Annotated in this window: 51 protein-coding genes and 2 pseudogenes (1 of these 53 running past the window's edge); 50 read left to right on the forward strand and 3 right to left on the reverse strand. The window is 42.1% G+C overall.

All coding sequences use genetic code 11. The features are described 5' to 3' along the window. Both hprK and GPK60_RS11640 read left to right on the forward strand, forming a co-directional pair. On the forward strand, positions 1 to 779 hold the 3' portion of the coding sequence (gene hprK / locus GPK60_RS11635) for an HPr(Ser) kinase/phosphatase (RefSeq protein WP_147631930.1). The gene continues 172 nt to the left of window position 1, outside the view; 779 of the gene's 951 nt are visible here — the last part of the coding sequence; the start codon falls outside the window, past its left edge; it ends in the stop codon at positions 777 to 779. After that, the gene (locus GPK60_RS11640) at positions 776 to 1708 is read left to right on the forward strand and encodes an ROK family glucokinase (RefSeq protein ID WP_215660237.1); all 933 of its coding nucleotides are present in this window, start codon (positions 776 to 778) and stop codon (positions 1706 to 1708) included. The genes hprK and GPK60_RS11640 overlap by 4 nt, the downstream gene beginning before the upstream one ends. 179 nt (positions 1709 to 1887) lie before the next feature. On the opposite strand, the gene GPK60_RS11645 is transcribed toward GPK60_RS11640, so the two are convergent. Further along, a complete protein-coding gene (locus GPK60_RS11645) occupies positions 1888 to 4674 on the reverse strand; it encodes a PBP1A family penicillin-binding protein (RefSeq protein WP_215660240.1) in 2787 nt (928 codons plus the stop codon). Positions 4675 to 5119: 445 nt separating this feature from the next. Between GPK60_RS11645 and GPK60_RS11650 the strand changes: the two genes are divergently transcribed. From GPK60_RS11650 to GPK60_RS11660, 3 genes are all read left to right on the forward strand, one after another. After that, the gene (locus GPK60_RS11650; protein ID WP_022119547.1) at positions 5120 to 5767 is read left to right on the forward strand and encodes a YigZ family protein; all 648 of its coding nucleotides are present in this window, start codon (positions 5120 to 5122) and stop codon (positions 5765 to 5767) included. Positions 5768 to 5842: 75 nt separating this feature from the next. Next, positions 5843 to 6664 (forward strand): glutamate racemase, encoded by an 822-nt coding sequence (gene murI / locus GPK60_RS11655; RefSeq protein WP_215660243.1) that lies wholly within the window; start codon positions 5843 to 5845, stop codon positions 6662 to 6664. After that, positions 6665 to 7090, forward strand: coding sequence for a DUF1934 domain-containing protein (locus GPK60_RS11660; RefSeq protein ID WP_022119549.1), 426 nt, complete (start codon positions 6665 to 6667; stop codon positions 7088 to 7090). Between the two features lie 43 nt (positions 7091 to 7133). On the opposite strand, the gene GPK60_RS11665 is transcribed toward GPK60_RS11660, so the two are convergent. After that, a complete protein-coding gene (locus tag GPK60_RS11665) occupies positions 7134 to 7646 on the reverse strand; it encodes a hypothetical protein (protein ID WP_022119550.1) in 513 nt (170 codons plus the stop codon). 392 nt (positions 7647 to 8038) lie between these two features. On the opposite strand from GPK60_RS11665, the gene GPK60_RS11670 reads away from it, so the two are divergent. The 4 genes from GPK60_RS11670 (at position 8039) to GPK60_RS11685 (ending at position 13313) form a co-directional block, all read left to right on the forward strand. Further along, positions 8039 to 9496, forward strand: a complete 1458-nt coding sequence (locus tag GPK60_RS11670; RefSeq protein ID WP_022119551.1) for a polysaccharide deacetylase family protein — start codon at positions 8039 to 8041, stop codon at positions 9494 to 9496. Positions 9497 to 9530: 34 nt separating this feature from the next. Then, positions 9531 to 10733: a trigger factor gene (gene tig, locus GPK60_RS11675; protein ID WP_215660245.1), complete on the forward strand. Its 1203-nt coding sequence runs from the start codon at positions 9531 to 9533 to the stop codon at positions 10731 to 10733. 131 nt (positions 10734 to 10864) lie between these two features. After that, positions 10865 to 12526 (forward strand): phosphoenolpyruvate--protein phosphotransferase, encoded by a 1662-nt coding sequence (gene ptsP / locus GPK60_RS11680; protein WP_022119553.1) that lies wholly within the window; start codon positions 10865 to 10867, stop codon positions 12524 to 12526. Next, positions 12516 to 13313, forward strand: coding sequence for an HAD family hydrolase (locus tag GPK60_RS11685; protein WP_022119554.1), 798 nt, complete (start codon positions 12516 to 12518; stop codon positions 13311 to 13313). Before ptsP ends, GPK60_RS11685 begins: the two co-directional genes overlap by 11 nt. 70 nt (positions 13314 to 13383) lie before the next feature. On the opposite strand, the gene GPK60_RS11690 is transcribed toward GPK60_RS11685, so the two are convergent. Further along, positions 13384 to 14610, reverse strand: coding sequence for a peptidoglycan-binding protein (locus GPK60_RS11690; RefSeq protein WP_173866384.1), 1227 nt, complete (start codon positions 14608 to 14610; stop codon positions 13384 to 13386). 325 nt (positions 14611 to 14935) lie between these two features. On the opposite strand from GPK60_RS11690, the gene GPK60_RS11695 reads away from it, so the two are divergent. The 41 genes and pseudogenes from GPK60_RS11695 (at position 14936) to rfbC (ending at position 57370) form a co-directional block, all read left to right on the forward strand. Next, positions 14936 to 16009, forward strand: coding sequence for a carbamoyl phosphate synthase small subunit (locus GPK60_RS11695; RefSeq protein ID WP_022119556.1), 1074 nt, complete (start codon positions 14936 to 14938; stop codon positions 16007 to 16009). Then, entirely contained in the window at positions 16009 to 19215 is a 3207-nt protein-coding gene (gene carB, locus GPK60_RS11700) for a carbamoyl-phosphate synthase large subunit (RefSeq protein WP_215660248.1), read from the forward strand. The genes GPK60_RS11695 and carB overlap by 1 nt, the downstream gene beginning before the upstream one ends. Positions 19216 to 19657: 442 nt before the next feature. After that, entirely contained in the window at positions 19658 to 20140 is a 483-nt protein-coding gene (locus tag GPK60_RS11705) for a hypothetical protein (protein ID WP_215660251.1), read from the forward strand. A 224-nt stretch (positions 20141 to 20364) separates the two neighbouring features. Then, positions 20365 to 23124, forward strand: coding sequence for a hypothetical protein (locus GPK60_RS11710; protein ID WP_215660254.1), 2760 nt, complete (start codon positions 20365 to 20367; stop codon positions 23122 to 23124). A 15-nt stretch (positions 23125 to 23139) separates the two neighbouring features. Continuing rightward, on the forward strand, positions 23140 to 23268 hold the full coding sequence (locus GPK60_RS15555; protein WP_276572169.1) for a hypothetical protein: 129 nt from the start codon (positions 23140 to 23142) through the stop codon (positions 23266 to 23268). 74 nt (positions 23269 to 23342) lie between these two features. Next, a complete protein-coding gene (locus GPK60_RS11715) occupies positions 23343 to 23681 on the forward strand; it encodes a hypothetical protein (protein WP_215660257.1) in 339 nt (112 codons plus the stop codon). A gap of 106 nt (positions 23682 to 23787) precedes the next feature. Then, complete coding sequence (locus GPK60_RS11720; RefSeq protein WP_215660261.1) at positions 23788 to 24255, forward strand: S24/S26 family peptidase; 468 nt, start codon at positions 23788 to 23790, stop codon at positions 24253 to 24255. 163 nt (positions 24256 to 24418) lie between these two features. Next, positions 24419 to 24685: a PqqD family protein gene (locus tag GPK60_RS11725; protein WP_215660265.1), complete on the forward strand. Its 267-nt coding sequence runs from the start codon at positions 24419 to 24421 to the stop codon at positions 24683 to 24685. 3 nt (positions 24686 to 24688) lie between these two features. Continuing rightward, on the forward strand, positions 24689 to 25408 hold the full coding sequence (locus GPK60_RS11730) for a hypothetical protein (protein WP_215660268.1): 720 nt from the start codon (positions 24689 to 24691) through the stop codon (positions 25406 to 25408). 51 nt (positions 25409 to 25459) lie between these two features. Then, on the forward strand, positions 25460 to 26680 hold the full coding sequence (locus GPK60_RS11735) for a nucleotidyltransferase family protein (protein ID WP_215660270.1): 1221 nt from the start codon (positions 25460 to 25462) through the stop codon (positions 26678 to 26680). Positions 26681 to 26738: 58 nt separating this feature from the next. Then, a complete protein-coding gene (locus GPK60_RS11740) occupies positions 26739 to 27446 on the forward strand; it encodes a CpsB/CapC family capsule biosynthesis tyrosine phosphatase (protein ID WP_215660279.1) in 708 nt (235 codons plus the stop codon). Next, the gene (locus GPK60_RS11745) at positions 27443 to 28471 is read left to right on the forward strand and encodes an LCP family protein (protein WP_173866653.1); all 1029 of its coding nucleotides are present in this window, start codon (positions 27443 to 27445) and stop codon (positions 28469 to 28471) included. The genes GPK60_RS11740 and GPK60_RS11745 overlap by 4 nt, the downstream gene beginning before the upstream one ends. Positions 28472 to 28522: 51 nt before the next feature. Continuing rightward, positions 28523 to 29260 carry a Wzz/FepE/Etk N-terminal domain-containing protein gene (locus GPK60_RS11750; RefSeq protein WP_173866652.1) on the forward strand — a complete coding sequence of 246 codons (738 nt, stop codon included), beginning with the start codon at positions 28523 to 28525 and terminating at the stop codon, positions 29258 to 29260. A gap of 3 nt (positions 29261 to 29263) precedes the next feature. Further along, the gene (locus GPK60_RS11755) at positions 29264 to 29968 is read left to right on the forward strand and encodes a CpsD/CapB family tyrosine-protein kinase (protein WP_173866651.1); all 705 of its coding nucleotides are present in this window, start codon (positions 29264 to 29266) and stop codon (positions 29966 to 29968) included. Between the two features lie 103 nt (positions 29969 to 30071). Then, positions 30072 to 30641, forward strand: coding sequence for a leucine-rich repeat protein (locus GPK60_RS11760; RefSeq protein ID WP_173866650.1), 570 nt, complete (start codon positions 30072 to 30074; stop codon positions 30639 to 30641). 196 nt (positions 30642 to 30837) lie between these two features. Then, on the forward strand, positions 30838 to 32289 hold the full coding sequence (locus GPK60_RS11765) for a sugar transferase (RefSeq protein WP_173866649.1): 1452 nt from the start codon (positions 30838 to 30840) through the stop codon (positions 32287 to 32289). Between the two features lie 44 nt (positions 32290 to 32333). Then, positions 32334 to 33482 carry a glycosyltransferase family 4 protein gene (locus GPK60_RS11770; RefSeq protein WP_173866648.1) on the forward strand — a complete coding sequence of 383 codons (1149 nt, stop codon included), beginning with the start codon at positions 32334 to 32336 and terminating at the stop codon, positions 33480 to 33482. A 3-nt stretch (positions 33483 to 33485) separates the two neighbouring features. Next, positions 33486 to 34685 carry a glycosyltransferase gene (locus GPK60_RS11775; RefSeq protein ID WP_173887296.1) on the forward strand — a complete coding sequence of 400 codons (1200 nt, stop codon included), beginning with the start codon at positions 33486 to 33488 and terminating at the stop codon, positions 34683 to 34685. A gap of 21 nt (positions 34686 to 34706) precedes the next feature. Continuing rightward, positions 34707 to 35894: a radical SAM protein gene (locus tag GPK60_RS11780; RefSeq protein WP_173887298.1), complete on the forward strand. Its 1188-nt coding sequence runs from the start codon at positions 34707 to 34709 to the stop codon at positions 35892 to 35894. Between the two features lie 114 nt (positions 35895 to 36008). Continuing rightward, positions 36009 to 36791 (forward strand): annotated as a pseudogene (locus GPK60_RS11785) (glycosyltransferase family 2 protein); the annotation flags it as partial. A 56-nt stretch (positions 36792 to 36847) separates the two neighbouring features. Further along, positions 36848 to 37948 carry a glycosyltransferase gene (locus GPK60_RS11790; RefSeq protein WP_173866647.1) on the forward strand — a complete coding sequence of 367 codons (1101 nt, stop codon included), beginning with the start codon at positions 36848 to 36850 and terminating at the stop codon, positions 37946 to 37948. Between the two features lie 2 nt (positions 37949 to 37950). Continuing rightward, a complete protein-coding gene (locus tag GPK60_RS11795; protein WP_173866646.1) occupies positions 37951 to 38955 on the forward strand; it encodes an acyltransferase in 1005 nt (334 codons plus the stop codon). A 1-nt stretch (position 38956) separates the two neighbouring features. Further along, positions 38957 to 40171 carry a glycosyltransferase family 4 protein gene (locus GPK60_RS11800; protein ID WP_173866645.1) on the forward strand — a complete coding sequence of 405 codons (1215 nt, stop codon included), beginning with the start codon at positions 38957 to 38959 and terminating at the stop codon, positions 40169 to 40171. Between the two features lie 44 nt (positions 40172 to 40215). Then, entirely contained in the window at positions 40216 to 41058 is an 843-nt protein-coding gene (locus GPK60_RS11805; RefSeq protein WP_173866644.1) for a 6-hydroxymethylpterin diphosphokinase MptE-like protein, read from the forward strand. Position 41059: 1 nt separating this feature from the next. After that, on the forward strand, positions 41060 to 41716 hold the full coding sequence (locus tag GPK60_RS11810; protein ID WP_173866643.1) for an acylneuraminate cytidylyltransferase family protein: 657 nt from the start codon (positions 41060 to 41062) through the stop codon (positions 41714 to 41716). A gap of 24 nt (positions 41717 to 41740) precedes the next feature. After that, positions 41741 to 43315, forward strand: coding sequence for an aldolase catalytic domain-containing protein (locus GPK60_RS11815; protein WP_173866642.1), 1575 nt, complete (start codon positions 41741 to 41743; stop codon positions 43313 to 43315). Positions 43316 to 43329: 14 nt separating this feature from the next. Further along, positions 43330 to 44352, forward strand: a complete 1023-nt coding sequence (locus GPK60_RS11820) for a sugar kinase (protein ID WP_173866661.1) — start codon at positions 43330 to 43332, stop codon at positions 44350 to 44352. A 3-nt stretch (positions 44353 to 44355) separates the two neighbouring features. Further along, positions 44356 to 45591 carry a hypothetical protein gene (locus GPK60_RS11825; RefSeq protein ID WP_173866641.1) on the forward strand — a complete coding sequence of 412 codons (1236 nt, stop codon included), beginning with the start codon at positions 44356 to 44358 and terminating at the stop codon, positions 45589 to 45591. Positions 45592 to 45622: 31 nt separating this feature from the next. Continuing rightward, complete coding sequence (locus tag GPK60_RS11830; RefSeq protein WP_173899302.1) at positions 45623 to 47167, forward strand: oligosaccharide flippase family protein; 1545 nt, start codon at positions 45623 to 45625, stop codon at positions 47165 to 47167. Positions 47168 to 47452: 285 nt separating this feature from the next. Then, positions 47453 to 47656 carry a transposase gene (locus GPK60_RS15395; protein ID WP_243867687.1) on the forward strand — a complete coding sequence of 68 codons (204 nt, stop codon included), beginning with the start codon at positions 47453 to 47455 and terminating at the stop codon, positions 47654 to 47656. A gap of 12 nt (positions 47657 to 47668) precedes the next feature. Beyond that, positions 47669 to 47866, forward strand: a complete 198-nt coding sequence (locus GPK60_RS15400; RefSeq protein ID WP_243867688.1) for a hypothetical protein — start codon at positions 47669 to 47671, stop codon at positions 47864 to 47866. 29 nt (positions 47867 to 47895) lie between these two features. After that, positions 47896 to 48135 carry an IS66 family insertion sequence element accessory protein TnpB gene (gene tnpB / locus GPK60_RS11840; protein ID WP_330591409.1) on the forward strand — a complete coding sequence of 80 codons (240 nt, stop codon included), beginning with the start codon at positions 47896 to 47898 and terminating at the stop codon, positions 48133 to 48135. Positions 48136 to 48355: 220 nt separating this feature from the next. Then, the gene (locus GPK60_RS11845; RefSeq protein WP_215660282.1) at positions 48356 to 48523 is read left to right on the forward strand and encodes a hypothetical protein; all 168 of its coding nucleotides are present in this window, start codon (positions 48356 to 48358) and stop codon (positions 48521 to 48523) included. After that, positions 48471 to 49349, forward strand: a pseudogene (locus tag GPK60_RS11850) (transposase); the annotation flags it as partial. The gene GPK60_RS11845 and the pseudogene GPK60_RS11850, both read left to right, overlap by 53 nt. A gap of 239 nt (positions 49350 to 49588) precedes the next feature. Next, on the forward strand, positions 49589 to 50014 hold the full coding sequence (locus GPK60_RS11855) for a hypothetical protein (protein ID WP_173866765.1): 426 nt from the start codon (positions 49589 to 49591) through the stop codon (positions 50012 to 50014). Between the two features lie 3 nt (positions 50015 to 50017). Beyond that, positions 50018 to 52621, forward strand: coding sequence for a hypothetical protein (locus GPK60_RS11860; protein ID WP_215660286.1), 2604 nt, complete (start codon positions 50018 to 50020; stop codon positions 52619 to 52621). 4 nt (positions 52622 to 52625) lie between these two features. Continuing rightward, the gene (locus tag GPK60_RS11865) at positions 52626 to 52991 is read left to right on the forward strand and encodes a DUF234 domain-containing protein (RefSeq protein ID WP_243867647.1); all 366 of its coding nucleotides are present in this window, start codon (positions 52626 to 52628) and stop codon (positions 52989 to 52991) included. A gap of 129 nt (positions 52992 to 53120) precedes the next feature. Next, positions 53121 to 54989, forward strand: coding sequence for a glutamine--fructose-6-phosphate transaminase (isomerizing) (gene glmS / locus GPK60_RS11870; RefSeq protein ID WP_147633036.1), 1869 nt, complete (start codon positions 53121 to 53123; stop codon positions 54987 to 54989). 107 nt (positions 54990 to 55096) lie between these two features. Continuing rightward, entirely contained in the window at positions 55097 to 55606 is a 510-nt protein-coding gene (locus GPK60_RS11875; protein ID WP_173866763.1) for a Uma2 family endonuclease, read from the forward strand. Between the two features lie 138 nt (positions 55607 to 55744). Then, positions 55745 to 56659, forward strand: a complete 915-nt coding sequence (gene rfbD, locus GPK60_RS11880) for a dTDP-4-dehydrorhamnose reductase (protein ID WP_173866762.1) — start codon at positions 55745 to 55747, stop codon at positions 56657 to 56659. 102 nt (positions 56660 to 56761) lie between these two features. Continuing rightward, a complete protein-coding gene (gene rfbC, locus GPK60_RS11885) occupies positions 56762 to 57370 on the forward strand; it encodes a dTDP-4-dehydrorhamnose 3,5-epimerase (protein WP_147633033.1) in 609 nt (202 codons plus the stop codon). Positions 57371 to 57526 lie beyond the last annotated feature (156 nt).

The raw sequence follows: 57526 nt of genomic DNA on the forward strand, positions 1-57526 counted from the left end.
TTGTCGGTTATGTGGAATTTACTTATCTGGAGCATATGACGAGAAATCAGAGAGTGCATGCCTATGAGCAGTTCTGTGCCCATAAGGTTCCGTGCATTATCTTTACATCAAAAACGGATCCGGATGAAGATATCCTGCGTATCGCCACAGAGAACGGTATTCCGGTCTTTACCACAGAGAAAAATACATCTCCGTTTATGGCGGAGATCATCCGCTGGCTGAATGTAGAGCTGGCTCCTTGTATCTCTATCCACGGCGTGCTGGTAGATGTATACGGCGAAGGTGTCCTGATCATGGGCGAGAGCGGCATCGGTAAGAGTGAGGCAGCTCTGGAGCTGATCAAGAGAGGCCATCGTCTGGTATCCGATGACGTCGTAGAGATCCGCAAAGTCAGCGATGCGAGCCTGGTCGGAAGTGCTCCGGATATCACCCGCCACTTTATCGAGCTTCGCGGTATCGGTATCATTGATGCCAAGACCTTATTTGGTGTGGAGAGCGTGAAAAATACACAGACCATTGACCTGGTTATCAAATTAGAAGAGTGGGACAAGGACAAAGAATACGACAGACTCGGACTTCAGGAAGAATACACCGAGTTCCTCGGCAACCGCGTTGTATGCCATTCCATTCCGATCCGTCCGGGACGAAGCCTGGCTGTGATCGTAGAGTCTGCTGCTGTCAACCACAGACAGAAAAAGATGGGTTACAATGCAGCTCAGGAGCTTTATAACCGTGTTCAGAAGTCACTTGCAAAGAAAAAAGAGGAGCAGAAGAAATGAAAAAATATTGTTTTGGAATCGATATCGGCGGAACAACCGTAAAATGCGGACTTTTTAATGTAGACGGAGAAGTCCTGGATAAATGGGAAATTAAGACAAGAACCGAAAACAACGGCGAAAATATCATCGCAGACATCGCAGAGACGATGAATGCCAAGATCACAGAAAAAGGTCTGGACAAAGAAGAGATCGTCGGAGCAGGCGTTGGTGTACCGGGACCGGCAGATGAAGAAGGCAACGTTCCGGTAGCCGTCAATCTGCACTGGGGATTTGTACCACTTTCCAAAGAGCTTTCCGAAAAGACAGGTCTTGCGGTACGCGTCGGAAACGATGCAAACGTGGCAGCACTCGGCGAAATGTGGAAAGGCGGAGCAGTCGGCTATCACAATGTTGTTATGGTGACACTTGGAACCGGTGTCGGCGGCGGCATCATCATCAATGGCAAGATCGTAACCGGAAGCAACGGAGCCGGCGGTGAGATCGGACATATCCATGTAACCGACAGCGTTGACAAACCATGCAACTGTGGCAACACCGGATGTCTGGAACAGGTTGCATCTGCAACAGGTGTTGTATATCTGGCAAACAAAAAGCTGGCATCCTGCGATACCCCTTCCGTTCTGCGTGACGGAGAAGTCAGTGCAAAAAGCGTCTTTGATGCCGTAAAAGCAGGCGATGCAGTTGCACAGGAAATCGCAGAAGAATTCGGCAGATACCTCGGTCTTGCATGTGCAAACATCGCAGGTGTGGTAGATCCGCAGGTATTTGTAATCGGCGGCGGCGTCTCCAAAGCCGGAAAGATACTCTTTGATTATATCGAGAAATATTACAAAAAATATGCATTTCCATCCTGCAAAGATGCAAAATTTGCACTGGCAACACTGGGCAATGATGCCGGTATCTACGGTGCAGCAAAACTGATGCTGTAATAAAACAACGGCAGTCAGCACCGCAATACTTGCAGAAGTGAGAGTCTTCTCCGATTGAGATAAATAAAAATTCCATGAGAATTTACTTGATTTAAGTAATATCCTCATGGAATTTTTTGTATCCAAATGAAATTTTAAGATTCAGACAACACATGCTTTGAACACCAGAGCAGATGCTTTTATGGAATGATCTCCAGGATGTCATCTCCGCCCGGAGCCGTGGTGCCTCCGGAGTCTCCGCCGGAGCCACCGCCGGAAGTGCTGCCGCCGGAGCCGGAACCTGTGCCAGAGCCGGTACCTCCGCTTCCGGAAGAATCGCCGGAGCCGGAATTGCCGTCAGGTGTAGTTGTTGAACCGGAATTTGCATCAGAACCCGGCGTGGTCGCACCATCCTTCTTCGAATCATCGGCATCCATATCTGCCGCATCCTTTTTCGGATTCAGGATATCCGTGATCTTATCCAGGATGTTGTGACCTTTGCAGGTCGCACTTGGCGGAGCATAAGCGGAATCTTCCGTTGTGCCCTCGCTTCCGGCCGGTCGTTTGACAAAGATTTTCGTTGTCGTGGTACAGGTCGCAGTCGGGAGCAGTCCGGTGGAAGAGCAGACCTTTACAGCCGTGTGCACATCGCAGCTCTTGGTCGGTGTCGTGCCTTTTGCAAAATATTCCGTGTAAGCCATGGAGCCTCGCGGATCTCCGGTGCAGACACCATCCACGGCGAGCAGTCCGGATTTCTTACATACATAGGCAGTTTCCACACTGTCCGGCTGTTCAAACTGTCTGACCGGAAGATTTTCGTGGATGCGGCTCATGATCGCAGTCCACAGTTTTTTGTGATACGTGTGGTAAAGATCGCCGGACGGGAGCGTATCGTGGTTGTCATAGCCGCCCCAGACCGTACACGTATAATACGGGCTGTATGCGGCAAACCAGATATCACGGTCGTCCGAAGTCGTACCGGTCTTGCCGGCAATCGGCATCTCGCCGAGGCTGACATCGGAGGCTGTTCCGCCGGCTTTTACAACATCCATCATCGCCTGTGTCAGCAGGAAAGCGGTGCTGTCCTTTAAAACCGTCTTTTCTTCCGGAGTGTTGTCAATGATCACTTTTCCTTCGGAATCCTCGATACGGGAATAAAACTTCGCTTCGTTGTATTTGCCGCCGTTAGCGATCGTTGCATAGGCATCGCACAGCTCGATGTTTACGACACCGTCCGTGATACCGCCAAGAGCCAGCGGCTGGCGTACGTCCAGATTTTCATCATCGTAAAGTGTGCTGATGCCGAGAGCTTCGGCATACTCAAAACCAAGCCGCGGTGTGATCTCGGTCAGACATTTGACTGCTACTACGTTAATTGAACCTGCGATCGCCTGACGGATCGTAGTCAGTCCGGTGTAAGCATTTTTACCTGCCCAGTTATTGACCGGGACACCGTTTGTGTAATTGTAAGGTGCATTGTCGAATACCGTAGCAAGCGTCATATTTTCGGCATCAAGAGCCGGAGCGTATGTGCTGACGATCTTAAAAGTCGAACCAGGCTGTCTGCGGGTTTCCGTGGCACGGTTCAGCGTCAGGCTGGCTTCCTTTTCGCCACGTCCGCCGACGATCGCCTTCACATATCCGGTCTCATTGTCGATGATCACGACAGAGGCCTGTGGCTGCGGAACAAGAGAAACACGCTCGCCAAGCACAGTATCGCCTTTTTCAACCATGGCGTTTTTGTAAGTCTCTGCGGCAGCTTTTGCAGATTCCTCATCGTCAAACATCATGTTAAAAGAGCTGTCCTGTTTCTGGAACCAGCTGCGGAGCATTTCACTGCTGTAATTGATAATCTCGCCGTCGGATTTCTGGATACTCAGAGCATAATCGAGACCGATCAGCGTCACCGAAGGATAATTCTCCGGGTTGGCAAACTCCTCATCACAGATTTTTTGAATCTCTTCATCCTGATTGGAATAAATCTTCAGACCGCCGGAGTAAACAGCTTTGTAAGCCTGCTGTCTGGTGTATCCCTTGACTTCCACAAGGTCATCCATGACCTGTTCGATCAGAGCGTCCGTATAGTAACTGTAAATAGAAACCTCGTCCGTCTCCTGAGCCGTTTTCTGGATACGGGAATACACATCGTCCGCAAGGGCATCCTGCTGCTGCTGTTCGCTGATATAGCCCTGATCGACCATTTTCTGAAGAATGATCTTGCGTCGCTTTGCATTCTCATCCGGATTGATGATCGGATTGTACAGCGTCGGATTCTGTGTAATGCCGGCAATGACCGTAGATTCCGAGAGATTCAGCTGAGATACATCTTTATTAAAATAGCGTTTGGCAGCAGCCTGTACGCCGTACGAGCTGGCACCTAAGTTGATCGTGTTCAGATAATCCTGCAAAATCTGGTCCTTCGACATCTTTTTCTCCAGCTGCAGAGCCAGATACTGCTCCTGGAACTTACGACGCAGCTTCTGAGAAAGAGCCGTCTGCGTCACCCAGTCCGTAAAAACATTATTCTTGATCAGCTGCTGCGTGATCGTACTGGCACCCTCTGAGAAATCCCCACTGGTGATGCCGATCACCGCGGCACGGGCGATACCCTGGATATCGATGCCGTGATGCTTGTAAAAACGCTCATCCTCGACGGCAACGATCGCATGCTGCAGATCCTCCGGGATCTGATCCAGCTTCACAAGAATACGGTTGGAAGTTGATTCGGCAAGCTTCTGGACCGGTTTATTGCCGGTGTTATAGATGTAGGTGGCCGATTCTGCCGGTGCAACCGAGAGAGAATCGATGTTAGGGGCACTGGCGATCAGCCCTTTGATCATGCCGACACCGGCCGCCGTGCCAAGGATGACGCAAAACAGCAGAAGTACCAGAAAAATCTTCAGAGCCGTAAGCGAAATACGCCTGAAGATCCTGGTTCCCGTTGGAATGCTCTTCTTGCGGGCAACGTGGTTTTTGTCAAAATTCATATAAAATACCTCCGAAAAAAGACAGTAAGTTTTGCTATGTAAAAACGATAACGTTTAAAAAGCAGGATGTGCTACAAAATCATTCAAAATTTGCTCATTTTTCAGCGAAAAATGGCTGCTTTCTCATGATTTAACGGAACCCATGATGCCATACGGATTGTTCCGTACTGCGTACTTTCACAATCCTACCCAACATTCGCATATCGTGAAGCTTACGCTCCACTTTTATGCTCATATTTGGGCGGGTCATTAAGCCATAAAACCACTCCTGTGCAAGCACATCGTGGTTTCAGGCTTTTGACCCTGGCATCTTAGTATTTTATCACACAACTTTGAGGAAAGAAAGAGCAAAGGAGGATTTCTGCTGTTGCTTCTTTTGGGGGACTCTGGTAAGATAGCATAAGTATTACCGAATTCTGGAATTTTAATCGGAGGGTTTTGGCATATGAAAGAATATAAAATTGTCTATTGCGGCGGAGAGGGCGAGATCGTTGAGAAAAAATCACGTTTTATCGCGACCGTAAAGCCGGTGGACTCGGAGGAGGAAGCATCTGCATTTATTGCAGAGATGAAAAAGAAATACTGGGATGCCAGACATAACTGTTCTGCATTTGTGATCGGGGAACATAATGAAATACAGAGAAGCAGTGATGACGGGGAACCGGCAGGAACAGCAGGTCATCCGATGCTGGACGTGCTGCTCGGAGAGGGCATCCACAACACAGCCGTTGTGGTGACACGTTATTTCGGCGGAACACTGCTTGGAACAGGCGGGCTTGTCCGTGCGTATTCAAAATCTGTACAGGCAGGGCTTGCGGCCAGCACCGTACTCGAAAAGAAAAAAGGCTTTCTGCTGGCGATGGAAACCGATTATTCCGGGATCGGTAAGATCCAGTATCTGCTCGGACAGAGAGGGCTTCTGATCACAGATTCTCAGTATACGGACAAAGTGACCGTCGAGACTCTGGTTCCGCAGGAAGAGCTTGTCTCTGTCAAAGAAGAGATCACAGAAGGGACGAACGGCAAGACGGTCTTTGCAAAAGAAGAACCGGTTGCCTATGCATTTGACGGGAAAACACCGGTCTTTTTCTGAGCAGGGAAAGGACTGCTTGCAATTTACAGGGGTTCGACGTAAAATATAAGGGATTAATTCGGAGGAAAATAATTTATGAGTGACAGATGTAATGCTCCGGTAGGAGTTTTTGATTCCGGCGTTGGCGGTCTTACGGTGGCTCGTGAGATCATGCGAAACCTGCCGGAAGAGAATATCGTATATTTCGGGGACACAGCCCGTGTTCCTTATGGAACAAAATCAAAAGATACGGTGCTGCGTTATTCCAGACAGATCATCCGCTTTTTAAAAACACAGGATGTCAAAGCGATCGTGATCGCCTGCAATACGGCAAGTGCCTATGCACTGGAAGATGTGGAAAAAGAACTGGATATTCCGATCATTGGTGTAGTAAAGCCGGGAGCGAAAGTAGCATGCGAGGCAACCCACAACAAAAAGATCGGTGTCATCGCCACAGAAGCAACAATAAATTCGGGAATTTATTCTTCTTATATCACCAGACAGGACCCGCAGATCCAGGTGATCGGCAAGGCATGTCCGCTGTTTGTACCGCTCGTAGAAGAAGGATGGCTGAAAGACTCGGTGACATTTGAAGTTGCGGGCAGATATCTGCGGGAACTGATGGAGCAGGACATCGATACCCTGATCCTTGGATGCACCCACTATCCGCTTCTGCGTTCCACACTGCGTGAAATTGTCGGAGAAAAGGTGACACTGGTCAATCCGGCTTATGAGACTGCACGTGAGCTGAAACAGCTTCTTGCAGAAAAAGGACTGACAAACATCCAGTCTCAGGAAGAAGCACGTAAATATCAGTTTTATGTCAGCGACCAGGCAGATAAATTTATGAGATTTGCAGATTCGATTCTGCCATTTGATGTAAATACCACAAAGAAGATCAGCATAGAGGAGTACTAAATGACAAAAGATATAATGCTCCGCATCAGCGGTGTACAATTTCCGGATGGAGAAGAAAACAGTGAAGAGATGGAAGTGATCACTTCCGGCAGCTACTTTGAAAAAGACGGCCGCCATTATATCAAGTACGATGAAGTACAGGAAGATTCCAATGAAGTGATCCGCAATCTTCTGAAAATCGAAAACGGCAGTCTGGAACTGACCAGACGCGGGATGACAAACGTGCACATGGTGTTCGAAAAAGACAAAAAAAGCGAATCTTATTACGACACCCCATTTGGAAGATTCCTGGTCGGGATCTCCGCAACACATCTGGATGTCAGCGAAAAAGAAGACAGCATTGATGTGCAGGTAAAATACGCACTGGAGATCAACAGTGAGTATATTGCAGACTGCAGCATCAGCATCTGTGCGAATTCCAAATAAAAAGTGCATCCATATCTCTCGATATGCATGCACTTGAAAGTTTTTATTTCTTCTTTTTCTTTCCCTTGGAATCTTCGGCAGCAGATGCATTGAGCTCTTTTGACTTGCGAAGAAGCTTTTCGGAAAGACGGACACGCAGGCTCTTTTTCTGCTGCGGTGCCTCAACTCGTCCGCCGCGGACACTCTTGATCTCAGTTATGTAGATACCGCTGACAACAGCCTTGATCTCTTTCTTTACCGGAATAGAATCAAAAATAGTTGTTTCGCTGATCAGCGTCTGGATCTTAGGACCGATCTTTGCTTTGACAACCGGGATCTTCGTACGACGCATATACCACGGTGTCTGATCGATGACGATCTGAGGAAGACCGGATTCCTTTAGTTTGAGGCGTTTCTTATCAATAATAAGCATAGAGACGACCTGACGAGTCGCTTCGAGCTGTTCCTGTTGTGCGGCCTGTTTTTTCTGTGCTTTCTGTCCAAAGTAATAAAGAAGTGCAAGTGCGATTACCAGCACGAGCAGAATTACAATGAGGACATTCCAAAATGTAGACATAGTACACCCTCCTAAATAAGTTCATATATTTCAATATTGTACCATTTATTTGCAGAAAGTGCAAGAAGCGGTACCGAATAATTACAATTTTATGAATATCATCAATTTAGGGTGGTAATTTCTATTATAGATGTGATATTATTATGATTCGAGGGATCAATGGACATAAAATGTATGCTTGCATACAGTTTTATGTCTATGGAGCCCGTAAAAACATGAGAAAGTAGTCCGCCAGGACGGATTTCGAATGTTTTCAGGATTGCGAGAGCATGAAATGCGGAGCAATCCGTGGAATCATAATAATGCAAGGTGGCCAGAGTATGACTTTGGAACCCGTAAAAACATGAGAAAGCAGCCTGAAGGGCGAATTTATCACCAGTGTGGAGGGGAATATGAACGAAAGTGAAAAAAAGGAGCGAGCGGATGCCCGCAAAAAAAGAAAAAGGCGACAGATGTTTATAGGGAGGATGATCATAGTCATTCTTCTGTTCATCATCCTTGGCCTGTGTGCATTTCTTGGGAAAGATATGCTTGAAAAGAAAAAGCTCCGGGACAACCGGGAGCAGGCAGCGACCAGTGCTGAAAGTGAGAGTACGGCAGATACCGCAGGCACAGAGAGTGCAGCCGAGACAGAAACACAGGCACAGAAAAAAGAAGACGATATCATGTCTCAGGCAGAGTTAAAGGCAGCACAGTATGATTATGACGGTGCAATTGAGCTTTTAAAGGCATCTTCTGATTTCGCAGACAGTCAGGATATGCAGGATAAAGTGGCAGAGTACGAGCAGGCAAAATCGGAGCTTGTAGAATATCCACTTGACCAGGTGACGCATGTATTTTATCATACATTAATATATGACACCTCGAAAGCATTTGATGGTGATTCCAAAGAAGCCGGATATAATCAGGTTATGACTACCATCGATGAGTTCAACAAGATCACACAGTCTATGTATGACAAAGGATATGTGATGGTAAGTCTGCATGATATGTGTACGGTCAATGAAGATGGTACCGTATCACCGGGCAAGATCATGCTTCCGCCGGGCAAAAAGGCATTTGTCCTTTCACAGGACGATGTCAGTTACTATCATTATATGGATGGTGATGGCATGGCAACGAAGCTGATCGTGGATGAAAATGGCGATATTAAAAATGAATATAAAGAAGATGACGGAAGTATATCAGTAGGCGATTACGATATGGTGCCTCTGATCGATCGCTTTGTGGAAGAGCATCCGGATTTCTCCTATCACGGACATAAGGGAATCATTGCTCTGACCGGATACAACGGTATACTCGGTTATCGCACCGATATCGCATACAAGACAAGAAAAGACCTGGATGAGTACCAGGAGAAATTCTTCGAAGAGAACCCGGATTTCGACAAAGCAGCCTGGAAAAAGGAAAGACAGCAGGCGAAAAAAGTGGCAGATGCCATGAAAGAAGAAGGATGGGAGTTTGCAAGTCATACATGGGGACATATCAATGTTGGCGAAGCAAGTCTTGAAAGACTGCAGACCGATACACAGAAATGGCTGGACTATGTAAAACCGCTTGTCGGAGACACCAATGTGATCATTTTTGCCTTTGGTTCCGACCTTGGCGACTGGCAGCCATACACATCAGATAACGAAAAATTCGCTTATCTTAAGAGCATGGGATTTGATATTTACTGTAATGTAGATTCCACGCAGTACTGGGTACAGTTTGGAGAAAATTATATGCGTCAGGGAAGAAGAAATCTGGACGGCTACCGTATGTATTATAATCCGGAAATGCTGGAAGATCTTTTTGATGCCGGAGAAGTCTTTGATAAATCAAGACCGACACCGGTACCGGAAATGTAAAGCGACGCAAGATCTGAAAGGAGAAACAACTACAATGAAAAGAAAAGTAATCGCAGCCCTGCTTCTTGGCATGGCGATCACCGTGACAGGATGTTCAGGAAACACGACAAAAGATACAGACACCACAACCGAAGCAGCATCGGATGCGTCTTCTGAGACAACTGCAGACAGCTCATCTGAGAGTGAAGCAGCAACAGAAGCAGCAGAACGCCCGGACTACAAAGCACTGGATTATGTCAAACTGGGAGACTACAAAGGACTGGAAGTAACACTGGCATCCACCGATGTCACAGACGAAGAAGTCGAGCAGCAGGTTGAGACAAACTTAAACAACAACGACAAATCCGAAGAGATCAAAGAAGGTACTGTAGAAAACGGCGATGTGGCAAACATCGACTACGAAGGAAAATTAAACGGAAAAGCATTTGACGGAGGCACAGCAAAAGGCTACGACCTGACGATCGGCTCCGGCAGTTTCATCGACGGCTTTGAAGACGGACTGATTGGCAAAAAGATCGGAGATACCGTAGATCTGAACCTGACTTTCCCGGAAGATTACAGTTCCACCGACCTGGCAGGCAAAGAAGTTGTATTTACCGTTAAGATCAATTCCGTAAAACGTGCACCAAAGCTGACAGATGAGCTTGCAGCGGAAATTTCCAATAATGAATACAAAACAGTAGAAGCATACAACAACTATATAAAAGAAGACCTGGAGAAGACGAAAAAAGAAAACCAGCACAACCAGGAACTCAATGATCTGGTAGCACTTGCATACCAGAATGCAACCGTAAACGATTATCCGCAGGAAATGATCGATTATCAGCTGGAGCAGGTTACCTCCTATTATAAATCCTACGCAGATCAGTATGGCATGGAATATGCAGATTTCCTGAAACAGCAGGTAGGTATGACGGAAGAAGAATTTGTAAAGCAAATGACAGAAACCGTAAAACAGAGCCTTGGCCAGGAAATGGTACTGCGTGCGATCGCAGAGACAGAAGGCGTTGAGATTTCCGATGAAAAATTCCAGGAAAAAGCAAGCGAATACGCAGCACAGATGGGATCTACAGATGTGGATGCATTTATCAGCCAGTATGGTAAGAGCACGATCATGGCAAGTATTCTGCAGGATGAAGCAGTGAAGATCCTTGAGAAAAATGCCGTTGTAAAAAATGCAGACGGTACACTGGCAGAGACAACAGCAGAAACCGAGACAGAAACAGCATCTAAATAAAAAAATGTCTGTAATGATCCGGTGCAGGCCGAAGCACTTGCTGCCGGGCCATTACAGGTGTTTCATAAGAAAAATTGTAATTGCGAAGTTACTGAGCATTACATAAGTAAAATAAGTGAGGAGGAAACTTAATGATTACGTTACAGGGAAAAGGTGTTTTTGGTGGGATCGCAATTGGAGAGATCGCTTTCTTTAAGAGAGATTCCGGTGTAGTACAGCGAAAAAAAGTAGAAGATCCGCAGGCTGAGATCCAGCGTTTCGAAAATGCAAAAGCAAAAGCAATTGAAGAACTCGGTGAACTGTATGACAAAGCCGTTTCTGAAGTTGGCGAGAGCAATGCCATGCTTTTCCAGACACATCAGTTCATGCTGGAAGATCTGGACTATGTAGAAGCAATCGAAAACATGATCCAGACACAGTCTGTAAATGCAGAATATGCAGTCAGCGTTACCGGAGACAATTTCTCACAGATGTTTGCTTCCATGGATGATGACTATATGAGAGAGCGTGCAGCTGACGTAAAAGATATTTCAGCCCGTGTAGTGAAAATCCTTACCGGAGCAGGTGAGAGCGGACTGGTAACGGACAAGCCGGTCATTCTTGCATCAGACGATCTGGCACCAAGCGAGACTGTACAGCTTAATAAGGACATGGTATTGTCTTTTGTGACACAGGGCGGTTCTACGAACTCCCATACCGCAATTCTTGCAAAGACGATGAACATCCCGGCAATCATCGGTATCGGTGATGCACTGGATGAGAAATACGAAGGAAAAGAAGCCATCGTGGATGGAGCAAACGGATGCCTGATTATCGAGCCGGATGAAGAGACCATGAAAGAATATCAGGCAAAGAAACAGGAGTATCTGGCACAGCAGGAGCTTCTGCAGCAGTTCCGCGGCAAAGAGACCGTATCTTTGGATGGACAGAAAGTAAAACTGTATGCCAATATCGGAAATGCATCTGATATCGGAGCTGTGATCAAAAATGATGCAGCAGGCATCGGACTGTTCCGAAGCGAGTTTCTGTATCTGGAAAATGACAATTTCCCGACGGAAGAAGAACAGTTTAAAGTATATAAATATGTGGCTGAGACGATGGGACAGAAACAGGTCATCATCCGTACACTGGATATCGGAGCAGACAAGCAGATTGATTACTTCAACCTGCCTCACGAAGAAAATCCGGCAATGGGTTACCGTGCGATCCGTATCTGCCTGAAACAGCAGGATATTTTCCGTACACAGCTGCGTGCTCTGCTGCGTGCATCTGCATTTGGAAACATTGCCATCATGTTCCCGATGATCGTGGCACTGGAAGAAGTACTGCAGATCAAAGAGATCGTAAAGAGTGTTATGGCAGAATTAGATGCAAGTGGCATCCCGTACAACAAAGAGATCCAGCTTGGTATTATGATCGAGACACCGGCAGCAGCCATGATCAGCGATGATCTGGCAAAAGAAGTCGATTTCTTCAGCGTCGGAACAAACGACCTGACACAGTATACAACCGCTGTAGACAGACAGAATGCAAACCTGGAGGGATTCTATTATCCGCATCACAAAGGTCTGCTGCGTCTGATCAAAATGGCAGCAGACAATGCACATAAGAACGGCATCTGGATTGGTATCTGCGGAGAACTCGGGGCAGATATGGAGATGACAGAAGCATTCCTGGCAATGGGCATCGACGAACTGTCTGTATCACCGGCATGTGTTCTGCCGCTGCGTAAGAAGATCCGCGAGACTTCAGTCAAAGAAAGACAGGAAGAAATCTTAAAAAATGTGCTCTAAAATATTTTGTTTTGATTTAGATATGACACTTCTGGATCACAAGACTTTTCACATTTCCGAAAAAGTGCTTAAGGATCTGGAAGCACTGAAAAAAGAAGGTCATGTGGTAGCTGTCGCAACCGGTCGCGATATGGACAGTGAATTCAGCAAAGCATACAAAAAACAGCTTCAGCCGGATGCAATCGTCCACAGCAACGGCCAGAAAGTAACCGTAGGCGAAAAAAAGATCCGGGAAGTCTTCATGGATCCGAAGCTGATCGCCCGCATGATGGAGTTCTGCCGTGAGCATCATCTCTGCATCGGCATGAACATCGGCAAATACGGCTGCTATGTCAACAAAGAAGTGCTGATCGAGCATGAAAAGCGGATTTTCGGAGACGGAGACCGCGAGTACATAGACGAGTCCAACCTTCTGACACACCCGTTTTACGGACTGGCATACTTTGGCGATCCAAAAGGTACCGATCTGCTCCGGGAAGCATTTCCGGAAATCAAGACGCCGCTTTTTGCCGACCGCAGAGGGGCAGATGTCATCACAAAAGAAGTTTCCAAGGCAAACGGCATCCAGGCACTTCTGGACTATTACCAGAAAGACTGGTCTGACATCGTGGCATTTGGAGACAGCATGAACGATTACGAAATGATAGAGAAGGCAGGAAACGGCATCGCCATGGGAAATGCTGTGGATAAGCTCAAAGAAGTGGCAGATTACGTGACCAGGCCGATCGAAGAAGAAGGCGTGAGCTTTGCACTTCGCCATTTCGGTTATCTTCCGGCGGATCAGTAGATTATAAAGCAAGGTCAGATGTGCACTCATCAGGATGAGAATGCACAGTCTGACCTGCTTTTTTAGATATTTAACGAAGCTCTGCGATGCGGGTCACGCCGACATAGATCTCCTGGATTTTATACCAGGTGCGATAGTCCACAATACCGGTCACCGGAAGATTGAAAATATCCTGAAAAACTTCCACCGCCTTCTGTGTATCTTCTCCGTAAATACCATCTACGGCGATCCGCGGGATCAGAGGATAATTATTTGAAATCGCATTTAACTGTTCCTGCATCTGCTCCACTTTCGGCCCGGTTGCCCCGATGTCGAGATCGTATCCAGGCCAGGAAGAAGGAATCCCGGAAATCTCCTCCGCTGAATTGATGTAGATGTTGTCACCATAGTAGTAGCGGAGGATTTCTGTGGCTGTGTATCCCTGATCTGCCAGAGACTTTGAACCCCACTGTGACATCCAGTTCGGACAGCTGACCCGTTTGCCGTCGCAGTACTGCGTCAGGATCGGCTGTTTGACGTTCGGGCGGGATAAATAATCGGCAAAAAGCTCATCCACAACCTCCGAAATACTCTCAAAAATATTTCGGCTGTAGATCCATTTGTGGTCAAATGCCGTCGAGGACGTGATCGTAAAATCAAATCCTTTATTGCGGTACCATTCCGTGTATACACGGTTTAAGGTAAACGACATAATCGCCAGCACATTGGCACGGATGGCGGCCTTCGGCCAGGTGGCATAGATTTCGCTGGAAGCCACATTTTTGATATAATCGCGGTAACGCACATAATAATCGCCCGCAGTGCTGTCCGTCGGGGCACCGTCATGCACCACGATAAATTCCGGGATCACCACGCGGCTTAGGACGATCTCGCCGCTCTGCGAGAGAGGTTTGATCTCCGCCTCTGCGATTTTTGGCGGATAATCGCCATAGAGCGTGTGAGCCGGGATCACGACATTGTCATATGCTTCCGGGCCGGCGAGCGGTTTCAGCCGGATATCCTGCAAAGCCAGCTGATTTGCGAGGATTTCCGCACCGGAGATCGTAAGCGGCTCATAGCCCGGAGCCGTAATGCGGAAATTGTACTCCGAGTAAGGCTGCATTTCGCCGGGACTTAAACTGTATTCCTCCGGCGGAGCCTCCAGCTCCAACGTATCCGTTTGTCCGACACTGTCCGTTCTGACTTCTTCCAGGATCTGATCCGGTTCCCCGGTGCTTGAAATATCAATCACGGCATCCTCCACGGGAGCAGCACGCAGCTGGGAAGTAACCTGTATCTGTAATTTTCCGGTAGCCATAGAACACCTCAAAAATTCCCTTGAAAAAGTATATGCAGAAGAACGGAAAAGATGCCAGAAAACAACTTCTGTGCCGACACATCGTGCTTTCAGGCTTTTGAACCTGACATTATTTGTATAACTAATCATAAAAATGCATAAAAATTCGCAAACAAGTACTTGCAATCTTGATTATCTTGTGGTAGAATCTTAACAATTTGAGCATTTATGTATCCAGGGCTGAGGGGGGCGTAGTAGGGACTTACTATTACGTACCCTTTTTTAGAGTCCGGGGTACGGACAAAGATACAATAACCATTGGATTAAACGCGAAAGGGGAAGACGAATGAAAGCATATTTGATTCTGGAGGACGGTACTGTTTTCACTGGAAAAAGTATCGGATCGACAAAAGAAATCATCAGCGAGATCGTATTTAACACATCCATGACCGGATATCTGGAGGTGCTGACTGATCCATCTTATGCAGGACAGGCCGTTGTGATGACTTATCCGCTGATTGGAAACTATGGCATCTGTTACGAAGATATGGAATCCGCAAAGCCATGGCCGGACGGATACATTGTTCGCGAACTTTCCAGAATGCCGAGCAATTTCCGCTGTGAAGGAACGATTCAGGAATTTCTGGAAAAACACGACATTCCTGGTATTGCCGGGATCGATACAAGAGCACTGACCAAGATCCTGAGAGAAAAGGGAACCATGAATGGCATGATCACCACCTGCGAATATGAAGATTTAAGTGAGGTTCTTCCGAAGATCGCAGCATATAATACAGGCAAAGTGGTAGAAAAAGTGACTTGCACAGAGAAATACGTCCTGGAAGGAAATGGACCGAAAGTAGCACTTCTTGACCTCGGTGCAAAGAGAAACATCGCCCGCAATCTGAACAGACGTGGTTGCGAAGTGACCGTATATCCGGCACTGACCACAGCAGAAGAGATCATAGCATCCAATCCGGACGGCATCATGCTTTCCAACGGACCTGGAGATCCAAAAGAATGTACTTCCATTATTGAAGAGATCCGCAAACTGTACAATACCGATATCCCGATCTTTGCAATCTGCCTCGGACATCAGCTGATGGCACTGGCAACCGGTGCGGATACGCACAAAATGAAATACGGACACCGCGGCGGCAACCACCCGGTCAAAGATCTGCAGACCGGCCGTGTATACATTTCCTCCCAGAACCATGGCTATGTGGTAGATACCGATAAACTGGATCCGTCCGTAGCAGTACCGGCATTTGTCAATGTAAACGACGGTACAAACGAAGGACTGTCCTACACCGGGAAAAATATTTTCACGGTACAGTTCCACCCGGAAGCATGCCCGGGACCATTAGATTCCGGTTACCTGTTTGACCGCTTTATGAAAATGATGGAGGTGTCAGAATAATGCCAAAGAATCCAGATATTAAAAAAGTACTTGTGATCGGCTCCGGTCCTATTGTCATCGGACAGGCAGCAGAATTTGACTATGCAGGAACACAGGCGTGCCGTTCCCTGAAAGAAGAAGGCATCGAAGTCGTACTTCTGAACTCAAACCCGGCAACGATCATGACCGACAAAGATATCGCAGACCGTGTATACATCGAGCCTCTGACCGTAGAAGTCGTAGAGCAGCTGATCCTGAAAGAAAAACCGGACAGCGTACTGCCGACCCTTGGCGGACAGGCAGGACTGAACCTTGCCATGGAGCTCGAAGAAGCCGGATTCTTACGTGAGAATAACGTACGTCTGATCGGAACCACTTCCCAGACCATCAAAAAAGCAGAAGACCGCCTGGAATTCAAACAGACCATGGAAAAGATCGGTGAGCCGATCGCAGCATCCCGTGTCGTAGAAAACGTAGAAGACGGTATAGAATTTACCAAGATCATCGGATACCCGGTAGTACTGCGTCCGGCATACACCCTCGGCGGAAGCGGCGGCGGAATCGCCCATAACTACGAAGAACTCGTAGAAATCCTCGAAAATGGTCTGCGTCTGTCACGAGTAGGACAGGTTCTGGTAGAACGCTGCATCGCCGGATGGAAAGAGATCGAGTACGAAGTCATGCGGGATAGTGCCGGCAACTGCATCACCGTCTGCAACATGGAAAACATCGACCCGGTCGGCGTGCACACCGGAGACAGTATCGTCGTAGCACCTTCCCAGACCCTTGGCGATAAAGAATATCAGATGCTGCGTACCTCCGCCCTGAACATCATCAGCGAGCTGAACATCACCGGCGGATGCAACGTACAGTACGCCCTGAACCCGGAAAGCTTCGAATACTGCGTGATCGAAGTAAACCCTCGTGTATCCCGTTCCTCCGCACTGGCATCCAAAGCAACCGGCTACCCGATCGCAAAAGTTGCCGCAAAGATCGCACTGGGCTACACACTGGATGAGATCAAAAATGCCATCACAGGCAAAACGTATGCAAGTTTTGAGCCAATGCTGGACTACTGTGTTGTCAAGATTCCGCGTCTGCCGTTCGATAAATTTATCAGTGCCAAGAGAACACTGACCACGCAGATGAAAGCAACCGGCGAGGTCATGAGCATCTGCGACAACTTCGAAGGAGCCCTGATGAAAGCCATCCGCTCCCTGGAGCAGCACGTAGACTGTCTGATGTCTTACGATTTCACACACCTGGATGATGAGGAACTGATCGGACAGCTTGCTGTAGTCGATGACCGCCGTATCTGGGTGATCGCAGAAGCACTCAGAAGAGGATTTTCCTATGATAAGATTCATGAGATCACCAAGATCGACAAATGGTTCATCGACAAACTGTGCATCTTAACAGAGATGGAAACAGCCCTGAAGACACAGCCACTGACGGCAGAATTATTAAGAGAAGCAAAACGCATCGAATTCCCGGACAACGTGATCGCACGCCTGACCGGAAAGACCGAAGAAGAGATCAAAGACATGCGTTATGCAAACGGCATCACAGCAGCCTACAAAATGGTAGATACCTGTGCCGCAGAGTTTGCCGCAGAGACACCGTACTACTATTCTGTATTCGGCAGCGAAAACGAAGCCATCGAGACAAACGACCGCAAAAAAGTCCTCGTCCTTGGTTCCGGTCCGATCCGTATCGGCCAGGGTATCGAGTTTGACTTCTGCTCCGTACACTGTACCTGGGCATTTGCAAAAGAAGGATACGAGACCATCATCATCAACAACAACCCGGAAACCGTAAGTACCGACTTCGACATCGCAGACAAACTGTATTTCGAGCCACTGACACCGGAAGACGTAGAGAGCATCGTAAACCTCGAAAAACCGGACGGAGCCGTAGTGCAGTTCGGCGGACAGACTGCGATTAAACTGACAGAAGCCCTGATGAAGATGGGCGTGCCGATCCTCGGAACATCCGCAGAGAACGTCGATGCAGCCGAAGACCGTGAACTGTTCGATGAGATTCTGGAGAAATGCGGCATCCCAAGACCGTCAGGCCACACCGTATTTACCGCAGAAGAAGCAAAAAAAGCAGCCAACGAACTCGGCTACCCGGTACTCGTCCGCCCATCCTATGTACTTGGCGGACAGGGCATGCAGATTGCGATCAACGACGAAGATGTAGATGAATTCATCGGCATCATCAACCGGATCGCACAGGAACACCCGATCCTGGTAGATAAATATCTGGTCGGAAAAGAGATCGAAGTCGATGCCGTATGCGACGGCGAAGACATCCTGATCCCTGGTATCATGGAGCATATCGAACGTGCCGGAATCCATTCCGGAGACAGTATTTCCGTGTATCCGGCACAGAGCCTTGATGACCACGTAAAAGCAACGATCGTAGACTACACCAGAAAACTGGCACAGTCCCTGCATGTCATCGGACTGATCAACATCCAGTTCATCGTCTGCGGCGAAGACGTATATGTCATCGAAGTAAACCCACGTTCCAGCCGTACCGTACCGTACATCAGCAAAGTGACCGGAATCCCAATCGTACCGCTGGCAACCAGAGTGATCCTCGGCAAAAAATTAAAAGAACTCGGCTATCCGACCGGACTTGCACCGGAAGCAGACTATATCGCGATCAAAATGCCGGTATTCTCCTTCGAGAAGATCCGCGGTGCTGACATCAGCCTCGGCCCGGAAATGAAGTCCACCGGAGAATGCCTCGGTATCGCAAAGACCTTCAACGAAGCACTCTACAAAGCATTTATCGGTGCCGGCATCAAACTGCCGAAGCATAAAAATATGATCATGACACTGAAAGATGCCGACAAAGAAGAAGGAATCGAGATCGCCAGAAGATTCGAGAAGATCGGATACCGCATCTACGCAACACGCGGCACCGCAAAAGTACTGCAGGAAGCAGGCGTAAATGCGATCCGCACCAACAAGATCGAGCAGGAGTCACCGAACCTCCTCGACCTGATCCTCGGCCACAAGATCGACCTTGTCATCGATACCCCGTCCCAGGGCGTAGAGCACTCCAGAGACGGATTCCTCATCCGCAGGACAGCCATCGAGACAGGCGTTAACGTCCTGACCGCCATGGACACCGCCAGAGCGCTCGTGACCAGCCTGGAGAACACCGATATCAAGAAACTGACCCTGATCGATATCGCAACCGTGAAGAATATCTAAACAAAAAGATGATTACAGGGATTATTTTATCTTGAAACTCTGTACAGTTGAAATACGGTATATCACAAAAATCATAGCAGGAGAGCATTGTGTAGAAAAAAACACGAAAAAGAAAGAAAAATATTGCCGGAAAACTATTGAAAACGCAGAGAAACTTTGTTATAATAAAAAAGCTGAATAACAAGCAATTCATTCATACTAATTTGGCTTCTTGCATCCCCAAACTGCAAGAAGCAGCTTTGTGAAAGCAAGGCATCAGGAAGAGAAAAAAAGAAATATATGTAAAGCAAAAAGACACGAAGAAGAACAAATACTTTTTCGTGTCTTTTACTGTGGAAAAGAGGTAACTTTTAATTTGGATGTTTTCAAGAAAAGAAACAAAAAGATTGACACACATCACATACACAAATATAATAAACACAAACAAAAAATCAAAGAACTGATGGAAATCCAAAGATGTCTTGATACCTATGTGAATGATTATCAGATGCATGTCTTTGAGGTTGAATGGCTGACGGAAGAGCAGATCAGTCACTTCCACAGTGACTTCAAAGTGGTGGCAAATTTTTTTGTACAGAAAAGAAAAAACAAAGATTATATACCGGATGATCCAACAGAGATCAGGCATGTGGATGAAGTGCTGAAACTTTTGCAGGTCATGACAGGAGATAGACGTTATGAGAAAATTTTCAGGAAAAAGAAGGAAGGAGTGCACAGTATGTGTGATGTGGCAGAAAGGTTAGAACAAATGGGCATTGCCAAGGGAATCGAGATTGGCAGGAGTGAAGGAAGAACAGAGGGAAAAATTGAAGGCAAAATCGAAGGCAAAATACTGGTATACAGGAATTTGTGCCGGGAAGGGTTTGATGAGAAAGAAGCCAGGAGACTTACGGAGTTGCCGGAAGATGTGAATTTGGAACAGTAAAAGAAATAGAATGTCTCTGACATGTTCGGCCGAAAGGCTGAACTGTTACTAAAAAGGTCACTAAAAATTTATAAAACGAAAAGAATCGTATTGAATTTTAAGAATAAAAATGATATTATATTGTATAAAGTTTTGTTAAAAACACGTATGCAATGAAAAGGAGAGTGGTTATAAAAAAATTGCAATATGTTTTGGAAAGTACAATTAAGAAAAGGAGAAAGAATATGAAATTGAAAAAAATTTTAGCACAGTCATTAGCTGTGGCTATGGTATTGTCAAGTATTCCGGTATCTGGTTTTCATGTATCAGCTATGGAAAATGATATCTTGACAAGTTCAAACCAGGGATATCAGAACATTGATCTTGTGACAGACGGAGATAATAAAAATGTAACAGTTACGGTAGGGTCAGTTCAGCCAGATTATCCAGGTACAGCGGTATTGGATAATAATATGAATACTCTTTGGCATACGAAATGGAACTATAATTGTATTACAAAGGGAGAAAACTGGATCAATTTTAAATTGACTGAGGCTCAAAAGGTAGCTGGAGTATTATATAAAACAGACTCTGATGGAGCAAAAAACGGACAGGTAAAACGTGCAAAAGTTGAGGTGAGTACTGATAATGGTGACACTTATACGGAAGTGTATCGTACATCTGATACAAATGTATGGTCAAGTGCAGATACACAAAATGAGGTATTGTTTACACCAGTTGAAAATGTAACAGACGTGAAATTTACAGGATTAGAAACGTATGGTGCCATAACTGGAGGACAAGACAACTACTTTGTTAAGGCACGAGAGATGCGTCTTGTGACGATTCCTGATGATGTATCAAAAGTTACAGCAACAGTGACAAATCAAAATCCTGATGAGGGTACAGCAAAAGTGGATGTTCTGCATGGATCTGGACATGATTCTATTACAGTGGCTTCCGGAACTCCGGTTATTTATACAGCAACGCCATCGGATTCTACAATTTTTACTGGTTGGGTGAATGAAAGTGGTACAGTAGTGAGCAATTTAACATCATATCAGGTTACTGCAACAAGAGATATGAATCTGACAGCAAGATTTACAAAGAAAGATTTGCTACCATTGACAGAAATTTCAGTTTTAGCGTCCAATGCAAGTGCAAATTCTTATCATCCAAGTGGTTCTAATACAGATGGTCCGGCATCTTGGGCATTTGATGATAATGATGCAAGATGGTGGCATACAAACTGGTCTGGAAATAATACTGACGAGAATCATCAGGGACAGGCAAGTGAAAGCAATCCTCTTTATATTCAGATGAAATTTACGGATGATACAAATGCAGTTGTAAGCAAAAATGTTCAGAAAATCACATACAAAAAAAGAACTGCTCCGGCCAATAATACTTCAGGTGCAGGAAAAGATTATCAGGTGCTTGTAGCCAATAAGACTAGTGGAGAAGTAACAGATGAAGATTTTGTGGTTGCAGCAAGTGGAACATTAGATCCGACTCCTAATGAACAGGAAATTGTGCTTCCATATCCTGTTGAAGCAACACATGTACGTTTACGGTTTACATCTTCGTATGATAGTGGTTGGGTAACGGCAACAAAAATTAAGTTCTATGAAGGAGCAGAAAAATCGAAGAAACAGATCAAAGATGTTTCTGGACTGGTACAGTCAGCAGATGCTAATATGGGAACTGCAACATCTTCCAGAACAAAAACAATTCAGGATTTTATAGTAGATACACAGTTAACAGCAACTCCGGCTGAAAATTGTAAATTTGTTAAATGGATTGTGACGGATCAGGATGGTGCTGTTGTTTCTGAAATTGAAGAGCAGAATCCAACGGTACAGATGGACGGCAATCATACATATACTGCAATGTTTGCAAAAGTGAATGAAGTATCTATTGCATTAAGCGATACATATGTAAGTATGAATAAAGGTGATAAAAAGCAGCTGACAGCTACGGTAACAGATACAGCAGGTACAGTAGGTATTGATACAAGTGTAGTATGGGAGAGCAGTAATCCAGAAGTTGTTTCTGTAAATGAGACAACAGGAGAAATCACAGCACTTCAGGTAACAAATGAAGGCGGAGAAGTTACTATTACTGCAAAGCCTAATGCAGATACAACTAAGAGTGCAACTTGTACGGTAGTTGTGAATGAAACACCTTCAACGGATACATTGAATGCTTTGTTGGAGGAAGCTGGCAGTATGTCGCTACTTGTAGAAAAATATACAAAAGCATCCAGAATGGAACTGGCAAAAGTGGTTGCTGAAATTAAGGCAAATTATCCAAATACAGAAGAAACAATAACACAAGCCGAAACAAATGTTCGCGAAGCTATGAAGAATTTGGTACAGCTTTATAAAGTTTCTGTTCCGAATGAAGATAAGATTACAATTAAAGCTGATGCTAAAGAAAATGAAGGAAGTGATACAGGAGAAAAGTGGATTTATGTACCGCTTTTTGCAGATGTAACAGTAACTATTAGCAATGAAGTAAATACTGCAGAAGAACAATTTGCAGGATGGGTATACAAAACTAAGACTGTTTGCACAAATAGAAGTTACAAATTCTTTGCAATTGGTGATATGACGTTGACTTATACTACAGGAGCAAGAACACAAGAAGAAGTTAATCTTTTCTGCAATTCAAAGTATAATACTTCTATTGGAAAACTTTCCTTTATTGGAAAAAGAATGGTTCCAACGATGTACAAAGTTATTGAACATGGAATTGTAATTACAGATGCAACGGGATGGAGAAAATATGAAAATAATCAGAACGCTTTTGTAAAAAAAGCTTCCAGAACAAAGACATCTATTGCAAAAGGAAAAGCAAATAATGGTACTTATGAAGCAAAATTAGCATGTGGAAAAAATGAACAGTGGTACGGTAGATCCTATGTTACTTATACAGATGGATATACTACCTATACAATGTATTCAGAAATATCAGAATATCCACAAATTAATAGTTTTGAATAAGAAAGGACATGAAAAATGAAAAAATATTATGAAGAACCAGAATTAGAAGAGATTTCAATTCTGACTACGGATGTAATAATGACATCACCAGGTGGCGAATCAGAGCTTGAAACAGGTGACGATTTTGGACCAGGATGGAATTAAAAACGAATAAGTAAATGAATGGGGATGTCATTTGTGGCATCCCCATTTGAAGTAAAGTTGAAAAAGGTGATAAAATGAAAAGAAAAGCAGTATATACATTATTGGTTGTTGCGATATTATGCATGTGTGTTGGATGTAAGAAGAAGGGCCAGGCACAGCAGATGGAGACAGTAAAACAGGAAATGACAGCGGAGACAGCACAGGAAACGGAAACATCTAAAGAAACAGAAGCACAGACCGCACAGCAGAAGACAACGGAAACTGAGAACACGGTACAGGGAAATACAGAAGCAGGTACTGATAAGCAGGCGGCAGAAAACAGCACGGTAACTTCGCAGGAGAATGTAGAAACAGAAGAACTGGAAATTGGTGGTGAAGACTCCTGGGAAGACAGTGCAGACGGCTGGGACTGAAAAACGATAACAAATGCATATGAATGCAGCAAATCTCTGCTTTTCCGGATAGAGGGGCAGGGATTTTCCGCATTATTCTGGAATGCAGTGGAGGAGAGCAACCGATATGCAGCAACGGGAAATAAAACTGGAACAAATAGAACAGACAATCCGGAAAGTTCTCGCAAGGGGTGGAGAGTTTTCTTTTTATCCGGGAGGAACGAGTATGCAGCCGTTTATCGTCCAGGGGCGGGATAAAGTCACACTTGCAGCACTTCCGGACAGGATAAAAAAGTATGATATCATACTGTATAAGCGGGAAAACGGTACATTTGTGCTGCACCGGGTAACAGGGAAAAAAGAAAATGCTTATATATTCCGTGGGGATAATCAGTTCTCGGATGAATATGGCATAAAAAGGGAACAGATGATCGGAAGGGTGACAGAAATCATCCGTGGAGATGAGGTGATCCCGGTGAATGATATAAAGCATAGGATGTGGGCAGGATTTTGGGTAAATACTGTCTTTCTCAGAAGGGTGAAACGTTTTTGCCTGAAGTGCAGAAAGAAAAAACAGAATTTGGATAAAAATTAAGCTATATTGAATAAAAATGAAAAATAAGCAATGTTGACCAGGAGAACAAATATCGCTATAATTATGGAGTAGAGAATGGTTTTTGCGGCTTAATATTTTGATTCGATAGGAGCAATGTAAATAATGTTTCCATATTCAGAGTGATAATAAGGAGAAAATTGATATGAAAATCAAAGGAGATTATCTTTTAGATACGATCGGCGGCGAGAAGATGGCTGTGCCGATCACAGTAAATGACGGAGGACTGGCAGGGCTGATCAGGCTGAATGAAGTGGGAGCTTTTCTGTGGGAGAAGCTTCAGGGCGGAACAACAGAGGCAGATCTTGTAAAAGCACTGACATCGGAATACGATGTGAAAGAAGAGAAAGCGACAGCCGATGTGAAGAAGTTTCTGGAAATACTTCGCACAAAGGGATTGTTGGAGGAGTAGAAAATGGTAACGAAAAACTACCGGTTTGCAGATGTTGCTTTTACATTACAGATGCAGTATCCATATCTGGAGAAGCAGTGCAGAAGTTATGAAGTGGAAGAGCCGGGGATACTGATCGCAGCCAGTGATGAGGAGATCGAAAGAGAGGATCAGTCTGGCGTCAGCAGTTCGAATGGAATGCTGGAGAGTCTGGCGGTGTACCGTAAGATTTCGGAAATTATGGTTGAACACGATACATTTTTGTTTCATTGTTCCGCAGTTGCACTAGACGGTCAGGCTTATCTGTTTACAGCTCCGAGTGGCACCGGAAAATCAACCCACACACGGCTGTGGCGTGAAGTTTTTGGTGAACGTGCCGTGATGGTAAATGATGACAAGCCACTGATCCAGGTGCGAGAAGATGCCATCTATGTCTGCGGCACACCGTGGAATGGCAAACATAACCTGGACAGCAACCAGAAAGTACCGGTCAAAGGGATCTGTCTGTTGGAACGCGGAGAAAAGAACCATATCGAGATGATTTCACCGGCAGATGCGTTTCCGTATTTATTTCGCCAGGTCTACCGGCCGACAGATCAGACAAAACTGATCCGGACGATCACTCTGCTCAAGCAGACGGCAGAACGTGTGCCGCTGTACCGGATGCAGTGTGATATTTCCCATCAGGCGGCACAGATGGCATGGAAAATGATGAGTGGCAAGAAAGAAGAACAGAACCGGTGAATGAAAGAGATACGATGAAGAACAGCAGAGCAAGAAAGAAGAACAGAACCGGTGAATGAAAGAGATACGATGAAGAACAGCAGAAAGACCAACGTAAAATCCAATACTTCAGACATAGAAGCAAAAGAAAAGAAAGAGCAGCAGGAACAGGAAAAAATTCTTGCAGCCAAATATCTCATCGAGTTGATCCGCTCTGTCCTGGAAGAGCGGAAACCACAGCCAAAGCCGGAACAGATTTCCATGAAATGCCTGTTTCTGACAGCAAAGAAACACAATCTTGCCTGTATGGCATACGATGCGGCAAAACAGATCGCAGGCAAGGAAGACAAAGAAGTCATGGAGACATGGCAAACGGCGAGCCGTTCTTGTGAGATTATGAATGTTGTACAGAAAAATGAAGGAAAAAAATTGCTGGTAAAATTGACAGATGAGCAGATTCGCGTGCTTCCGATGAAAGGCTGGATCATGAAGCAGTTTTATCCGAAACCAGAATATCGTCAGATGGGAGATCTGGATTTCCTCATTGACAGCGAAAATCGGAAGCCAGTCCGAGAAATCATGACAGATTTAGGCTATGGATTTGTAAAAAATGAATGTGAAGATACAGTTGATGTTTATCAAAAAAATCCTTGGATGCATGTCGAGATTCATAACCGAATGATTCCATACAAGAATAAAAAAAGATATGAAAATATTTGGGAACGGTGTGAACAAAAGGATGATCTCTATTTTATGAGCTGGGATGATTACTATCTGTTTATGCTGGATCATTTAGAGAAGCACTTTTACGATTCAGGCTGTGGAATCCGTTTTCTGCTGGATGTTTATATTTTTCTGCAGGCAAAAGGAAAGGAACTTCACCGGGATAAGTTGAAAGAGGAGTTCCGCAAAAGAGATCAGGAAGCGTTTTTCAAGCAGGTGGAAGAGACAGCAAATGCCTGGTTTGGGGAAGCATATCATGTTGGAGATACAGAACTGGAAAGAGTGATACTTTTGTCGGGGACTTTTGGAACAAACAGCCAAAAGTTTGAAAATCGACAGGAAAAGATTCAGAAAAAATATAAGAATAAAAAAGTGGCAAAAGCCATGTATTTCCTGACAAGGACATTTCCGGAGTATTCTTATATGTGCAACATATATCCATTCCTGTATAAAGCTCCGGTATTGATGCCTGTTATGTGGATCGTGCGTCTGATCTGTGCACCTGTAACAAAGATGGACCGCATCCGAAAGGAAGTCGGATTCTGGAGAAAGATGGGGAAGAAAGAATAACAGATGTTATACCGGAATAAGAGTGGGTTAAAATAATGCGAATGAAGGGGAGAACAGTATGATTGATTTTCACACACATATTTTACCACGGATGGATGATGGAAGCCGCCGCATGGCGGAAACACAGAAAATGCTTAAGATGGAGTATGATCAGGGAGTTCGGCAGGTTGTGGCGAGCTCTCATTTCTATGCCCAGCATGAATTCCCGGAGACCTTTCTGGATCGGCGGGAAAGACGGCTTGCACGTGTAAGAGAAATACTGCATGAGGAAGAATGGGGACAGGAAATGCAGATCTTCGGAGGAGCAGAAGTGCTCTATTACAATGGGATGGCGGATTCCCCGATGCTTCCAAGTCTTTGTATTGAAGGGACAGATACACTGCTTCTGGAGATGCCTTTTTCTCAGTGGGATAAAGAAGTCTATAGGGAAGTGCGGAAAATCATTGAACACCGCAGGATTAAAGTGATACTGGCTCACGTGGAACGTTACAGTTCGTATCAGAAAAATAAAGATATCTGGGAAGAAATCCTGGATCTTCCGCTGACAATCCAGTTAAATGCAGGAGAGATCCTTCAGTTTGGAAAGAAAAAACTCTGCAGAGAGCTGCTGAACAGCGGGATTCCGGTGCTTCTTGGGAGCGACTGCCATAATACAGGAAGAAGAGCACCGAACATGCTAAAAGGAAAAAAAGCAGTGGAGAAGCTGGCAGGGGCAGGAAAATCAGAAGAGATCGATCGATTGGGAGAGCAGGTATTAAACATATGAAAAGACAGAAAACAACAGGGATCATAGTGTTGCTGGCAGTACTTGTGTGTGTACTTGCTGTGGGAACGTGGTATTTTAGAAAACAGCGGTCAGAAAAGGTATCAGCGACAGAAGGGCAGACCGAGACGCAGCAGAGTGAAACAACGGATGAGCTGGAGCGGCTTTTATGGAACAAAATAAAATTAAACGGGAAAAAGTATAAATATTCCACGGACTATGAGACGTATCTGGTTATGGGGACGGATGGCAGCGGTAAGGAAGACGCAGACCGTGATGAGTATATCGGAAATATGGCAGATTTTCTGATGCTTGTGATCGTAAATCGAAAAGAACAGACGTATGCATTCCTGCAGCTGAACAGAGATACGATGACAGAGATCAATCTGATCGGACGCAATGGGAAAGGGATGGCCACCGCCGATATGCAGCTCTGTACGGCACACTGGTACGGAGGCACACCGGAAGAAAGCTGCGAAAATACAGTAAAAGCAGTCTCCAGGATGCTTGGAGGAGTCAAAATCAATGGCTACTATGCGATCAATATGGAAGATATCGGAAAACTGAACCATGCGATCGGAGGAGTTACCGTAACCATCGACAGTGATTTTGGTGATGTAGATCCGACACTGAAAAAAGGCGAGACCGTTACGCTGAGTGATGAACAGGCATATAATTTTCTGAGATATCGTCAGGGAATCGATGACAGCGAAAATACTTCACGTATGAAACGTCACAGACAGTATATGCAGGCATTTATGGTGAAATTAAAGGAAAAAATACACGATGATCCATCTATTGGGGCAGAAATTTATGAACAGATGTCAGAAGTGGCCGTCACCGATATGAACGGAGGAGTTCTGACAGATATTCTGACGGATATGCAGCAGGCAGCAAATCGAGGAACATTTGAACTGGAAGGTACAACAAAACTCGGTCAGCATCTTGACGATGGATTGGAGCATACGGAATTTTATTTGGATAAAATGGCTATTGTCAAAACTTTGAAAGATTTGTATAATATGTGAGAAAAGTTATGTAAGAAAAATGTAGAAAAAGACAAAAGAGAGGAACTACTTATGGATCAGAGCAGGGAGAATATAATCGAAGATTCTCAGGACGAAATTGATATTGGCGAACTGCTTCGTTATCTGAAAACGAAATGGATTGTGATTGTGGCAGTGTTTTTGATCGGCGTGATTGGAGCCGGCGTTGGGACAAAGTGTCTGATCACACCTAAGTACACAGCAGTATCCAAACTTTATGTTGTGTCTGCTTCAGGGAAGAACATTGTCAATCTGGATGATTTAAGACTTGGTACAACCTTATCATCGGACTATACAGAGCTTTTGAAGACCAGACCGATCTGCAACGAGATCATCAGTGACCTGGGACTGGATTATACGGTCAGCCAGCTGAAAAGCATGATTTCGATCGTTCCGATCGAAGATACCAGACTGCTGACAGTCAGCGTGGTAAGTGCAGATCCGGAAGAAGCAAAAAACATTGCCAATACTCTGGCAGACAAGGCGGTTACGTATCTTCCGAAGCTGATGGGTATCTCAGCCCCGAATATTGCAGAAGAAGCGATCACCCCGGCAGTACCGTCTTCCCCGAGCACAAAGAAAAACGTAGCTCTTGGAGGCATTCTGGCACTGGCACTGATCGTTGGGATCTATACTGTACGTTTCCTGATGGATGATACCGTCAAGACAGCAGAAGATGTAGAAAAGATTATCGGAGTTATGCCGCTTACTGTTATCCTGGAATATCAGGATAAGGACAAGAAAAAACAGGGAAGACATCGGAGGAAGTAGGTTATGAATAAAGTACAGATCAATAATATGCCGACGCTTACCTATTCTACAGAAGAAGCGATCAACCGATTGAGAGTAAACTTAAACTTTCAGGCAAAAGATGTGAAGAAGATCATGGTGATCAGCAGTACCGAGAATGAAGGCAAAAGCTTTGTGGCATTTCATACCTGGAAACAAATGGCAGAATCCGGTGTCCACACATTGCTTCTGGATACGGATCTGAGAAAGTCTGTTATGGCAGAAAAATACCAGATGGAGGCAGAAAACGGCAAAAAGCTCATTGGTACATCCCATGTGCTTTCCAAAGATATGCCGTTAAAAGATGCTGTATGGCACACGATTATGCCGCAGGGGGATATTTTACCAAACGTAGAAAACCTGGTAAACCCGGCAATGCTCTTAGAGAGCGAGACATTCCACCGTCTTCTGGATGAGGCGTCCGAAGAATATCGCTATATTTTCATTGATGCACCGCCTCTTGATCTGGTATCCGACGGAGAAAAAATAGGTTCTCTGTGTGATGGGGCGATTCTTGTTGTCGCAAGCGGCAAGGTGTCACGTGGCATGGTTCAGAATTCTATCCATCAGCTGGAGAGAGCCGGATGTCCGCTGCTCGGTATTGTGCTGAACCGTGTGGAAGATCAGCGAAAGAAAAATTATTACCAGAAATATGGTTACTATGCAAGTGAAAAAGGAAAGAAAAAATAAATCCGGGTATTTCAGCGGCTATCAGGGCTTGCTGATTTACTGCATGGCATCTTTCTTACCATGCAATATATTTTTTATAAAAGGAGAAAGGAGGGAAAACAACATGAAAAAAGTACTGAAGAAAGTTATGGCATTGGCTCTGGCAGCAGTATTGACGATCGGTACAGCTGTTACATCTACCGCAGCAGCACCGAGCCCGACAACCGGTAAGAAGCCAGTCAACCAGATTGCAGACACAGACAGTAAAGGTAATAACACTAAGAGCCCTGTTTATACGGTAAGGACCTATGATACAGGCAGAGCACGTATTATCGGAGCTGCGACAATCAAGGAAAATGTGACTGTTCCGAACTACGTTAAAGTAAACGGCGTGAAGTACAGAGTTACCAGTATTGGTGCAAAGTCTCTGAAAAACTGGAAATCTGTAAAAAAGATTACACTTTCCAAGAATATCAAGACGGTTCACAATCAGTCTTTCAAGAGCTGTAAGTCTCTGAAAACAATCGTTGTGAAAAATACAAAGAATATCTGGTTCTCACCGGATACGTTTAAAGGAAGCAACACAAAAAAAATGACCGTTAAATTCAGCAAAAAAATGTCTAAGAAAACTTATGCAAAAATGCAGAAGAGATTAAGAAAGATTGGATTTAAGGGTAAGATCACCAGAGGCTAGTTCTGGATGGGCAGCTGCAACAGCTGCGAAGGAAAGGCACTATGCTTGTTAAGCAATACATTATAAGTATAGTGCTTTTGCTTTACAGTTGTGAAAAAAAACGATGTAGCACGGGGGCAATTTGCAAAAACGGGATACACATTTGAAAATAAAGGGTGCATGGGGATAAATAAAAGATAAGAAAGAGAGCAGTTTTATGTATAGAAAAGATTCAGAAGGCTGGTTGAAACATGCAGATTTTATTGTATTGGATCTTCTGTGCCTGCAAATCTCATTTATTCTGGCATATGTCCTGAGCGGATATGGCTGGAATCCATATCATATTATGCTATACCGAAATATGTCTATATTTCTTGAACTGGCAGATTTACTGGTGATTTTCTGTTATGACACAATGAAAGGCGTATTGAAAAAAGGCTACTATCGGGATTTTGTGGTGACACTTAAACATTCCATCATGGTTGGAGGACTGGCAATTTTATATCTGTTTCTGCTTCAGCAGGGTGGAGATTATTCGAGACTGGCATTATTCCTTACTATTTTATTGTATACAGGGATCACTTATCTTGTGCGAGAACTCAGGAAGAAATCTCTGAAAAAACAGATGCAGAACGGAGGAGAGAGGTCTTTACTGATCATAACATCAGGAGAAGTGGCAAGACGAGTCGTTGATAATATGAAAGAAAACAATTATGCACGCTTTCGGATTGCAGGCGTATCTGTGATCGATGAAGACTGGATCGGAAGAAAGGTCGAAGATATTCCGGTTGTTGCAAACGAAGAGACCACTCCGAAGTATGTCTGCAAAGAATGGATCGATGAAGTCCTGATCGTGATTTCAGACGATATCCCATATCCGACTGAACTGATCAGAAAACTGAGCGAAACCGGGGTAACGATCCATCTGAACCTTACGAAAGTCACCAATATTCCGGGAAAGAAGCAGTTCGTGGAGAAAGTTGGCGTGTATACCGTTCTTACGACAAGCATCAACTACGCATCTGCATTTCAGCTGGCACTTAAAAGAATGATGGATATTGCAGGAGGACTGGTCGGATGTATCCTTACTGGACTGATCTTTCTGGTCGTGGGTCCAATGATCTATATCGCATCGCCGGGACCGATCTTCTTTTCACAGGAACGTGTCGGCAAGAATGGCAGAAAGTTTAAAATTTATAAATTCCGCAGTATGTACATGGATGCAGAAGAGCGAAAAGCAGAATTAATGGACGAAAACAAACTTGGTGACGGCAAAATGTTCAAGATGGATTTCGATCCGCGTGTGATCGGAAACAAAGTTCTTCCGGATGGCACACACAAAACAGGAATCGGAGATTTCATCCGCCGGACAAGCCTGGATGAATTCCCACAGTTCTTTAACGTGTTAAAGGGCGACATGTCGATCGTCGGCACAAGACCGCCGCTGATTTCCGAAACCAATCTCTATGAGTTGCACCACAGAGTCCGACTGGCAATCAAACCGGGCATCACCGGCATGTGGCAGGTGAGCGGTCGCAGTGATATCACAGATTTCGAAGAAGTAGTACGGCTGGATAAAGAATACATCAGCAACTGGAATATCGGGCTGGATATCAAGATCCTGCTGAAGACGGTGCTGGTAGTGTTTAAAAGAGATGGGTCGATGTAAGTGACTGGCTGTTAAGCAGCAGATACATAGAAAAGGGAAGATACATGGGTAAAGAACAGAAAAGAAAAGCAAAACTGCTGAAAATTGCAGTTCTTGGTCATAAGACGATTCCAAGCCGCCAGGGTGGTATTGAGATTGTAGTTGAAGAACTGACTGTCCGCATGGCAAAACTCGGACATAAAATTACAGTCTACAATCGCAGCGGGCATCACGTCAGCGGCAAAGAGTTTGACAGTAAAAAATTAAAAGAATACAAAGGCGTTCGTCTGAAATACGTGCCGACCATAGATGCAAAAGGGCTGGCAGCGATGACTTCCTCCTTTTTTGCCGCAGCGGCGGCTGCATTTGGAAAATACGATGTTGTGCATTTTCATGCAGAAGGACCCTGTGCAATGCTGTGGCTTCCTAAATTATTCGGCAAACGTTGTATTGCAACCATACACGGGCTGGATCATCAGAGAGCTAAATGGGGCAGATTCGCCAGCACGTATATCATGCTCGGAGAGAAATGTGCCGCCCGTTTTGCAGATGAGATCATCGTGCTGAGCAAAGGTGTTCAGCAGTATTTCCTGGATACCTATGGAAGAAAAACCGTATTTATTCCAAATGGTGTCAACCGCCCTGTTATCCGGGAAGCAAAGATGATAAAAGAAAAATTTGGACTGGAAAAAGATAGTTATATTCTTTTCCTTGGCAGACTTGTCCCGGAAAAAGGACTTCGCTATCTGATCCAGGCATTCAAAGAAGTCAAGACAGATAAAAAGCTGGTGATCGCCGGAGGCAGCTCCGATACCGATGCATTTGCAGCAGAACTGCAGGAGATGGCAAAAGGTGATGACCGGATCCTCTTTACCGGATTTGTGCAGGGGCAGGAACTGGACGAGCTTTACAGCAATGCGTATGTCTATACCCTTCCAAGTGACCTCGAAGGCATGCCGCTCAGCCTGCTGGAGGCGATGAGCTACGGCAACTGCTGTCTGGTATCCGATATCGAAGAATGTGCATCGGTGGTGGAAGATAAAGCACTGGTATTTAAAAAGTCAGATGTAAATGACCTGAGAGAAAAATTACAGACGGTATGTGAAAAAGAGGATGTTGTCCAAAAGAGGAAGGCAGAGGCAGCAGATTTTATCTGTGAAAAATATAACTGGGATGACGTAGTCAGAAGAACGTTGAAGTTGTACAGGAGATAAAGTATGAAAGTACTGATGATCAATAAGTTTCTCTATCCAAATGGCGGAAGTGAAACATATATTTTTAAAATAGGTGAATATTTGCAGAAACACGGACACGAAGTTCAGTATTTTGGTATGGAGCATGAAGGGCGCTGTGTAGGTAATCGAGTGAATGCTTATACAAGCGATATGGATTTCCATGGCGGTTCCAAACTGGCAAAACTGACTTATCCATTGAAAACAATTTACAGTAAAGAAGCAAGAGTACAGATTCGCAAAGTGCTGGATGATTTCAAACCAGATGTCTGTCATTTGAACAATTTCAACTATCAGCTTACACCGTCTATGATTCTGGAAATTGTCAAATGGAGAAAAGAAAGCAGACATAAATGTAAAATTGTGTTTACTGCACATGACTACCAGTTAGTCTGTCCAAATCATATGCTCAATAATCCAAACACACATAAAAATTGTAAAAAATGTCTGGGCGGACATTTCCTGAATTGTACAAAAGGAAAATGTATTCATGGTTCAACAGCAAAAAGTTTTATAGGAACACTGGAAGCAGAATTTTGGAAATTGAACGGAGCGTACAAATATATCGATACCATGATCTGCTGTTCAAAATTTATGCAAACAAAGTTAGATACGAATCCTTTGTTTGCAAAGAAAACAGTAGCTATGCACAATTTTATAGATAAAGTGGAATGGAAAGAAACACCGAAAAAGGACTATGTACTGTATTTTGGACGCTTTTCAGAAGAGAAAGGTATAGCAACATTAATTAAAGTATGCAAAGAACTTCCGAATATTCCATTTGTCTTTGCAGGAACCGGACCACTGGAAGCAAGTATCAAAGGAATAGATAATATCCAAAATGTGGGATTTCAGAAAGGAGAAGCTCTGGAAGAGCTGATCCGTGAAGCAAGATTTTCTATTTATCCATCTGAATGGTATGAAAACTGCCCGTTTTCCGTGATGGAATCCCAGATGTACGGCACACCGGTGCTTGGAGCAAAAATCGGCGGTATTCCGGAGCTGATCCAGGTCAGTAAGACAGGAGAACTCTTCAAAAGCGGCAGTGCAGAGGATTTGAAGAAAAAGATTCAGAAGTTGTGGAATCAAAAAGAACTGACAGAACAATATAGCAAAAATTGTGAAAATATCAGTTTTGATACCATAGATGAGTATTGTGAGAAGTTACTGAAGATTTACAGATAGAAAAACAGGCAGGGGATTAAGATGGCTAAGAATAATGAAAAGAAATTAAATGGAACGGTTATTGTTACTTACCGTTGTAATGCAAGATGTTCGATGTGCAATCGCTATAAGGCACCTTCAAAACCGGAAGAAGAAATCAGTATTGAGACAATTAAAAAATTGCCGAAAATGTATTTCACAAATATCACCGGCGGCGAGCCTTTTATCCGTACCGATTTAAAAGACATTGTACGTGAATTATATAAAAAATCTGATCGTATCGTAATTTCAACAAATGGATTTTTTACAGATCGTATTGTTGATCTTTGCAAAGAATTTCCACAGATTGGTATCCGTATTTCAATTGAAGGTCTGGAGAAGACAAATAACGAAATCAGAGGTTTACAGAATGGCTATCAGCGAGGATACACTACTCTGAAAAAATTACGTAAGATGGGGATGAAAGACGTTGGATTTGGCATGACTGTTCAGGATAAAAATGCAAAAGACCTTGTACCACTTTACAAGATCAGTGACAAAATGGGCATGGAATTTGCTACGGCATCTTTACATAACAGCTTTTATTTTGTAGAAGCAAAAAATATTATCCATGATCGCCCGATGGTTGCAAAAAACTTTGAAAAATTGGTCAATGAACTGCTTCGCAGCAACAGCCCCAAAAAGTGGTTCCGTGCATATTTCAATCATGGCTTAATCAATTATATTTATGGACAAAAACGTCTGCTTTCATGTGATATGAGTTTTGATACCTTCTTTATTGATCCATATGGTGATGTTATGCCGTGTAACGGAACAAAAGATAAAGAAGTAATGGGAAATCTGAACAAACAAAGCTGGAAAGAACTTTGGAACAGTCCGCAGGCAGAAAAAGTTCGTAAAAAAGTTCGCTGCTGTGACCGTGATTGTTGGATGATTGGATCAGTCTCACCGGCAATGCATAAATATATCTGGAAACCGGCAACTTGGGTTCTGGTACATAAATTTAAAGCACTGTTCAGCAAACATCCATACAGTATGTATGAACTGAAAATCTGCCGTGATTATCGAGATGGCAAAGTCACTAAGGAAGAACTGGACAAGTGCAGCACCTGCGATATGAACTGCGTGATCAATAATGGCCTGAGCGAAGCAAGCAAAGAGCAGTTGAAGCATAGGACTGGAGAAGAAATCGTAGATGCTGACATTGCACAGCAGATGGAAAAGAAATAAGGAAGACAATAGATATGATGATAACAGTTTTAACCCCTACTTTTAATCGGGGGGAGGCATTGCGAAGCCTATGGGATTCGCTGAAAAAGCAAACTGTAAAAAGAGTTTGAGTGGTTTGTAGTTGATGACGGAAGTACTGATGGTACGAAAAATCTAATTACTCAGTTACAAGAAAAAAGTTATTTTCCAATACGATATATCTATAAGAGCAATGGCGGAAAACACACTGCTTTAAATGTAGGAATACAAACCATTTGCAGCAAACTTACTTTTATAGTTGATTCAGATGATTTTGCGACAGTTGATGCAGTTGAGTCGATGCTGAAGATTCACAAGAAATACAGGTCACAAAATAATATTTGTAGATATGCATTTCTCAGAACGTTCCCTGATGGTAAAATTAATGCTAAGAAGTTTGATACAAATGAGAAAATAGGTTCCTATATTGCTGTGCGTCTGAACGGTGATGATACAGGTGCAGATAAGGCGGAGGTGTTTAAGACATGCTGTTTGAAGGAATTTCCTTTTCCTGAATACCTGAATGAAAAGTTTTTGGGAGAAGATTTGATTTGGGTTAGAATGGCAAGAAAATATGAGATGGTACATACTAATAAAGCTATTTATGTTGGAAATTATCTTGAAGATGGATTAACCAATAATCGACGCAAGCATAATATCGCTTCGCCAGTTGGATGTATGCATCGAGCAGAGGAATTCATGGAGCCAGACTTGAAAATCAAATATCGGATCAAGGGTGGCTTACAGTATATTGTGTACGGAAAATTTGCTGGTTTTCATGTTATTGATTTAATACATAAATCAAAATATAAAGTTCTTGTAACAGCATGCATACCTGGGGGATTATTCTTATATTCAAGATGGGGTAAAGCACAGTAAATTAAATTGATTAAGTACTTGAATATCTTTCGTCAGTAAGTGATAGGAGATATTTGATGAAAGTACTTGTTATTAATCCGATTATGTACACATCGGAAACAAAAAGTATAAAAAGGGCAGCATCGATAAAAGACACAATGATGTATGATTTTTGCTTGGCGTTCCATGAAATGGGGCATTCTGTAACACTTGTCGGAGGCGAGCCATTTAAACCAACAGAAGATGAAACCTATCCGTTTCAGGTATTGTGGTGGGAATGTAAGTGCCAAAAAATCTGTATGCCGCACTGCTTACCGTTTATGTCGGAAACATATCGGTATGTAAAGAAACATCATCCCGAATATGATCTTGTCATTACGAGTGAAGTGTTTTCATTGAATTCGTTGATGGCATATCGAGCAGCACCAGACAAGACGGTTATCTGGCATGAGCTTGCGAAGCATAATGCCATTATGAAGAAGATTCCATCAAAAGTGTGGTATGGGATTATAGCAAGGCTTTTTATGCGAAATGCAAAAGTTGTTGCACGTTCGGTTGAAGCAAGAGATTTTGTGAAAAAATACTGCCCGAACACGGATTCAAATGTGATTGATCATGGTGTGAACCTTGATAAGTTTAAGGTTTCTGTGGAGAAAGAGAATAGCTTTGTGGTTTGTTCGCAGCTAATCGAGCGAAAGAAAATTGATGGGATACTTGAAAAGTTTGCGAAATACTTGAATCAGTATGATTTGACTTATCGTCTATACATTATAGGCGAGGGTGAACTCAAAGAAAAACTTCAGACAATAGCACAGACACTAGGGATTGCTTCACATGTTATCTTTACTGGAAAGATGACGCATGATGAGTTACTTCCGATTTTATCCAAATCAAAGGCGTTGCTCGTTAATACGGTAAAAGACAATAATATGATTTCCATTATAGAAGCGATTGCAGTTGGAACACCTATTGTGACAACAGATGTTCCACTAAATTCTACTTACATCAAAGAATATCAGCTAGGAATCGCAAAGAAAAAGTGGGATGAATTGGATTTAAAAGATGTGGTTTCAAATAGCAAAATGTATATTAAGAATTGCATGAAGTACAGATATAAACTTTCCACAAAACAAAAAGTAGAACAATTTTTAGAGATAGAAAGAGAGAGAAAGAATTGACGATGGGAAAAGGTAAAAAACAATATTTTAATGAAATAAATATAATGCGTGGTATGGCCGTGCTTTGTGTCGTTATTGGACATTCTTTTAATCCGACGGAAACGCCTACTATTTTGGGCTTTGTAAAAAGTTTTGTTTATTGTTTTCATATGCCAGCCTTTTTCTTTATTAGTGGATTTCTTGAAGGAGAGAAAAGACGTAGCTTTAGCGAAAAGAAACAAGCGATTGTAAAAAAAGTTAAGCGGCTGATGGTACCATATTTCTTTTTAACAGTAGTCACTGCAGTACTTAAGATATTATTTGGTGCGTTTGCAAGGAATCCTCTTCAATATTCTACCCTTGTGGTAGATGTTTTAATCGGAAGAAATAATCCGAATGGTGGACTTTGGTTTTTATATGCGTTGTTCATTATTTCTATTTTTGGAATTTTATTTGATACTGTAAATCATGCAATTTTAACTGGGGTTATGCTTGTGCTATATGTATTAAATGCTGCTGTTTTCAAACAGTCAGGATATATTATAGGATTTTTCTTCAGTTATGCATGGATTTATTTTATGGGAGGTGTTGCCAGAAGATATTTTTATGCTAACTTGAAAAAATTGCAACTGGTGATGTCAGCAAAAGGAAGAGCAATAACGGTAGTTGCCTCAGCAGGGTATATGGTACTTGCGTTTGTTAGAATCTACAGTGTTCAATCGTTGATATTAACAACTGCAGTAACTATTATTGGTGTATTTTGGCTCTTTATCATTGCCATGCAAATAGAGCATTACCATTACGGAGAAAAGTTGTGGATGCTGTTAGGTGACTATGGAATGGATATATATATGATTGGATATTACGTGCAGCAAGCAATTTTTGTTGTATGTGGAAAAATTCTAGGACTTGACTATTTAATATATGCTTGGTTAATGCTGATTTTGGGATTGATAGCACCAATACTATTGTCGAAATACATTGTTAGAAAAAGTAAAATGCTTTCGATACTGATTCTTGGGAGGTGAAATGATGAATTATCTTATTTCTGCATACAGTGTGAACCCTTATAAAGGATCAGAGGATAGTATTGGGTGGAACTGGGTTTTGCAGTATGAGAAAAACTATAAAGAAGGCGACAAAATAATTCTTCTTACAAAAAAATTCAATGAGAATGATACGAGAAAAGGTTTCAGAGAATTTAATATACAACATGTTGAGTTAGTTATTGTAGATGTTCCTAATGTGCTTAACTGGTTTAGAGAAAAGTATTCAGTTTTTCATCATATGTATTATATTTTATGGCAGCATTGGGCATGGATTTGGGTTAAACATTCAGGAATTCATTTTGATGTAATTCATCATGTCACTATGAATGATTACAGAATCCCAAGTGAGTTATACAAGGCAAAAGGTGCAAAGGTGATTTGGGGACCAATGGGGGGTGCACAGGTAACGCCTAAGTCCTTGAAGGTCTATGAAAAGAATCAATTTGCGGCGATGTTTAGAGAATTTGTAAATAAAAGTTGTTCATGGAATCCTTTTTATAAAAAAGCACTGCGTTCGTATTATAAAATATATTGTATAAACAATGAAACTCAAAAACAAGTATCTGATATTGTAGGGAAACAAGTACCATTGATGCCGGAGTTAGCACTAAGAGATGAATATAGAAATCTTCCTATTCTGGAAAAAAACAATGATATTCTTAAAATAGTTTTTGTGGGTAGACTGATTGGTAAAAAAGGAATAGCTTTTCTTGTTGATGCACTCTCTCTTATGCCTGATGATATGGATTGGGAACTGTTGATTTTTGGTGATGGCGATGATCGTGCATTAATCGAAAAGCAAATAGCAGACAGTGGAATTGGAAAAAATGTAAAGCTAATGGGTAATCGTCCATTGAATCAAATTGCTGAAGCATATCAGCAGGCAGATATTTTTGCTTTGCCGAGTTTGAGAGAAACAAGTGGGAATGTGCTACTTGAGGCAATGGCATATGCAGTGCCGATTGTTGCATTTGACACGAGTTTTTGTAAGAAGCTAAATAAAGTTGAGTGCGGTGTATTTGTAAATACGGAACAGGCACTCGATGGTATTAAGGAAGACTATTGCAAAGCAATTGTAACACTGGGATGTGACAAAGAGCTGGCAAAACAGATGGGATTAAACGGTTATAAATATGTGAACAAATATTTGACGTGGGAAACTAAATATAAGGTCATTTTAAAAGATTTTGTATAATAAATTCAGTGTAGATATTTATTGGTTGCGGAGGTAGACTTGAAGTGAATATTAAAGAAAAACTTGTTTATTTGTCAGATACAAATTCTTTGTTTAAGAAAATAAAATTGTATTATTGGCGGTGTAAGAATTATCCTGATCAACATAATGTTGAAAAAATGATAAGAAGAAGAAAGAATGGATTTGACGATAAAAAGTTTGCAGCAATAAGAAAAATGGAAAATATTCATAAAGGTGATCGCTGTTTTATTGTTGCTACTGGTCCAAGCTTGACGATGTCAGATCTGGAACTAATAAAAGATGAAATCACATTTGGCATGAATTCAATTACCAAAATATTTAATAAAACAGATTGGAGACCTACGTATTACGGTATACAAGATAGGCAGGTCTATGAAAAAATGGAAAAATCAATCTTAGAGTATTATCGGACTGCCGATAATATCTTTGTTGCAGATCAGCTTGGAAGATACTTTCATCTTCCAGCAAATTTCATACAGTTTCCCTACAACGGGAACTATCATATTTATAGAGGCACATATGAAGATTATTCTGCTGAATTTAGTCCAAATGCCTATGAAGTTGTGTATGACGGATATTCTATAACGTATTCGTTGATTGAAATTGCAATTTATATGGGATTTAAAGAAATCTACCTTCTGGGTGCAGACTGTAATTATTCAAATGGAGAGAAAAATCACTTTGTAGAGAGCGGATTTGTTGATAAAAACGCTGCATCTAACCCAATTAGAATGCGTGTTGGATATCAAGTTGCAAAGGAATACACAGATGCACATGGAATTAAGATTGTAAATTGTACCCGGGGTGGTATGTTAGAAACATTTAAAAGAATGAAATTGGAAGATGTTTTAAAGGAGAGAGATTAAGATGAAAACAGTAGCCATTGTCCCTATGAAACTTAATAATCAGCGTCTGCCGCAGAAAAATACAAAAAGTTTTACCAATGGTAAGCCACTTTGCCATTATATTTTAGCTACTCTTTTGACGGTTGAGGGTGTAGACGAGGTTTATGTTTATTGTAGCAACCCAGATATTCAGGAATTTATTCCAGAAGGAGTAAAGTATCTTCAGCGTTCGACCAGTTTAGATCAGGATACTACAAAGATGAATGAAGTTCTGCACTGTTTTGCAAATGAAGTGCCGGCAGATATTTATGTGATGACGCATACGACAGCACCGTTCATTAAGAAAGAATCTATTGAAAAAGGTTTGAAAGCAGTTAAGGAAGGAAAATATGATTCCTCGTTTGCAGCTAAGAAATTACAGGATTTTTTGTGGAAAGACGGGAAGCCGTTTAATTATGAACTGAATAATATTCCGCGTACACAAGATTTGCCGGCACTTTATGAGGAAACTAGTGGCTTCTATATTTATAGAAGTAATGTTATGACAGAACTTAACCGTCGAATTGGTGATAAACCATTTATTGTTGAAGTAGGCGAAATTGAGAGCGTAGATATTGATGAGGCAGAGGATTTTATGATTGCAGATGCAATTTATAATTATCAGCTTCAACAAAAGTAAAATCAATTTTATGGAGAAAGTATAATGAATAAAATACAGGTACTGGACTGTACACTTAGAGATGGTGGTTATTGCAATAATTGTAGATTTGGCTTTGATAATGAGAAAAAAATTATTCATGGACTTATAGAAGCCAATATTGATATTATTGAATGTGGCTTTCTCATGAATACAGTAGAATATGATAAAGATGTTACAAAGTTTACGTCACTCAATGAGGTGGCAAAAGTTATTCCTCAAAATAAAGAGGGCAAAACTTTTGTAATGCTTACTGACTATGGTAAGTATTGTCCGGAAGATTTACCGGAGTATGATGGAACCTCTGTAGATGGTTTGCGTGTGGCTTTTCATAAAAAAGATTGTGTAGTAGCATTGGAAGAGTGCAAAGCAATCAAAAACAAAGGTTATAAGGTGTTTGTCCAGGCAATGGTTTCATTGAGTTATACCGATGAAGAATTTCTTGATCTAATTCGTCGTGTGAATGAATTAGATCCGTATGCGTTTTATATTGTTGATAGCTTTGGAATGATGAAGCGTAAAGATTTGATCAGACTCTTCTATTTGGTTGAGCATAATCTGAACGAAAATATTAAAATCGGTTTCCATTCGCACAACAATATGCAGTTGGCTTATTCGAATGCTCAGAGTTTGCTTGATCTGCATTCTGATAGAGAATTGATTATTGATGCTTCTGTCTATGGAATGGGACGTGGTGCTGGAAATTTGAACACAGAGTTGTTTGTACAATATCTGAATGATAATGCCGACGGAAATTATGATATCAAACCATTGCTGTCTATTATCGATGAAATTTTGAATGAATTTTATCAGCGTAACTACTGGGGTTATTCATTGCCGAATTATTTGTCCGCTACACATAATGCACATCCGAATTATGCAGGATACTTGGATGACAAAAAGACGCTGACTGTCGAAAATATGAATGAAATTTTTGATATGATGGATGAGGATAAAAAAGTATCCTATGATAAGGATTATATTGAAGAGCTTTATCTGAGATATATGGCAACAGGAAGATCACAAGAAGAACATAGGGCCGAATTAATTGAGAACTTGAATGGAAAAACAGTGTTGTTAATTGCACCCGGAAAAAGTTCAATAGAGGAAAAGGATGAGATTACATCTTTTGTAACTAAAGATGTCGTGACGGTGAGCGTTAACTATAATTACCCTATTGTGGATACAGACTATATTTTCCTGAGCAATTTGAGACGCTTTAGAGAATTAGATGCATCGAACAGAGAAAAGTGTATTGTTACATCGAACATTCCAGCATACAATGTTTATCTCCAGACAAAGTATCGAGACCTCCTGTGCAATATTGAGGCGGTCAAAGATAATGCCGGTTTGATGGCAATTAAATTCTTTGCACAGATGGGGGTTAAAAAGATTTATCTGGCAGGGTTTGATGGATATTCTCATGACGAAAAAGAAAACTATGGGGAATTTACAATGGCGTTCGTTACGAGAGCGTCTGTCCTCGATGCAATGAATCAGGGAATGACAGAGATGATGAAAAAGTATAGTGAACTTGTAGAATTGAACTTTTTAACAAAACCACATTATGTGAAGATTTAAGGAGGCAATGGATGATGAAAGTGCTTTCTTTTGGCGAGATTCTTTTAAGATTAGCTTCGCCTGGATATACAAAATTATTTCAAAAAGACAGTTTGGAGGCTACTTTTTGCGGTGGAGAAGCAAATGTAGCAGTGTCGTTGGCTAACTTTGGCGTACAGTCTGAGTTTTTGACGGTTGTTCCCGATAATGATATTGGGCACGCATCATTGAATGCTCTGTGCTATTTTGGCGTTGACACGAGTAAGGCTTTTTTCAAGAATGGTCGAATGGGGCTTTATTATCTTGAAAAGGGAGCTTCACAACGTCCATCTAGAGTAATCTATGATCGAGTATTTTCATCGATTGCTTTGGCTGAACCAACAGATTTTGATTGGGATAAGTTGTTCGATGGAGTGAGCTGGTTCCATTGGACAGGTATCAACCCAGCTTTGTCTGACAACATGGTGCAAATTTGTGAGCGGGCCTGCAAAAAAGCAAAGGAAAAAGGGATCACGATTTCCTGTGATTTGAACTTCAGAAAAAATCTTTGGAGTTCCGAAAAAGCTCAAAAGGTGATGAGTAACCTTGTTCAGTACGTTGATGTTTGTATTGCAAATGAAGAAGATGCGGATAAGGTTCTTGGAATTAAAGCACCGAATAACAATGTCGAATCTGGAAAGTTGAATAAGAGTGGCTATGAGTATGTAGCTAAAGAAATTTGCAAACGATTTGGTTGCAAAAAAGTCGCTATTACATTAAGAGAAAGCATTAATGCAAGCCACAATGGATGGAGCGGAATGATATACGATGCAACAGGCGTAGCAAGGTATTCTGCCCATTATAATATGGATATTGTCGATCGAGTGGGCGGAGGAGATAGCTTTACCGGCGCAATGATTTATAGTTTGATTACTGGTAAAAACGATAAGGATGCTATTGAATTTGCAGTTGCCGCGAGCTGTCTAAAACATTCGATTGAAGGGGACTTTAATAGAGTGACAGTATCTGATGTGGAGAACTTGATAAAGAATGGAGGAAACGGAAGGGTACAACGCTGAATTATGAAAATAAGAAAAAATAAACAAACATTATTAATAATAGCAATAATACTATTGCCTTTAAGTTTGGCATTGGAATTAAATTTAAGCAATCCAATGATTGGATACTGTGATGAAGTTTTAACACTTTTTATGGCGATGTATATTATAATGCTATTTTTAAAGGGAAAGTTGTATCGATGCGATAGCAATATAGTTGTTCTTTTAATTGTTTTTACAGTGTATGGATTACTTTCTAATATATATAGTGGTATGGCATATAATTGGAACTCAGCATTTTTGGATGCTTTTTTGCAATGGAAAATATTTGTTGGGTTTTTGGTAGGAAAATACATTTCTATGAAATATTCTGATGACTATGTTGTTAATTCGATTGTAAAACTATGTAAAGTATTGCTTGTCATAGGAGCTATTTGTGGAATTATAAGCCTATTTGTAGATATTGGAATGGCTTCATATTCTGCAAATCAAAGATTTGGAATTCCAGCGTATTATTTTGTGTTTGGAAATAGTGGAAGATATGGAATAATAGTGGCGTGCGAGTTGCTTTTTATTTTACGAAAATATGAAGGAAAAAGGGTTATAGTCTATGAGATGCTTGCTTTGTTCAATATGCTGCTTACGACGAAAGGTGCCGTTTATATTATCTTTGTATTTTATATTGTTTTAAAGTTCATATTTAAAAAGAAAAATGAAAATGCAAAGATTGACTTTAAATCAATGATTGTATTGGGATTAGCTGGAATAAGTGCATTAACTTATCAGATTTCAAGTTACTTATTGGATAATACAGCACCACGTGCATTACTTATAAAATATGGATTTGTTACAGCAAAGAAGTACTTTCCTTTTGGATCTGGCTTTGCTACTTACGGATCTTCGGAAGCTGCTAAACATTACGCCAGACTTTATGAGCAATATGGATGGAGTAATAAATGGACGCTGGGAAAGAGCAATGGTGAGGCGTTAAATGATAACTATTTTGCAACAATCATTGGCGAAACCGGCTATTTTGGCCTGATTATTTTTCTCTCTGCTTTTTTTAGTATATTCAAACAAATCAATGCAATTAGATGTAATTATAAAGTGAAGGCAATGTGCATGAGCATTTTTATTGACCTGTTTGTATGTTTTATTGCGACAGGAATTACAAAATCTAGTATTGGCATGATGGCGTTTTTAATTTTAGGAATGTTTTGTGGGCTATTTAACAAAGAAAAAGATATAGGCGTATCATAAGATGCGTTTCTTGAAAGCTAAATAAAAAGAAATGAGTAATAAAAATATGAATGAAGGACGATTAAAAAACTCATTAAGAAATGTTTTGGGAGCATTAATAAATAAAGCTACAGCGATAATATTTCCATTTGTTATACGGACGATTATATTGTATTATTTAGGCACTGAATACGCTGGATTAAGTAGTTTGTTTACATCAGTTTTACAAATTTTGAGCTTAAGCGAACTTGGGATTGGATCAGCAATAGTGTTTAGCATGTACAAGCCTGTTACTGAGGGCGATAATGCTGAAATTAATGCACTTCTAAGATTATATCGAAAATTTTATTGTATTATTGGTATGGTGATTCTTCTTGTGGGGATTGCATTGATTCCTTTAATTCCCAAATTGATTAATGGAACTTATCCACAAGATATTAATTTATACATACTGTATTTGATATATCTTTCAAATACAGTACTTAGCTACTTCTTGTTTGCATATAAAACATCAATTCTTAATGCATTTCAGAGAAGTGATATCGAGAGTAATTTAACAACAATAATTAACGCAGGAATGTATATTTTACAAATTATTACGTTGATTGCTTTTAGAAATTATTATCTATATATTATATGGCTTCCGATTGCAACGATAGTTATCAATGTGGTACGATCGCATATCGTTGATAAGAAATATCCAGATATATATTGTGTTGGTGAGGTATCACAAGAAGTAAAACAGGATATATTTAAAAGAGTGGGGGCTTTAATTGGTCACCAGCTAAGTGGTACGGTAAATTGTTCTTTAGATAATATTGTTGTTTCTGCTTTTTTAGGTCTAAAAGTAGTTGCACAGTATGGTAACTATTATTATGTTGTTTCGGCTCTGGCAGGTGTTATGCAGGTGACATTCAATGCCTTGACAGCAAGTATAGGGAATAGTCTTATAAAAGAATCAAAGGAAAAGAATTTATCGGACTTTTATGACTTACAGTATATTAATAGTTGGATTGTTGCTTGGATGTGTATTACCATGCTTTGCATATATCAAGACTTCATGAAACTATGGGCAGGGGAAAATTTGCTTTTTACATTTGATGTTGTTATATTGTTTGTTATTTATTTTTATTCATGGCAGATTCGCAGAACGGTATTAACATACAAGAATGCTTGCGGAATGTGGTGGGCTGATAAAGTGAAACCTTATGTTTCTGTAATCACGAATTTGGTCCTTAATTTTTCTCTTGTGCAGGTGTGTGGAATATATGGGGTAATGTTGTCTACAATTGTATGCTATATATTTATAGAGGCGCCATGGGAAACACATGCCCTGTTTAAAGAGTATTTTAAACAGGGAACAGGAAAATATTGGAAAAATGAACTAATGTATACCTTGTTAACAATTGTATTAATGATTGTGACATTTGGTGCATGTGCATGCATTAAGCTCAACGGTATATTATCTATTTTAATTAAAGGAGTAATTTGTGTTATCCTTCCCAATGCACTTTGGGTTTTATGCACTTTTAAGTCGAATGGATTTAAAAGAGTGCGGGTTGTTGTAAAAAGGATAGTAAAAAATGTTAATAATTGAATTTTCCAATTATTTTAAAAATAAGTGTGTAAGAGATGATGTGTAAAAAGTTGATGCTGAAGATAATATTAAATTAAATATAAGACTACGCTGGGTGGAAAGAAAAAGTCTATTGTAGATGTTAAAGCTGTTAAAGGGTAAGTGCAAAATAATTCGACGGATTGTGTTGCCCTAAAAATTAATCCATAATAATCATTAGAGAATGCAGGCATTTCACTTCATTTTCTCTTGCTGGAAATGATAGATGCGAGCATTTTACTTTATTTAAATTATGGAGGTGTGCTCATGAGAAGCAAAAGAATACCTGCCGAAGAACAATACCGTCTCATCATGGAATGCCGTCAAAGTGGATTGACGGATCATCAATGGTGTGTGGAACATGATATCAAGCCAGGAACTTTTTACAACTGGGTAAAAAGACTGCGTCAGAAAGGTTGTGTGGATCTGCCGGCGTCAACTGGACGCGCCTATCGTGCACCAGAAAGCTAGGAAGTTGTCAGAGTGGATTTTCATGATACTGACCCGATTTCTTATGAACAGCCATTAAATGTAATTCCGGCAGCTACGGAAAGAAATAACCTTTCTGTAGCAGAGCCAATGAAGCTGTCTGTAGGAAGCTTTCATCTAACAATACCAAATGGGACAGATCCTCAGCTTCTGGCTCAAACGCTTCGCATTGTGAAGGAGTTGGGATATTAGGGGATATCACAGCCGTCGATGAAATCTATATCGTAACAGGCAGAACGGATATGCGGAAATCTATTGACGGGCTGTGTGCTGTTGTAGAGGATCAACTCCATATGGATCCAAGGCGAAGTGCCCTGTATCTCTTCTGTGGAAAACGTTGTGACAGGATCAAAGCTTTGCTCTGGGAGCCTGACGGATTTGTGCTGCTGTATAAACGTATGGAAGTCCAGGGCAGATTCCGCTGGCCCAGAAATCAATTGGAAGTAAAGCAGCTGACCTAGCAGCAGTTCGACTGGCTCATGTCCGGTCTTGAAATGGAACAGCCAAAAGCATTCAAACCTACGGAATGATCATGTAAGGCCTCTATGCCAACCAACAAAAATGCTGGGCTTTCCGCACACGGTATCATGCCTGTAATACCTTATAAATACTGAGTTTTCTGCTTCTTTTTCATTACTTTTTATGGTATAATGAGAGCAGTGGAAAAGGAGCAGAAAACATATGGCTGGTAATTCAAAAGATTCAAAAATCCCTGCGTACAAGGACATGGTCAACCAACGGAATAAGACGATATCCGCACAGACAGAACTGATCCAGTCTTTACAAAAAACATTGGAAGCAGACCGTCTGGAAAATGGGTGTCCCATTAAGCCGGGCTACGCTTGCTAACTGGATCATTTACTGTGCCGAAAATTATCTCCGTCATGTTTATGATTATTTTCACCGTCAGTTACGGATGCGTAAATATCTGATGGCAGATGAGACCCGGGTCCAGGTACTGAATGAGCCGGGGCGTAATCCGGAAACGGATTCCTGGATGTGGCTCTTCCGCAGTGGGGAAGATGGACTTCCGCCGATCCTGCTCTACCATTACACAGAGACAAGGGCAAAGTTCCATGCAGCATCTTTCCTACAGGGGTTCAGCGGATATCTGGAGACGGATGGATGCCAGGGTTATAATAATCTGCCGGATATCAAACGCTGCTCTTGCTGGGCACATGTGAGACGTTACTTCACAGATGCCATACCGAAAGGGAAAGAGTATGATTACAGCCTTCCGGCGGAGCAGAGAAAACAGTTCCGTCTTGAAAAGGAGAAGCCGATACTGGATGCATTCTGGAATTGGCTGGATCAACAGCACCCAAACAAAGGAACCCGTTTGGCGAAAGCGGTGAACTATGCCCAAAATCGTAAAGACACCCTGATGACCTACCTGGAAGACGGACATTGCAGTCTTTCAAATAATCTCAGTGAAAATGCGATCAGACCATTCACGATTGGCCGGAAGAACTGGCTGTTCAGTGCCAGTCCGAAAGGAGCCACCGCTAGTGCTATTGTGTATACAATGGTTGAGATGGCAAAAGCGAATGATCTGAATATCTATAAATATCTGACATATCTTTTATCACAACGGCCAAATGATAAAATGTCAGATGAACAGCTGGAACAGCTTGCCCCATGGAGCGAGACTGCAAAAGCGAACTGTCAAAACTAAAATAAAGTAAAACGCTTGCATCTATCATTTTGGTGCAAGCGTAATTTACGAGTAACGTAGCAATATTTTGCACTTACCTTCGTGGTGAGTAGCAGGCAATAAGTCTATGAATCAGGGATTCGATGATTGGCTGAGATCGCATCCATCACCGCAAACATTGACACTTTGAAGGCGGATCTGAAAGAGAAGAAACCTGCTTGGTAGCGATTAGATTAACGTGAAAATAAGAGGATAACTTTATGGCAAAATTACGAGCTGATAAAAGAAATTATAAAAAAGCGTTTACAGTTCATGCAAATTCCTATGATAATTGGAATATTGGAAGTCCTTACAGTAGACGTTTATTATTATGTTATTGTGTTGAATGTGGATTGAAATGCTTGATCATGGAGAATGATAATATATATACGATTTCTCAGGCGGATGATGAGACAGCGAAAATTTTGGGGTCACATGACTTTAGAACGCTGTTAAAGAGAGTTGGTCAGGCTGGAACTTATCGATTTAAGAGTTTTCCTACGGAGTATGGAAATACGGTAGGAACAGCGGATTATCATCAGTTGTGCAGGTATTTGATTGCTCCTGCAGAGCAGAATATTACATATTTGCAGGAATTTGATCATACGCTGGCTGAGATTAAAGAATGGCTGAAAGAGGTGGTGTAAATTATGAGGTTCTATACATGGAAAGATATTGAACGATATATTTTAATGCATCATGATGAGTGGAAAGATGAATTATACGATATAGAAGTTTATCCGAATGAAATGGTTGTATACCCAAAATCAGAACAGGGTACGCTGCAGAATGCTGTATTAAAGAAACTTTTTCCGAAAAATATTGCACCTGATAATTTAAGTATAAAATTGGATGGTCAGGGAGAAGATTTGATGATTTTATATGAGTACGAGTACAGTCCGGTTACTGTAAGAACGTTGCCATTGTTTAAAAAGGCGATTTATGAAGATTCCATATATCCGACGGAGCAGTTGGCGGATCTTAGCTGTCCGGTTTTTGCATTTCATTCTTATAAGGGTGGAGTTGGACGAACACTGTCGCTTATTGCATTTGCACGGGCATGGACCAATCTTCAGAAGAATCCGGAAAACAGCAAACTTTTAATTATTGATTCTGATCTGGAGGCACCGGGACTTACCTTAATCCAGGGTGATCTAAATGATAGTGCTTTTAGTTATTTGGATTTATTAACTTTGATTCAGGATAACAGCAATGTAGAGGAAATTGTATCAACGGCAGGAAATTTAATGGGGACGAGTACCTTGCCAATCGAAACCAGCCAACAGAGAGTAGAACATTTCTTTCTTCCGACATATCGTTATGAAGAGCAATTGTTTGATCTGTATGCAAGTCCGCAAACAATCACTGCCAGTCGAAATAAAGAATATATTTTGGCAGAAGTACTTTCAAAACTGGCAAGTAGTTTAGGGGCAACAGCAGTTCTGGTGGATCTTCGTGCGGGGATCAGCGAATATTCAGCACCATTGTTGCTTGATCCGCGAGTGAAAAAATATTGTGTAACTTCTACTTCTCTTCAGTCTGTAATGGGAACAAAGCAGGTATTAAGTTTTATTGCAAAAGGTCTGAAGATAAAGGAAGATACGCTTCTGCCTACTGTTTTTCTGGGTATGATTCCGGAAACTTTTCCAAGAAGAGAGAAACAGGAAATCAAGGAAAATTTACTCGGATGTTTTGAGACTACAGAGGTAAAAGAGGAACTTCTTGATAATATGATCGTGGAGCTTCCGTTTGCCAGTGAATTAATACATTTAACAGAATGGAAGCAGATTTTAAATGTTTTAAAAGACAGAGATATGTATGATGCTGTCAAAGAATTAGTAAAACCTTACTGTATATCAGAAGAACCAGAAAGAGGAATTTATACAGAAAAACAGCATCAGATCATTACAAAACAAATTTGTGACTTTGCGAATAATCAGATCACGGCTGAAGCAAATGGAGCGGAAGAACTATTATTAACCGAACCGATTAAAAATCTTTGTGCTCGTTTCAATCACCAGATTCCGGTAACGGTTGTTCAGGGAGCAAAGGGATCTGGAAAAACATTCTTGTATCGTCAGTTGATAGAAAAGAAAAACTGGAATTCTTTTTTTTCTGAAATTACTCATAAAAAAATCAGTAAGGAAAATGGCTATTTTATCCCTGTTTTAGCACCGCAGAATATTTCACAGATTCAAACGGTTCTGGGACAATGTATTGACTGTTTTAATGAGGCATTGCCTTTTGCAGATGTTTCACAGAGTATCTACAGTGACAATTCTTACAGACTGGATCTTAAAGCGAATAAAGAAATTGACTGGATGAATTTTTGGGAACAATTGTTTGTAAATTCCGTTAATAAAGAGTTTACCTCATTTGCTCAACTGAATGAAAAATTAAAAGAAGAGGAAAAGACAGTTATCTTTTTGATTGATGGGCTGGAAGAGATATTAAAAGCAGTATCTTCAAATAAAAATCAGAAAAAAGCGATAGAAGTTTTATGCCAGGGAGTTTTGAATACGATCAGTGCGAGATATGAAAATATTGGTCTTATTATTTTTATACGAAGCGATATGGCACAGAATGCAATTACAGTTAATTATGAGCAATTCAGGCAGTCATTTGCCTATGCAGAACTGAAATGGTCTTCGGCAGAAGCTTTAAAGTTGGCAGTTTGGCTGGTAAGCCATGCAAACAGTGATTTTTATCGGGAAAGTATTCCGATTGAAAATGCGTCACAGGAAATAATCGATAAATATCTGGAAGAACTCTGGGGATTGAAATTAGGAAAGAAGGATTCAAATGAAGCGTATTCATCACGTTGGATACTGGCAGCTCTTTCCGATTTTAATGGACAACTTCAGGCACGTGACATTATCCGGTTTTTGAAATATGCAGCAGGGCAGAATATGAAAAAACCGCCGTATGATGATCGGATATTAATGCCTGCAGAGATACGTTATGCAGTACCAAAGTGTTCAAATGCCAAAATCAGTGATATTAAGGCGGAATATGAAAATTTAAAGCCTATTTTTGAAAAGCTGGAAGATTTGCCGACAGACGAAAAAACACTTCCAATGAATCTGGAAAATAATATATTTACATCGGCAGAAGAAAAGTCCATGACACAATCCGGATATTTGAAACGTGATGGAGAAAAACTTTATTTACCGGAAATTATACGTCATGCACTGGGATTTCGATATGAAAAAGGTGCAAGACCGAGAGTATTGTCTTTGCTTCTTAAACATTAATTACATGGGGTTGATTTTTGAGAAGATGTGTCAGGATTATCTGCTCTATTATTCAGATAATCTTCTCGTTGAGCTGAGTGAAATCGGTCAGTGGTGGGGGACAGACCGGAAGAAGAAAAAGCAGATGCAGATTGATATCGTTGGAACATCTGTTGAAGGTAAGGATTATATCATTGGCTCGTGCAGGTACAGAAATGAGAAAATTGGTATGGATGAATTCGATTTACTCAGGGATTACGCATCAGTTTTCGGAAAAGAGAATAATTATCACTATTATATCTTTTCAAAAGGAGGTTTTACGGATGGACTTCTTCAGGCACAGGAGCACGGTGAAGTCCGGCTGGTAACGCTGGAGGATCTCTACAGGTAGAGGGAGATTTTTGAAAAATTTTTTTGAGTTATTATGGAAAAGAGAAACATAAGGATTGTCTGAAGTGTTTGATTTTTGATAAGAGCAAATTTCAAATTATTTTATTCAGAAAAAGTGGAGGAATACATTATGTGTGGAATTGTTGGTTTTACAGGAGAACATCAGGCAGCGCCGATTTTATTGGATGGTTTGTCAAAACTGGAGTACCGGGGATATGATTCGGCGGGATTGGCTGTTCGAGACGGAGAGAATCTGGCACAGGTTGTGAAGGCAAAGGGACGCTTGAGCAATCTGGCGGAGAAAACGGACGATGGTCATACCTTAAAAGGTACTTGCGGGATCGGTCATACTCGCTGGGCAACGCATGGGGAACCGAGTCAGACAAATGCACATCCGCATGTGTCGGGAAACTGCAGCGGTTCTGGCTCAGGTATGGTAGAATCCGAGGTTGTTGGTGTGCATAATGGCATTATTGAGAATTATACGGAGCTGAAGGAAAAGTTATTAAAACATGGCTATACTTTTTACAGTCAGACAGATACAGAAGTTGTGATCAAGCTGGTGGACTACTATTATAAGAAATATAATCTGGGTCCGATCGATGCGATTGCGAAAACGATGGTGCGTGTACGCGGTTCGTATGCTCTGGAACTGATGTTTAAGGATTATCCGGGGGAGATCTGGGTGGCACGAAAAGACAGTCCGATGATCATTGGTATTGCAGACGGCGAAACTTATGTTGCTTCTGATGTTCCGGCAATTCTCAAATATACCAGAAATGTTTATTATATTGGAAATCTGGAGTTCGCAAAACTGACTCCGGGAGAGGCACATTTTTATAATCTTGATGGCGATGAGATTGAAAAAGAAACAACTGAGATCAAGTGGGATGCCGAAGCAGCGGAGAAAGCCGGTTTTGAGCATTTTATGATGAAGGAGATCCATGAGCAGCCAAAAGCAATCCAGGATACGCTCAATTCGGTCATCAAAGAGGATAAAATTGACCTTTCAACAGTAGAGATCACGGACGAAGAGATTCAGAATTTTGATCAGATCTATATTGTTGCCTGCGGATCGGCATGGCATGTGGGTATGGCAGCACAGTATGTATTTGAAGATCTGGCGGATATTCCGGTGAGGGTAGAGCTGGCATCCGAATTCCGTTATCGAAAAATGCCATTAAACCAGAAAGCACTGGTGATCGTAGTCAGCCAGTCCGGTGAAACAGCCGATACACTGGCGGCTCTTAGAATGGCAAAAGAAAAGAATATTACCACAATGGCGATCGTCAATGTAGTTGGAAGCAGCATTGCACGCGAAGCCGATAAGGTATTCTATACACTTGCAGGCCCGGAAATCTCAGTTGCAACAACGAAAGCCTACAGTGCACAGTTAGCCGCAATGTACTGCCTGGCAGTGCAGTTCGCAAAAGTCAGAGGAAAGATTTCAGAAGAACAGTACAGCTATTACATTTCTGAGATGCTTACCATCCCGGATAAAATGCAGAAAGTCCTGGAAGATAAAGAACGGATCCAGTGGTTTGCCTCCAAATATGCAAACGCACATGATGTATTCTTCGTGGGCCGCGGCATTGATTATGCAGTCTGCCTGGAAGGAAGCTTAAAACTCAAAGAAATTTCCTATATCCATTCCGAAGCCTATGCGGCAGGAGAACTGAAGCATGGAACCATCAGCCTGATCGAACAGGGAACCCTGGTGATCGGAGTCCTGACACAGAGCGAACTTTATGAGAAAACCATCAGCAATATGCTCGAATGTAAGAGCCGCGGAGCTTACCTGATGGGACTGACTACCTATGGAAAATACGAAATCGAAGATCAGGTGAACTTTACCGTTTATGTACCAAAAGTAGATGAGCATTTTGTCGGAAGCCTGGCCGTGGTTCCGCTGCAGCTGATCGGATACTATGTCAGCGTGGCAAAAGGACTGGATGTGGATAAACCGAGAAATCTGGCGAAGAGCGTGACGGTAGAGTGATATCAGAGTGACATCAGGTGCGGTATGACCTGCAAAGAAGACGCAGCAGCGGTGAAAGACTTCAGAGAACGTAAACAATACTATATATCAAGGAGGTGCAGCATTGCATGAGTAATGTATTACCTGTTGAGGATTTAAGTAAAACTTACCTGGAACACGCTATGGTTATCAACAATTTTGTTATCAAAATTGGCAGTCAGATTAAAGACAGTCTGTGTCGTGTCTTTGGTGATGGTGTGCAGTATGAATGGCGTGAGAACGATGATAAAGTAATGATTCCGGATGTATCCATTATCTGCAACTTGAGAGATCGAAAGAATATTTCTTTTACAGGTATTCCTCGTTTTGTGATGGAGGTCTTATCCAGTGCTACAGAGAAATACGACAGGCACGAAAAAATGAATATTTACTGCAAAGTCGGAGTTTCTGAATACTGGATCGTTGATTGGAGAAAAAAGTCCGTAGAAATCTATCTTTTTGACTTCGAAGAGGATGGAACAGGATATCCGTATCTTTATAAAACAGTTACTGCACAGAATAAAGAGGAGTTACAACTGGTGATGTTCCCGAATTTGAAAATAACCTTTGAGGAATTGTTTGATCTTGGAGAATATTGATTTTACATGACTCTCCGGTGCAGTCAGGGAATGATTTCAGCTTTTCGGTTTGACTTAGTAAATGCTATGAGTTATGATACTTAAAAGAAGTAACTTGTGAGCCAGTCGCTCATGAGCATAATTAGTGGAGGAAACAGCATGAAATTTTTTGTAACAGGTGTCGGCGGACAGCTTGGACATGATGTAATGAACGAACTGATCAGGAGAGGGCACGAAGGTGTCGGTTCTGATATTCAGGAGCAGTACAGCGGTGTGGAAGATGGTTCTGAGGTGACAAAAGCACCTTATCTTTCACTGGATATCACAGATAAAGAAGCAGTAAAGCGTGTCATTGAGAGCGTAAAACCGGATGCGGTGATCCACTGCGCGGCATGGACTGCGGTTGATATGGCGGAAGATGATGACAAGGTTGCAAAGGTCCGTGCGATCAATGCGGGCGGCACACAGAACATTGCGGATGTCTGCAAGAAGCTGGACTGCAAGATGACTTACATCAGCACAGATTATGTATTTGACGGTCAGGGCACAGAGCCATGGAAACCGGACTGCAAGGATTATAAGCCGATGAATGTCTATGGACAGACGAAGCTGGAAGGGGAACTGGCAGTAAGCCAGACACTGGAGAAATATTTTATCGTCCGCATTGCGTGGGTCTTTGGCTTAAATGGCAAGAATTTTATCAAGACGATGCTGAATGTCGGCAAGACGCATGACACGGTTCGTGTGGTCAATGATCAGATTGGTACGCCAACTTACACTTATGATCTGGCACGTCTGCTGGTTGATATGAATGAAACAGAAAAATATGGTTATTATCATGCGACGAACGAGGGCGGATACATCAGCTGGTATGATTTTACGAAAGAAATCTACCGTCAGGCAGGTTATACGACCAGGGTTCTGCCGGTAACCACAGCAGAATATGGCTTAAGCAAAGCGGCAAGACCGTTTAACAGCCGTCTGGATAAGAGCAAGCTGGTGGAAAATGGATTTACACCGCTTCCGACCTGGCAGGACGCATTGAGCCGTTACCTGAAAGAAATCAAAGCGTGATTTCGGATACATTTTAAAAGATAAGTACAAAAAATAAGAAGTGGGAGTCTTCACCGACTAAGATAAAAAGATACTGAACAGTTGCAGAAGGAGATAAAGAAAATGGGACAGATCAAAGTTGAGAAAAATGTAGGCGGCATCGAAGGCCTTTGTATCGTAGAACCGGCCGTTCATGGTGACGAGCGTGGTTATTTCATGGAAACCTACAACGAAAGAGATATGAAAGAGGCAGGCATTGATATTCATTTCGTACAGGATAACCAGTCCATGTCCACAAAAGGAGTATTGAGAGGCCTGCATTTCCAGAAACAGTATCCGCAGTGCAAGCTGGTCCGTGCGGTACGTGGAACGGTATTTGATGTTGCCGTGGATCTGCGTTCCGATTCCAGGACTTATGGAAAATGGTTCGGCGTGGTTTTATCTGCGGAAAATAAAAAGCAGTTCCTCATTCCGGAAGGTTTTGCACATGGATTTCTGGTGCTGAGCGATGAGGCAGAATTCTGCTATAAAGTGAACGATTTCTGGCATCCAAACGATGAGGGCGGCATGGCATGGAACGACCCGGAGATCGGCATCGAGTGGCCGGAAGTGAAGGGCGAGTACAAAGGCAGTGCATCGGCAGAAGGTTATACGCTGGCAGACGGTACACCGCTGAACCTGAGTGATAAAGACCAGAAATGGCTGGGACTGAAAGATACCTTTAAATTTTAATGAAAATAAGTTTTGATTTATGATACAATAGAGCCATGGAAAACCGTGGCTCTTTTGTTTGGTGCGCCTAGCGGCACACGTTTCTAACGGGTTAAAGTCCCGAATCCGCCCGGTAGTGGGAAGGATATAGCCGAAGGCAAGGGTGTCCATCGTGAG

Origin of the sequence: Ruminococcus sp. MCC718, assembly GCF_018783905.1 — a bacterium.
GTDB lineage: Bacteria > Bacillota > Clostridia > Lachnospirales > Lachnospiraceae > Hominisplanchenecus > Hominisplanchenecus faecis.

Excerpts from the sequence above, each read along its gene's own strand:
- GPK60_RS11640 (WP_215660237.1), top strand. The coding sequence starts at position 776 with ATGAAAAAATATTGTTTTGGAATCGATATCGGCGGAACAACCGTAAAA.
- GPK60_RS11645 (WP_215660240.1), bottom strand. The coding sequence starts at position 4,674 with ATGAATTTTGACAAAAACCACGTTGCCCGCAAGAAGAGCATTCCAACG.
- GPK60_RS11650 (WP_022119547.1), top strand. The coding sequence starts at position 5,120 with ATGAAAGAATATAAAATTGTCTATTGCGGCGGAGAGGGCGAGATCGTT.
- murI (WP_215660243.1), top strand. The coding sequence starts at position 5,843 with ATGAGTGACAGATGTAATGCTCCGGTAGGAGTTTTTGATTCCGGCGTT.
- GPK60_RS11660 (WP_022119549.1), top strand. The coding sequence starts at position 6,665 with ATGACAAAAGATATAATGCTCCGCATCAGCGGTGTACAATTTCCGGAT.
- GPK60_RS11665 (WP_022119550.1), bottom strand. The coding sequence starts at position 7,646 with ATGTCTACATTTTGGAATGTCCTCATTGTAATTCTGCTCGTGCTGGTA.
- GPK60_RS11670 (WP_022119551.1), top strand. The coding sequence starts at position 8,039 with ATGAACGAAAGTGAAAAAAAGGAGCGAGCGGATGCCCGCAAAAAAAGA.
- tig (WP_215660245.1), top strand. The coding sequence starts at position 9,531 with ATGAAAAGAAAAGTAATCGCAGCCCTGCTTCTTGGCATGGCGATCACC.
- ptsP (WP_022119553.1), top strand. The coding sequence starts at position 10,865 with ATGATTACGTTACAGGGAAAAGGTGTTTTTGGTGGGATCGCAATTGGA.
- GPK60_RS11685 (WP_022119554.1), top strand. The coding sequence starts at position 12,516 with ATGTGCTCTAAAATATTTTGTTTTGATTTAGATATGACACTTCTGGAT.
- GPK60_RS11690 (WP_173866384.1), bottom strand. The coding sequence starts at position 14,610 with ATGGCTACCGGAAAATTACAGATACAGGTTACTTCCCAGCTGCGTGCT.
- GPK60_RS11695 (WP_022119556.1), top strand. The coding sequence starts at position 14,936 with ATGAAAGCATATTTGATTCTGGAGGACGGTACTGTTTTCACTGGAAAA.
- carB (WP_215660248.1), top strand. The coding sequence starts at position 16,009 with ATGCCAAAGAATCCAGATATTAAAAAAGTACTTGTGATCGGCTCCGGT.
- GPK60_RS11705 (WP_215660251.1), top strand. The coding sequence starts at position 19,658 with ATGGAAATCCAAAGATGTCTTGATACCTATGTGAATGATTATCAGATG.
- GPK60_RS11710 (WP_215660254.1), top strand. The coding sequence starts at position 20,365 with ATGAAATTGAAAAAAATTTTAGCACAGTCATTAGCTGTGGCTATGGTA.
- GPK60_RS15555 (WP_276572169.1), top strand. The coding sequence starts at position 23,140 with ATGAAAAAATATTATGAAGAACCAGAATTAGAAGAGATTTCAATTCTG.
- GPK60_RS11715 (WP_215660257.1), top strand. The coding sequence starts at position 23,343 with ATGAAAAGAAAAGCAGTATATACATTATTGGTTGTTGCGATATTATGC.
- GPK60_RS11720 (WP_215660261.1), top strand. The coding sequence starts at position 23,788 with ATGCAGCAACGGGAAATAAAACTGGAACAAATAGAACAGACAATCCGG.
- GPK60_RS11725 (WP_215660265.1), top strand. The coding sequence starts at position 24,419 with ATGAAAATCAAAGGAGATTATCTTTTAGATACGATCGGCGGCGAGAAG.
- GPK60_RS11730 (WP_215660268.1), top strand. The coding sequence starts at position 24,689 with ATGGTAACGAAAAACTACCGGTTTGCAGATGTTGCTTTTACATTACAG.
- GPK60_RS11740 (WP_215660279.1), top strand. The coding sequence starts at position 26,739 with ATGATTGATTTTCACACACATATTTTACCACGGATGGATGATGGAAGC.
- GPK60_RS11745 (WP_173866653.1), top strand. The coding sequence starts at position 27,443 with ATGAAAAGACAGAAAACAACAGGGATCATAGTGTTGCTGGCAGTACTT.
- GPK60_RS11750 (WP_173866652.1), top strand. The coding sequence starts at position 28,523 with ATGGATCAGAGCAGGGAGAATATAATCGAAGATTCTCAGGACGAAATT.
- GPK60_RS11755 (WP_173866651.1), top strand. The coding sequence starts at position 29,264 with ATGAATAAAGTACAGATCAATAATATGCCGACGCTTACCTATTCTACA.
- GPK60_RS11760 (WP_173866650.1), top strand. The coding sequence starts at position 30,072 with ATGAAAAAAGTACTGAAGAAAGTTATGGCATTGGCTCTGGCAGCAGTA.
- GPK60_RS11765 (WP_173866649.1), top strand. The coding sequence starts at position 30,838 with ATGTATAGAAAAGATTCAGAAGGCTGGTTGAAACATGCAGATTTTATT.
- GPK60_RS11770 (WP_173866648.1), top strand. The coding sequence starts at position 32,334 with ATGGGTAAAGAACAGAAAAGAAAAGCAAAACTGCTGAAAATTGCAGTT.
- GPK60_RS11775 (WP_173887296.1), top strand. The coding sequence starts at position 33,486 with ATGAAAGTACTGATGATCAATAAGTTTCTCTATCCAAATGGCGGAAGT.
- GPK60_RS11780 (WP_173887298.1), top strand. The coding sequence starts at position 34,707 with ATGGCTAAGAATAATGAAAAGAAATTAAATGGAACGGTTATTGTTACT.
- GPK60_RS11790 (WP_173866647.1), top strand. The coding sequence starts at position 36,848 with ATGAAAGTACTTGTTATTAATCCGATTATGTACACATCGGAAACAAAA.
- GPK60_RS11795 (WP_173866646.1), top strand. The coding sequence starts at position 37,951 with ATGGGAAAAGGTAAAAAACAATATTTTAATGAAATAAATATAATGCGT.
- GPK60_RS11800 (WP_173866645.1), top strand. The coding sequence starts at position 38,957 with ATGATGAATTATCTTATTTCTGCATACAGTGTGAACCCTTATAAAGGA.
- GPK60_RS11810 (WP_173866643.1), top strand. The coding sequence starts at position 41,060 with ATGAAAACAGTAGCCATTGTCCCTATGAAACTTAATAATCAGCGTCTG.
- GPK60_RS11815 (WP_173866642.1), top strand. The coding sequence starts at position 41,741 with ATGAATAAAATACAGGTACTGGACTGTACACTTAGAGATGGTGGTTAT.
- GPK60_RS11820 (WP_173866661.1), top strand. The coding sequence starts at position 43,330 with ATGAAAGTGCTTTCTTTTGGCGAGATTCTTTTAAGATTAGCTTCGCCT.
- GPK60_RS11825 (WP_173866641.1), top strand. The coding sequence starts at position 44,356 with ATGAAAATAAGAAAAAATAAACAAACATTATTAATAATAGCAATAATA.
- GPK60_RS11830 (WP_173899302.1), top strand. The coding sequence starts at position 45,623 with ATGAGTAATAAAAATATGAATGAAGGACGATTAAAAAACTCATTAAGA.
- GPK60_RS15395 (WP_243867687.1), top strand. The coding sequence starts at position 47,453 with ATGAGAAGCAAAAGAATACCTGCCGAAGAACAATACCGTCTCATCATG.
- GPK60_RS11845 (WP_215660282.1), top strand. The coding sequence starts at position 48,356 with ATGGCTGGTAATTCAAAAGATTCAAAAATCCCTGCGTACAAGGACATG.
- GPK60_RS11855 (WP_173866765.1), top strand. The coding sequence starts at position 49,589 with ATGGCAAAATTACGAGCTGATAAAAGAAATTATAAAAAAGCGTTTACA.
- GPK60_RS11860 (WP_215660286.1), top strand. The coding sequence starts at position 50,018 with ATGAGGTTCTATACATGGAAAGATATTGAACGATATATTTTAATGCAT.
- GPK60_RS11865 (WP_243867647.1), top strand. The coding sequence starts at position 52,626 with ATGGGGTTGATTTTTGAGAAGATGTGTCAGGATTATCTGCTCTATTAT.
- glmS (WP_147633036.1), top strand. The coding sequence starts at position 53,121 with ATGTGTGGAATTGTTGGTTTTACAGGAGAACATCAGGCAGCGCCGATT.
- GPK60_RS11875 (WP_173866763.1), top strand. The coding sequence starts at position 55,097 with ATGAGTAATGTATTACCTGTTGAGGATTTAAGTAAAACTTACCTGGAA.
- rfbD (WP_173866762.1), top strand. The coding sequence starts at position 55,745 with ATGAAATTTTTTGTAACAGGTGTCGGCGGACAGCTTGGACATGATGTA.
- rfbC (WP_147633033.1), top strand. The coding sequence starts at position 56,762 with ATGGGACAGATCAAAGTTGAGAAAAATGTAGGCGGCATCGAAGGCCTT.